51 protein-coding genes (2 of these 51 running past the window's edge) are annotated in these 56,711 nt (G+C 57.1%); 32 read left to right on the forward strand and 19 right to left on the reverse strand.

What is annotated here, in order from left to right:
• A protein-coding gene (locus ABVN21_RS26975) for a LysR family transcriptional regulator (protein ID WP_339555944.1) crosses the window boundary here: on the reverse strand, positions 1 to 603 show its 5' portion. Its footprint begins 309 nt before the window's first position; only the first 603 of its 912 coding nucleotides appear in the window; it begins with the start codon at positions 601 to 603; its stop codon lies beyond the left edge, outside the window.
• A gap of 119 nt (positions 604 to 722) precedes the next feature.
• Between ABVN21_RS26975 and ABVN21_RS26980 the strand changes: the two genes are divergently transcribed.
• The gene (locus ABVN21_RS26980) at positions 723 to 929 is read left to right on the forward strand and encodes a 4-oxalocrotonate tautomerase family protein (RefSeq protein WP_339555945.1); all 207 of its coding nucleotides are present in this window, start codon (positions 723 to 725) and stop codon (positions 927 to 929) included.
• 82 nt (positions 930 to 1,011) lie between these two features.
• Here the strand turns inward: ABVN21_RS26980 and trmA are convergent, their stop codons facing one another.
• The gene (trmA, locus tag ABVN21_RS26985) at positions 1,012 to 2,091 is read right to left on the reverse strand and encodes a tRNA (uridine(54)-C5)-methyltransferase TrmA (RefSeq protein ID WP_339555946.1); all 1,080 of its coding nucleotides are present in this window, start codon (positions 2,089 to 2,091) and stop codon (positions 1,012 to 1,014) included.
• Complete coding sequence (locus ABVN21_RS26990; RefSeq protein WP_339555947.1) at positions 2,088 to 3,383, reverse strand: NCS2 family permease; 1,296 nt, start codon at positions 3,381 to 3,383, stop codon at positions 2,088 to 2,090. The genes trmA and ABVN21_RS26990 overlap by 4 nt, the downstream gene beginning before the upstream one ends.
• A gap of 220 nt (positions 3,384 to 3,603) precedes the next feature.
• Here ABVN21_RS26990 and ABVN21_RS26995 point away from each other — a divergent pair, with 220 nt between their 5' ends.
• A complete protein-coding gene (locus tag ABVN21_RS26995) occupies positions 3,604 to 4,044 on the forward strand; it encodes a DUF4879 domain-containing protein (protein ID WP_339555959.1) in 441 nt (146 codons plus the stop codon).
• Between the two features lie 67 nt (positions 4,045 to 4,111).
• The gene (locus tag ABVN21_RS27000) at positions 4,112 to 4,663 is read left to right on the forward strand and encodes a DJ-1 family glyoxalase III (protein ID WP_339555948.1); all 552 of its coding nucleotides are present in this window, start codon (positions 4,112 to 4,114) and stop codon (positions 4,661 to 4,663) included.
• On the opposite strand, the gene ABVN21_RS27005 is transcribed toward ABVN21_RS27000, so the two are convergent.
• The gene (locus ABVN21_RS27005) at positions 4,660 to 5,907 is read right to left on the reverse strand and encodes an MFS transporter (protein WP_034148196.1); all 1,248 of its coding nucleotides are present in this window, start codon (positions 5,905 to 5,907) and stop codon (positions 4,660 to 4,662) included. The two genes, ABVN21_RS27000 and ABVN21_RS27005, sit on opposite strands and share 4 nt — an antisense overlap.
• Before the next feature lie 510 nt (positions 5,908 to 6,417).
• On the opposite strand from ABVN21_RS27005, the gene ABVN21_RS27010 reads away from it, so the two are divergent.
• The 3 genes from ABVN21_RS27010 to ABVN21_RS27020 all read left to right on the forward strand — a co-directional run bounded on the left by ABVN21_RS27010 (position 6,418) and on the right by ABVN21_RS27020 (position 9,118).
• Positions 6,418 to 7,854 (forward strand): cytochrome ubiquinol oxidase subunit I, encoded by a 1,437-nt coding sequence (locus ABVN21_RS27010; RefSeq protein ID WP_339555949.1) that lies wholly within the window; start codon positions 6,418 to 6,420, stop codon positions 7,852 to 7,854.
• Positions 7,855 to 7,857: 3 nt separating this feature from the next.
• Positions 7,858 to 8,865: a cytochrome d ubiquinol oxidase subunit II gene (gene cydB / locus ABVN21_RS27015; protein WP_339555950.1), complete on the forward strand. Its 1,008-nt coding sequence runs from the start codon at positions 7,858 to 7,860 to the stop codon at positions 8,863 to 8,865.
• Between the two features lie 85 nt (positions 8,866 to 8,950).
• The gene (locus tag ABVN21_RS27020) at positions 8,951 to 9,118 is read left to right on the forward strand and encodes a DUF2474 domain-containing protein (protein WP_339555960.1); all 168 of its coding nucleotides are present in this window, start codon (positions 8,951 to 8,953) and stop codon (positions 9,116 to 9,118) included.
• Positions 9,119 to 9,191: 73 nt separating this feature from the next.
• Here the strand turns inward: ABVN21_RS27020 and ABVN21_RS27025 are convergent, their stop codons facing one another.
• The gene (locus ABVN21_RS27025) at positions 9,192 to 10,316 is read right to left on the reverse strand and encodes a methyltransferase (protein WP_339555951.1); all 1,125 of its coding nucleotides are present in this window, start codon (positions 10,314 to 10,316) and stop codon (positions 9,192 to 9,194) included.
• Between the two features lie 164 nt (positions 10,317 to 10,480).
• Positions 10,481 to 11,212 carry a LuxR family transcriptional regulator gene (locus ABVN21_RS27030; protein WP_339555952.1) on the reverse strand — a complete coding sequence of 244 codons (732 nt, stop codon included), beginning with the start codon at positions 11,210 to 11,212 and terminating at the stop codon, positions 10,481 to 10,483.
• A gap of 354 nt (positions 11,213 to 11,566) precedes the next feature.
• Between ABVN21_RS27030 and ABVN21_RS27035 the strand changes: the two genes are divergently transcribed.
• Entirely contained in the window at positions 11,567 to 12,343 is a 777-nt protein-coding gene (locus tag ABVN21_RS27035) for a ferredoxin--NADP reductase (protein ID WP_339555953.1), read from the forward strand.
• Between the two features lie 36 nt (positions 12,344 to 12,379).
• Here the strand turns inward: ABVN21_RS27035 and mscL are convergent, their stop codons facing one another.
• A complete protein-coding gene (gene mscL / locus ABVN21_RS27040; RefSeq protein ID WP_339555954.1) occupies positions 12,380 to 12,802 on the reverse strand; it encodes a large-conductance mechanosensitive channel protein MscL in 423 nt (140 codons plus the stop codon).
• 601 nt (positions 12,803 to 13,403) lie between these two features.
• Between mscL and radA the strand changes: the two genes are divergently transcribed.
• Complete coding sequence (gene radA / locus ABVN21_RS27045) at positions 13,404 to 14,771, forward strand: DNA repair protein RadA (protein WP_339555955.1); 1,368 nt, start codon at positions 13,404 to 13,406, stop codon at positions 14,769 to 14,771.
• A gap of 19 nt (positions 14,772 to 14,790) precedes the next feature.
• Here radA and ABVN21_RS27050 read toward each other — a convergent pair whose 3' ends face one another.
• On the reverse strand, positions 14,791 to 15,159 hold the full coding sequence (locus ABVN21_RS27050) for a PilZ domain-containing protein (protein ID WP_339555956.1): 369 nt from the start codon (positions 15,157 to 15,159) through the stop codon (positions 14,791 to 14,793).
• Between the two features lie 159 nt (positions 15,160 to 15,318).
• Here ABVN21_RS27050 and ABVN21_RS27055 point away from each other — a divergent pair, with 159 nt between their 5' ends.
• From ABVN21_RS27055 to lanM, 5 genes are all read left to right on the forward strand, one after another.
• The gene (locus tag ABVN21_RS27055; protein WP_339555957.1) at positions 15,319 to 17,385 is read left to right on the forward strand and encodes a carbon starvation CstA family protein; all 2,067 of its coding nucleotides are present in this window, start codon (positions 15,319 to 15,321) and stop codon (positions 17,383 to 17,385) included.
• A gap of 14 nt (positions 17,386 to 17,399) precedes the next feature.
• Complete coding sequence (locus ABVN21_RS27060) at positions 17,400 to 17,597, forward strand: YbdD/YjiX family protein (protein ID WP_007895266.1); 198 nt, start codon at positions 17,400 to 17,402, stop codon at positions 17,595 to 17,597.
• A gap of 122 nt (positions 17,598 to 17,719) precedes the next feature.
• Positions 17,720 to 18,691: a GTPase gene (yjiA, locus tag ABVN21_RS27065; RefSeq protein ID WP_339555034.1), complete on the forward strand. Its 972-nt coding sequence runs from the start codon at positions 17,720 to 17,722 to the stop codon at positions 18,689 to 18,691.
• A gap of 340 nt (positions 18,692 to 19,031) precedes the next feature.
• Positions 19,032 to 19,184 (forward strand): hypothetical protein, encoded by a 153-nt coding sequence (locus tag ABVN21_RS27070; RefSeq protein WP_339555035.1) that lies wholly within the window; start codon positions 19,032 to 19,034, stop codon positions 19,182 to 19,184.
• 61 nt (positions 19,185 to 19,245) lie between these two features.
• Positions 19,246 to 22,323: a type 2 lanthipeptide synthetase LanM gene (gene lanM / locus ABVN21_RS27075; RefSeq protein WP_339555036.1), complete on the forward strand. Its 3,078-nt coding sequence runs from the start codon at positions 19,246 to 19,248 to the stop codon at positions 22,321 to 22,323.
• A 187-nt stretch (positions 22,324 to 22,510) separates the two neighbouring features.
• On the opposite strand, the gene ABVN21_RS27080 is transcribed toward lanM, so the two are convergent.
• The 3 genes from ABVN21_RS27080 to ABVN21_RS27090 all read right to left on the reverse strand — a co-directional run bounded on the left by ABVN21_RS27080 (position 22,511) and on the right by ABVN21_RS27090 (position 28,570).
• The gene (locus tag ABVN21_RS27080; RefSeq protein ID WP_339555037.1) at positions 22,511 to 23,056 is read right to left on the reverse strand and encodes a hypothetical protein; all 546 of its coding nucleotides are present in this window, start codon (positions 23,054 to 23,056) and stop codon (positions 22,511 to 22,513) included.
• Between the two features lie 250 nt (positions 23,057 to 23,306).
• Positions 23,307 to 24,560, reverse strand: coding sequence for a serine hydroxymethyltransferase (gene glyA / locus ABVN21_RS27085; protein WP_339555038.1), 1,254 nt, complete (start codon positions 24,558 to 24,560; stop codon positions 23,307 to 23,309).
• 161 nt (positions 24,561 to 24,721) lie between these two features.
• Entirely contained in the window at positions 24,722 to 28,570 is a 3,849-nt protein-coding gene (locus ABVN21_RS27090; RefSeq protein ID WP_339555039.1) for an EAL domain-containing protein, read from the reverse strand.
• Positions 28,571 to 28,855: 285 nt separating this feature from the next.
• Between ABVN21_RS27090 and ettA the strand changes: the two genes are divergently transcribed.
• The 6 genes from ettA (at position 28,856) to gdhA (ending at position 35,907) form a co-directional block, all read left to right on the forward strand.
• The gene (gene ettA, locus ABVN21_RS27095; RefSeq protein ID WP_339555040.1) at positions 28,856 to 30,520 is read left to right on the forward strand and encodes an energy-dependent translational throttle protein EttA; all 1,665 of its coding nucleotides are present in this window, start codon (positions 28,856 to 28,858) and stop codon (positions 30,518 to 30,520) included.
• Positions 30,521 to 31,014: 494 nt separating this feature from the next.
• Positions 31,015 to 31,878, forward strand: coding sequence for a sugar phosphate isomerase/epimerase family protein (locus ABVN21_RS27100; protein WP_339555041.1), 864 nt, complete (start codon positions 31,015 to 31,017; stop codon positions 31,876 to 31,878).
• Positions 31,879 to 31,976: 98 nt separating this feature from the next.
• Positions 31,977 to 32,678, forward strand: coding sequence for an AzlC family ABC transporter permease (locus ABVN21_RS27105; protein WP_339555109.1), 702 nt, complete (start codon positions 31,977 to 31,979; stop codon positions 32,676 to 32,678).
• Complete coding sequence (locus ABVN21_RS27110) at positions 32,675 to 33,010, forward strand: AzlD domain-containing protein (RefSeq protein WP_339555042.1); 336 nt, start codon at positions 32,675 to 32,677, stop codon at positions 33,008 to 33,010. The genes ABVN21_RS27105 and ABVN21_RS27110 overlap by 4 nt, the downstream gene beginning before the upstream one ends.
• Positions 33,011 to 33,047: 37 nt before the next feature.
• A complete protein-coding gene (locus tag ABVN21_RS27115; protein WP_339555043.1) occupies positions 33,048 to 34,316 on the forward strand; it encodes an aminotransferase class I/II-fold pyridoxal phosphate-dependent enzyme in 1,269 nt (422 codons plus the stop codon).
• A gap of 253 nt (positions 34,317 to 34,569) precedes the next feature.
• Complete coding sequence (gdhA, locus tag ABVN21_RS27120; RefSeq protein WP_339555044.1) at positions 34,570 to 35,907, forward strand: NADP-specific glutamate dehydrogenase; 1,338 nt, start codon at positions 34,570 to 34,572, stop codon at positions 35,905 to 35,907.
• Here gdhA and ABVN21_RS27125 read toward each other — a convergent pair.
• The 3 genes from ABVN21_RS27125 to ABVN21_RS27135 form a co-directional block, all read right to left on the reverse strand.
• Positions 35,904 to 36,398 (reverse strand): GreA/GreB family elongation factor, encoded by a 495-nt coding sequence (locus tag ABVN21_RS27125; protein ID WP_339555045.1) that lies wholly within the window; start codon positions 36,396 to 36,398, stop codon positions 35,904 to 35,906. The two genes, gdhA and ABVN21_RS27125, sit on opposite strands and share 4 nt — an antisense overlap.
• A gap of 112 nt (positions 36,399 to 36,510) precedes the next feature.
• Entirely contained in the window at positions 36,511 to 38,364 is a 1,854-nt protein-coding gene (locus ABVN21_RS27130) for a DUF4105 domain-containing protein (protein ID WP_339555046.1), read from the reverse strand.
• Positions 38,365 to 38,572: 208 nt separating this feature from the next.
• Positions 38,573 to 39,061: a DUF3015 domain-containing protein gene (locus ABVN21_RS27135; protein WP_020798660.1), complete on the reverse strand. Its 489-nt coding sequence runs from the start codon at positions 39,059 to 39,061 to the stop codon at positions 38,573 to 38,575.
• Between the two features lie 279 nt (positions 39,062 to 39,340).
• On the opposite strand from ABVN21_RS27135, the gene ABVN21_RS27140 reads away from it, so the two are divergent.
• Both ABVN21_RS27140 and ABVN21_RS27145 read left to right on the forward strand, forming a co-directional pair.
• Complete coding sequence (locus tag ABVN21_RS27140; protein WP_339555047.1) at positions 39,341 to 41,779, forward strand: ATP-binding protein; 2,439 nt, start codon at positions 39,341 to 39,343, stop codon at positions 41,777 to 41,779.
• 304 nt (positions 41,780 to 42,083) lie between these two features.
• Complete coding sequence (locus ABVN21_RS27145) at positions 42,084 to 42,425, forward strand: hypothetical protein (RefSeq protein WP_339555048.1); 342 nt, start codon at positions 42,084 to 42,086, stop codon at positions 42,423 to 42,425.
• A 5-nt stretch (positions 42,426 to 42,430) separates the two neighbouring features.
• On the opposite strand, the gene ABVN21_RS27150 is transcribed toward ABVN21_RS27145, so the two are convergent.
• Entirely contained in the window at positions 42,431 to 44,260 is a 1,830-nt protein-coding gene (locus tag ABVN21_RS27150; protein WP_339555049.1) for a hypothetical protein, read from the reverse strand.
• A 170-nt stretch (positions 44,261 to 44,430) separates the two neighbouring features.
• Between ABVN21_RS27150 and ABVN21_RS27155 the strand changes: the two genes are divergently transcribed.
• The 3 genes from ABVN21_RS27155 to ABVN21_RS27165 all read left to right on the forward strand — a co-directional run bounded on the left by ABVN21_RS27155 (position 44,431) and on the right by ABVN21_RS27165 (position 46,179).
• Positions 44,431 to 44,919, forward strand: coding sequence for a TIGR00645 family protein (locus ABVN21_RS27155; protein ID WP_034148219.1), 489 nt, complete (start codon positions 44,431 to 44,433; stop codon positions 44,917 to 44,919).
• 211 nt (positions 44,920 to 45,130) lie between these two features.
• The gene (locus ABVN21_RS27160) at positions 45,131 to 45,439 is read left to right on the forward strand and encodes a DUF6482 family protein (protein ID WP_339555050.1); all 309 of its coding nucleotides are present in this window, start codon (positions 45,131 to 45,133) and stop codon (positions 45,437 to 45,439) included.
• Positions 45,440 to 45,561: 122 nt separating this feature from the next.
• A complete protein-coding gene (locus ABVN21_RS27165; protein ID WP_034148221.1) occupies positions 45,562 to 46,179 on the forward strand; it encodes an FKBP-type peptidyl-prolyl cis-trans isomerase in 618 nt (205 codons plus the stop codon).
• 111 nt (positions 46,180 to 46,290) lie between these two features.
• Here the strand turns inward: ABVN21_RS27165 and ABVN21_RS27170 are convergent, their stop codons facing one another.
• The 3 genes from ABVN21_RS27170 to ABVN21_RS27180 form a co-directional block, all read right to left on the reverse strand.
• On the reverse strand, positions 46,291 to 46,548 hold the full coding sequence (locus ABVN21_RS27170) for a hypothetical protein (RefSeq protein WP_339555051.1): 258 nt from the start codon (positions 46,546 to 46,548) through the stop codon (positions 46,291 to 46,293).
• A 207-nt stretch (positions 46,549 to 46,755) separates the two neighbouring features.
• A complete protein-coding gene (locus tag ABVN21_RS27175) occupies positions 46,756 to 47,097 on the reverse strand; it encodes a zinc ribbon domain-containing protein YjdM (RefSeq protein WP_339555052.1) in 342 nt (113 codons plus the stop codon).
• Positions 47,098 to 47,324: 227 nt separating this feature from the next.
• Positions 47,325 to 48,293, reverse strand: a complete 969-nt coding sequence (locus ABVN21_RS27180) for a polyprenyl synthetase family protein (RefSeq protein WP_339555053.1) — start codon at positions 48,291 to 48,293, stop codon at positions 47,325 to 47,327.
• Positions 48,294 to 48,533: 240 nt separating this feature from the next.
• On the opposite strand from ABVN21_RS27180, the gene rplU reads away from it, so the two are divergent.
• The 5 genes from rplU to ABVN21_RS27205 all read left to right on the forward strand — a co-directional run bounded on the left by rplU (position 48,534) and on the right by ABVN21_RS27205 (position 52,293).
• On the forward strand, positions 48,534 to 48,848 hold the full coding sequence (rplU, locus tag ABVN21_RS27185) for a 50S ribosomal protein L21 (RefSeq protein WP_003176051.1): 315 nt from the start codon (positions 48,534 to 48,536) through the stop codon (positions 48,846 to 48,848).
• Positions 48,849 to 48,883: 35 nt separating this feature from the next.
• Positions 48,884 to 49,141 carry a 50S ribosomal protein L27 gene (gene rpmA / locus ABVN21_RS27190; RefSeq protein ID WP_003281574.1) on the forward strand — a complete coding sequence of 86 codons (258 nt, stop codon included), beginning with the start codon at positions 48,884 to 48,886 and terminating at the stop codon, positions 49,139 to 49,141.
• Between the two features lie 195 nt (positions 49,142 to 49,336).
• Positions 49,337 to 50,560, forward strand: a complete 1,224-nt coding sequence (gene cgtA / locus ABVN21_RS27195) for an Obg family GTPase CgtA (RefSeq protein ID WP_008052064.1) — start codon at positions 49,337 to 49,339, stop codon at positions 50,558 to 50,560.
• Between the two features lie 137 nt (positions 50,561 to 50,697).
• Entirely contained in the window at positions 50,698 to 51,816 is a 1,119-nt protein-coding gene (gene proB / locus ABVN21_RS27200) for a glutamate 5-kinase (RefSeq protein WP_339555054.1), read from the forward strand.
• 12 nt (positions 51,817 to 51,828) lie between these two features.
• Complete coding sequence (locus ABVN21_RS27205; protein WP_339555055.1) at positions 51,829 to 52,293, forward strand: CreA family protein; 465 nt, start codon at positions 51,829 to 51,831, stop codon at positions 52,291 to 52,293.
• A 183-nt stretch (positions 52,294 to 52,476) separates the two neighbouring features.
• On the opposite strand, the gene rpsT is transcribed toward ABVN21_RS27205, so the two are convergent.
• A complete protein-coding gene (gene rpsT / locus ABVN21_RS27210) occupies positions 52,477 to 52,755 on the reverse strand; it encodes a 30S ribosomal protein S20 (RefSeq protein WP_020798646.1) in 279 nt (92 codons plus the stop codon).
• Positions 52,756 to 53,007: 252 nt separating this feature from the next.
• Between rpsT and murJ the strand changes: the two genes are divergently transcribed.
• The 3 genes from murJ to ileS form a co-directional block, all read left to right on the forward strand.
• Positions 53,008 to 54,546, forward strand: coding sequence for a murein biosynthesis integral membrane protein MurJ (gene murJ / locus ABVN21_RS27215; protein ID WP_339555056.1), 1,539 nt, complete (start codon positions 53,008 to 53,010; stop codon positions 54,544 to 54,546).
• Positions 54,547 to 54,675: 129 nt separating this feature from the next.
• A complete protein-coding gene (ribF, locus tag ABVN21_RS27220) occupies positions 54,676 to 55,626 on the forward strand; it encodes a bifunctional riboflavin kinase/FAD synthetase (protein ID WP_339555057.1) in 951 nt (316 codons plus the stop codon).
• Positions 55,627 to 56,711, forward strand: the 5' end (the start) of a protein-coding gene (ileS, locus tag ABVN21_RS27225; protein WP_339555058.1) for an isoleucine--tRNA ligase. The gene runs 1,747 nt beyond the window's last position; the window shows 1,085 of its 2,832 coding nt (coding positions 1-1,085); its start codon is at positions 55,627 to 55,629; its stop codon lies beyond the right edge, outside the window.

Consider the following 56,711-nt stretch of genomic DNA (forward strand, 5'->3'; position numbering starts at 1 on the left):
GGGCAGTTCGTATTGAATGCATTCGTGTTGTTGCAGGTCATCGAGGGTTTGCGGCGTGCCGGCGCGCTTTAGGTAGTCGGGGCTGGCAATCATCACCAGCGCGGCGTCTTCGAGTTGCCGCGCGATCAGGCCGGAATCCGGGATGGCCCGCACACGAATCGCCATGTCATAGCCTTCACCAACGAAATCGATATTGCGGTTGCTGATGTGCGATTCGACCTTCACCGCCGGAAACCGCGCTCGAAACTCCGGCAGCAACGGCAGGATTCGATGGTGCGCATAGGTGGTCGGAATGCTGATGCGCAGGGTCCCGGACGGCACTTGCTGCTGACCCATGACTTCGCGCTGGGCTTCGACCAATTGCGCCAGCGCCTGGCGGCATTCCTCGTAATAACGGCGACCGCTGTCAGTCAGTTTGACGCTGCGGGTGGTACGGGCGAACAATCGAACGCCCAGGCGTTCCTCCATGCGCGACACCGAACGGCTAACCGCAGCCGGAGTCACACCCGCTACCAGCGCCGCCGCGGTGAAGCTGCCAGCCTCAGCGGCCAGGCAAAAGAGCTCGATGCTGCCCAGTTGAAGATCGTCGAATTGTCGCTGCATGATTGATTACACCGGGGATCAAATGAAGTGTCTGATTCAGTATTTATCAGATGCCGGCACACAGATACAGTGGGTTCGTGTGGTAAGCCTTTCTTAATCAGCCGAGCAGGAGAAGCAGCATGCCTTTCGTCAGCGTACGTATCACCCGTGACGGCGTTACCCGGGAGCAGAAAGCCCAGGTCATCGCCGAAATTACCGAAACCTTGCAACGCGTCCTCGGCAAGCCGCCGGAGCTGACCCACATCGTGATCGAAGAAGTCGACACCGATAACTGGGGATATAAGGGCATTACCACGACCGAATATCGAAAAAATCAGCCGGGGTGATCCGGTAGTGTTTTGTCATTCGGGATTGCACCCACAAAAAAAGCCGTCGTGATGACGGCTTTTTTGCGCCTGACGTCGGAAATCAACGCCGGGTCAACAACACCCCGGATTCCATGTGATGGGTCCACGGGAACTGGTCGAACATCGCGCACTGGGTGATGCGGTGGGTGTCGTGCAGTTGGGCGATGTTGGCCGCCAGGGTCTCCGGATTGCAGGAAATGTACAGGATATTGTCGAAGCGCCGGGTCAGCTCGCAGGTGTCCGGGTCCATGCCGGCGCGGGGCGGGTCGACGAAGACGCTGCCAAATTCGTAGCTCTTGAGGTCGATGCCGTGCAGGCGGCGGAACGGACGCACTTCGTTCAGGGCTTCGGTCAGTTCTTCGGCGGACAGGCGCACCAGCGTGACGTTGTCCACAGCGTTTTCACTGAGATTGCTCAAAGCTGCGTTGACCGAGGTCTTGCTGATTTCGGTGGCCAGCACCTTGCGCACGCGGGTGGCGAGCGGCAGGGTGAAGTTGCCGTTACCGCAATACAACTCCAGCAAATCGTCGGAGCGATCACCGAGCGCGTCGAACGCCCAATTGAGCATCTTCTGGTTCACCATGCCGTTGGGCTGGGTGAACGCGCCTTCGGGCTGCCGGTAGCTGAAGGTGCGGCCGCCGACTTCCAGTTTCTCGACCACATAATCATGACCAATAACTTCGCGCTTGCCCTTGGAGCGGCCGATAACGCTGACGTTCAGATCCGTCGCGAGTTTCGTGGCGGCTGCATGCCAGTGCTCGTCCAGCGGACGGTGGTAGCACAAGGTGATCATCGCATCGCCGGCCAGGGTGGTCAGGAACTCCACCTGAAACAGCTTGTGGCTCAGGGCCGAACTGGCCTGCCATGCCGCCTTGAGCTGCGGCATCAACTGATTGATGCGCAGGCTCGCGATCGGGAATTCTTCGATCAGGATCGGCGTGCGTTTGTCTTCCTGGGAAAACATTGCGTAGTGACGTTCGCCGGCTTCGCGCCACAGGCGGAACTCGGCGCGCAGGCGGAAGTTTTTCAGCGGCGAATCGAAAACGGCTGGCTCGGGAGCATCAAACGGGGCCAGCAGGTCACGCAGATGCGTAACCTTTTCTTCGAGCTGAACGGCGTAGGCCTGGGAATCAAAAGTCATGCGTTGAACCAACCCAGTTTGATCACGAACAGAATCGACAGGATCACCAGCGCCGGGTTCAGCTCTCGGCCGCGACCGGACATCAACTTGATGGCGGTCCAGGAAATGAAACCGAAGGCGATACCGTTAGCGATGGAGTAAGTGAACGGCATGGCCAGCGCGGTAATCACTACCGGTGCGGCAACGGTGATGTCGTCCCAGTCTATTTCGGCCAGGCCGGATGTCATCAGTACGGCGACGAATAGCAGTGCTGGCGCAGTGGCGAACGCCGGGACGCTGGAGGCCAGTGGCGAGAAAAACAGCGCCAGCAGGAACAGGATCGCCACCACGACGGCGGTCAGGCCAGTGCGGCCACCGGCACTCACGCCGGCGGCGGATTCGATGTAGCTGGTGGTGGTTGAGGTGCCCAGCAGGGAACCGGCCATGGCCGCGGTACTGTCGGCGATCAGGGCGCGGCCCATTTTCGGCATGTGGCCGTCCTTGCCCATCAGCCCGGCGCGCTTGGCGACGCCGATCAGGGTGCCGGAGTTGTCGAACAGGTCAACGAACAGGAAAGCGAAGATCACGCTGACCAGACCGATGTCCAGTGCGCCCTTGATGTCCAGTTGCAGGAAGGTCGGGGCCAGCGAAGGTGGCATCGACATCACGCCACCGAACGGTGTGAAGCCCAAGGCGATCGAGGCGATAGTCACCACCAGAATGCCGATCAGCACCGCACCGCGCACGGCAAGGGCTTCAAGGGCAACAATCAGGGCAAAGCCGAGGGTGGCGAGGATCGGAGCAGGTTGCTTCAAGTCACCGAGGCCAACCATGGTTGCCGGGTTACTGACGACGATGCCGGCGTTATGCAGGGCGATCAGCGCCAGAAACAGGCCGATGCCGGCTGCGATCGCCGAGCGCAGCGGCAGCGGGATGCTGTTGATGATCCATTCACGGATGCGGAAGATCGACAGCAGAAAGAAACACACTGCCGAGATGAATACCGCGCCCAGCGCCACTTGCCAGGTATGGCCCATGTGCAGGACCACGGTGTAGGTAAAGAAGGCGTTCAGGCCCATGCCCGGTGCGAGGGCGATCGGGTAGTTGGCGATCAGGCCCATGACCGTCGAGCCGATGGCTGCGGCCAGGCAGGTGGCGACAAACACCGCGCCCTTGTCCATGCCGGTCTCGCCGAGGATGCTCGGGTTGACGAACAGAATGTAGGCCATGGCCAAAAAGGTCGTGACGCCCGCCAGGATCTCGGTGCGTACATTGGTGTTGTGTGCCTTGAGTTGAAACAGCCTTTCCAGCATGTCTGCTCCCCGTGGCGCGCCCGGCGCCGTGAATGTATCGACCTCAACAGCAAAGCACAGACCACTGCAGGCGCCCGGGAATTTTCTGTGGGTCGGAAAAAGCCGCGCATCATACCAGCAGCACAGGGTTATGGCTGCTTATGGCGGTGATCGTCGTCGAAGTTTTGCGTTTGGTCCAAACCGGCCATACTGCGCGCTGGTTTTTTGGGGTGGGTATTGCATGAAAAAGCGTCTGTTGATCGGCTTGGGTATTTTGATGGCTTCGCTGGCCCATTCCGCTTTGGCGGCATCCGCTGCGCCGTTGACCCAGGTGAAAGTGCTCAAGGTCGAGTCGCCGGCCTGTGGTTTTGAAAGCATTGCCGAAGGGCAGGAGCAGACGAGCTGCAATCACACCGGCCCGAACATTCGGGTTTTCGTGCTGGAAGTCGGCTATGGGCGCAATGCGCATGTCGCCCTGGATGGTTTTGACGTAAACGGAACCCGTACGCCGGTGTGTGCTTTTGATAACGGCAACCTGACCGAATGCACCGTGGGTAAAAAAACCGTCGGTTATCTCTATATCATCGATCTGGCGGGCAAACAGGAAGGCACCTTCACCTTCAGCAACACGTCGATCAACGCGCCGGGCAACACAATGTCGACGCAGCTTTACATCAAGTAACGGCTGGGCTCGAACAAGGGTCAGCAAAGCTGACTACGCTCTAAAGATCATTCCGTGGATTGCACTCATGACCTTTAGAGCTTTGATTACCCTCGCCGAGGGCATCGATGACCTGCAAGCAGTCACCCTGGTCGATGTGCTACGCCGCGCCAAAGTGGAAGTGGTGGTCGCCAGCATCGAAGGTCGGCGCATGCTCACCTGCGCCCGTGGCACTCGCGTCACGACCGATGCGATGCTGGTGGATTTGCTGGCCCAGCCATTCGACCTGATCGTTCTACCCGGCGGTGCCGTCGGGGCACAGCATTTGGCAGCCCATCAACCCTTGCAACAACTGATCAAGGACCAGGCCGCAGCCGGTCGCCTGTTCGCCGGCATCGCCGAAGCCCCGGCACTGGCACTGCAAGCCTTTGGCGTATTGCGCCAGCGGCGCATGACGTGCCTGCCTTCGGCCAGCCATCAACTGTCTGGCTGCAACTTTGTCGATCAACCGGTGGTGGTCGATGGCAACTGCATCACCGCCCAAGGTTCGGGCGCCGCGTTGGCGTTCGCCTTGGCGCTGGTGGAACAGCTCTGCGGCAAAGCCATGCGAACGGCGGTGGCGGGGGAGTTGGTGGTTTAGACGGCGTCTGCCTTCACCTCTTCCTTGGGCACATGCATTCGGTCGCGATTGGCCAGGGTCGGGAAGAGTTTGATCCAGGTCCCGGTCACCACCAGCGTGCCGATGCCGCCCATGACCACTGCTGGCACGGTGCCGAACCAGTGGGCGGTCAGGCCGGATTCGAACTCGCCCAACTGGTTCGAGGCGCCGATGAACAGACCGTTCACGGCACTGACCCGGCCGCGCATTTCGTCCGGGGTTTCCAGTTGTACGAAGGACGCGCGTATCACCATGCTGATCATGTCTGCCGCGCCCAGCACCACTAGCACGGCGAGGGAAAACCAGAACGAGGTCGAAAGACCGAAGGCGATGGTCGCCACGCCGAACACGCCTACAGCGGTGAACATCACCCGCCCGACATTGCGTTCCACGGCAAATCGCGCCAGGAACAGTGACATCAATAGCGCCCCCACCGCTGGTGCCGAACGCAGCAGACCCAATCCCCACGGACCGGTCAGCAGAATGTCCTTGGCGAATACCGGCAGCAATGCCGTGGCGCCACCGAGCAGAACGGCGAACAGATCAAGGGAAATCGCCCCGAGGATGTCCGGGCGGCTACGAATGAAGCGGATACCCGCCAGCAACGAATCCAGGGTGGCTTTGCCCTTGTTCAGCGGCGTTTGCCGGGCGGGCAGATTGAGCATCAGCGAACAGGCAATGATGTACAGGATCACTGTCGGGCCGTAGACCCAGACGCTGCCAAACGCGTAGAGCAAACCGCCAAGGGCCGGAGCGACGATGGTCGCCGATTGCTGGGCCGATTGCGCGGCGGCAACGGCGCGGGGAAACAGCGCGCTGGGAACGATGCTCGGCAGCAAGGCCTGAGTGGTCGGCATTTCGAAAGAGCGCGCGGCGCCCAGCAGGAATGCGAGGATGAAGATCATTTCCCGGGTGACATGGTCGGTCGCGCTGCCGATTGCCAACGAAAGGGCAATTAGCGCCTGAACAGACTGGCAGATCGCCGCAACCTTGCGCCGGTCATAGCGGTCCGCCACGTGCCCGGTGTGCAGCATGAACAGCACCCGAGGTGCGAACTCCACCAACCCGACCAGGCCCAGGTCCAGCACGTTGCCGGTCAGTTGATAGAGGTTCCAGCCAATGGCCACCGTGAGCATCTGAAAACCGCTGGCGGTAAAGACCCGTGCCAGCCAAAACGCGATGAAAGGGCGGTGATGACGTAACAGCAAGGGCTCTTGGCTGGGCATTTGAGGGCAAATCTGCGGGAGGGGAAGGGCGAGATTATCACCAACCTGTAACAGGAAGTTGCCATGAGAGAAAATTTAGTTAGCTAGATATCGACCATCAGCCGGCCAGATTCCTGTGGCGAGAGAGCTTGCTCCCATCAGGCTGCGAAGCGGCCTCAAACCTGGCATTTCGGCGCTTAAGGTAAACCGCATTTATCGCTATGACGACCGCTGCTCAGTCGAGCGCGAGCAAGCTCGCTCGCCACGGTGAATACCACAGCCCTATGAGGCAACTTGTCACGCGGCAAAAGACCACGCGGTTTACCCCGAGAAATGGGACTACTCTTTCAACGTTACTTGATCCAGATCAAAACCTTCAGCAGCAATCGATCTGGCGGCCGCAAGGCCAGACTCCCTGCGTTGTGATGCGTAGAAAAAAAGAACAATAGAGATTCGCCGCACTCCATATCCGTGGGGACCGAGGATGCAGGCCTCCAGCCAGCAGCCGTACTACCTGACAGAGGAAGACTTATGTTCGGTTTAGAGGCACTTGATCTCGCCCGAATTCAGTTCGCGTTCACCATCTCATTCCACATCCTGTTCCCTGCCATCACCATTGGCCTGGCGAGTTACCTGGCGGTACTCGAAGGCTTGTGGCTGAAAACCCACAACGATACGTACCGTGACCTCTACCACTTCTGGTCGAAGATCTTTGCCGTCAACTTCGGCATGGGGGTGGTCTCTGGGCTGGTCATGGCCTATCAGTTCGGCACCAACTGGAGCCGTTTTTCCGACTTCGCCGGGTCCGTAACCGGGCCGCTGCTGACGTACGAAGTGCTGACCGCATTCTTTCTGGAGGCCGGGTTCCTCGGCGTCATGCTGTTTGGCTGGAACAAGGTCGGGCGTGGCCTGCACTTCTTCGCAACGGTCATGGTCGCCATCGGTACGCTGATTTCGACCTTCTGGATTCTCGCGTCCAACAGCTGGATGCAGACTCCCCAGGGCTTCGAAATCATCAACGGCCAGGTCATTCCCACCGACTGGCTGGCCGTGATCTTCAACCCGTCGTTCCCTTATCGCCTGATGCACATGGCCACGGCGGCGTTCGTTGCGACGGCATTCTTCGTCGGCTCCTCGGCGGCCTGGCACTTGCTGCGCGGCAAGGACAATCCGGCGATTCGCACCATGCTTTCGATGGCCATGTGGATGGCGCTGATTGTGGCGCCGATTCAGGCAGTCATTGGTGACTTCCACGGTCTCAACACGCTCGAACACCAACCGGCAAAAATTGCCGCGATCGAGGGCCACTGGGAAAACAAAGGCAACGAGGCGACTCCGCTGATCCTGTTCGGCTGGCCGGACATGAAAGAAGAGAAAACCAAGTTCGCCGTCGAAATCCCGTACCTGGGCAGCCTGATCCTGACCCACTCGCTGGATAAACAGGTGCCGGCGCTCAAGGAATTCCCGCCCGAAGACCGGCCGAATTCAACCATCGTGTTCTGGTCGTTCCGGATCATGGTCGGCCTCGGATTCCTGATGATCTTCACCGGTTTGTGGAGCCTGTGGCTGCGCAAGCGCGACAAGCTGTATACCTCGCGCCCGTTCCTGTACCTCGCGCTGTGGATGGGACCGTCGGGACTGGTTGCGATTCTCGCGGGTTGGTTCACCACTGAAATCGGTCGTCAACCGTGGGTGGTCTACGGGCTGATGCGCACGGCGGATGCGTCCTCCAACCACAGCTTCATGCAGATGAGCATCACGTTGATCCTGTTCGTGGTGGTGTATTTCGCGCTGTTCGGCGCCGGTCTGGGCTACATGATGCGCCTGGTGCGCAAAGGGCCGAAGATCGACGAAGGCAAGGAAACCAACGACGGTGGCCCTGGCAAGAAACGCACGCCGGCGCGTCCGCTTTCCGCAGCCGATGACGATCACGCCGATAACGACCACGTCGTGACCAAGGAGATTTGAATCATGGGTATTGATCTTCCGCTGATCTGGGCCGTGATCATCATCTTCGGCATCATGATGTACGTGGTCATGGACGGCTTCGACCTGGGGATCGGGATTCTTTTCCCGTTCATTCCGGGCAAGACCGATCGCGACGTAATGATGAACACCGTGGCCCCGGTCTGGGACGGCAACGAAACTTGGCTGGTATTGGGCGGCGCGGCGTTATTCGGCGCTTTCCCGCTGGCCTATTCGGTGGTGCTCTCGGCGTTATACCTGCCGCTGATCTTCATGCTGATCGGGCTGATCTTCCGTGGCGTGGCGTTCGAGTTCCGCTTCAAGGCCAAGGACGACAAGCGCCATCTCTGGGACAAGGCGTTCATCGGTGGCTCGGTCGCGGCAACCTTCTTCCAGGGCGTCGCGCTGGGCGCTTTCATTGATGGCTTGCCGGTAGTCAACCGTCAGTTCGCCGGTGGTTCTCTCGATTGGCTAACACCGTTCACCATGTTCTGCGGAGCCGCGCTGGTGGTGGCCTATGCGCTGCTTGGCTGCACCTGGCTGATCATGAAGACCGAAGGCAAATTGCAGGAGCAGATGCATGACTTGGCGCGGCCACTGGCGTTTGTTCTGCTGGCGGTGATTGGCATTGTCAGCATCTGGACCCCGCTGGCCCACGCCGAGATCGCGGCACGCTGGTTCACCTTGCCGAACCTGTTCTGGTTCCTGCCGGTGCCGATTCTGGTGTTGGTGACGTTGTATGGCCTGATCCGCGCGGTGGCGCGCAACGCGCACTACACGCCGTTCCTGCTGACGCTGGTGCTGATCTTCCTCGGCTACAGCGGTTTGGGCATCAGCCTGTGGCCGAATATCGTGCCACCGTCGATTTCGATCTGGGACGCTGCCGCGCCGCCACAGAGCCAGGGCTTCATGCTTGTGGGGACGCTGTTCATCATCCCGTTCATCCTGGGCTACACCTTCTGGAGCTACTACGTGTTTCGCGGCAAGGTGACCCATGAAGATGGTTATCACTAGAGCCCTGCACCGCGAACGTGGGAGCGAGGCTGCTTGCGATGGTGTCATCACAGACACCATCGACCTTAACGAGAGGGTTGAAGCAATGATCAACAAACCATCCCTGAACGACATTCAACAAGCCGAAAAAAAACCGCTGTGGCAGCGGCTTGGCTGGCTGGCCATGATCTGGGCTGGCAGCGTCGGTGCATTGTTCATTGTTGCCAGCCTGATGCGGATGTTCATGAACGCCGCTGGCCTGACGACTCACTGAAAACCTGAGATCCCGTCCCGTTGTCTCGCGGCACGGATTGCAAACCCTCCTGACGGAGGGTTTTTTTTGGCCGTTATTTACGGGCCTTGAGGATCACGAATTTCGGCGTGGCCGCCACTTGCTCGACACCGCGAAACAAGCGCGCAAGCTTGCTGTGATAACCCAGGTGACGGTTGCCGACGATATACAGCGCACCGCCCACCACCAACGCCTCCCGGGCTTGCTGGAACATCCGCCAGGCCAGGAAGTCACCGACCACTTGTTGCTGGTGAAAGGGCGGATTGCACAGCACTACGTCCAGTGACTGCGGCTCCTGTCCGGCCAGGCCATCGCCGGCACGCACGATCACATCCCGGTCACCCAGGGCCGCGCGCCAGTTTTCGGCGGCCGATTGCACCGCCATGAACGATTCGTCCACCAGTGTGTAATGGGCATCGAGGTTTTGCAGCGCGCTGGCGATGGCGAGTACGCCGTTCCCGCAACCAAGGTCGGCGACCCGTGCTGTGCCCAGATTTTTCGGCAAGTGCGGTAAAAACGCCCGCGTACCGATGTCCAGGCCTTCACGGCAGAACACGTTGGCGTGGTTAAGCAATTCGACTGCTGGCGTGTCCAGTCGATAGCGGGTCGGGTAGGGGGACGCAACCGGCGTTTTGTTTTCGGCGGTGGCGATCAGCAGCCGGGCCTTCTTCACCGCCAGTGAGGCTTGGACCGTGCCGATGTAGCGTTCCAGCAAATCACCGGCGGCACGTGGCAAGTGCTTGATCATCGCACCGGCAATTACCTGGGCGCCGGGCGCCAGTTGGCCTTGCAGACTGATCAGTTGCTCTTCGAGCAAGGCCAGTGTCTTTGGCACCCGGACCAGCACCCGGTCAAACGGTCCCGTCACGGATTCACTGGACGGTAGATGCGGCACCGCATCGAACGCCAGGCCATTGCGCGTCAGGTTCTTTTCCAGCCCCTGAAGGGCCAGATACGAATCGCCGCTGCTGGTTACGTTGACCTTGCCCGCCAGGCTGGCGGCCAAAGCACCGAAACTGTCATTCAGTACCAGCACTCGCAGGTCGGCCGCAGGCTGCTGTTCGGCCAGATGATTGAGAAGGTACTCGTCTGCCGCATCAAAGGCTTGCAGCGGTTCATTCTGCTGTTCGGGCTGGCGGATCAGGTCGAGGCTGGCGAAAGGGCTTTCGAGCAAAGGCATGGGGCGGGGCTCAGAGTAATCAACGGGTGTCCCGCGGCTCAGGAGCGTCTTGGCGGGCGGGGCCGTCCGAGTGGACTACGTCGCGGGAGTTCACACGACATCACTCAGGATGGGACCGCGAATGGTACGTTTTTTTGAGTCGGATTACCCGCAGGTTTTTCTGCTCAGCGCAGCGCACCACTGTTGAGATACCCGGCCTTGACGGCGGCGATGACCGCTGAAACCTTGTTATTGACCCCCAGTTTGCGAATGGCTTCCTGGACATGAAAATTGATGGTGCGAGCGCTGAGATTAAGAATTCTCGCGCTCTCATAGGCTGTTTTGCCATCCGCTGCCAGTTTCAATACGTCGACTTCCCGTGGCGACAAATGCGGAGCAGCAGGTTTGGCAGGCGCCTTGGGCAGCGTCTGCGCGATCAATTTATGCAGGTGTTGACCAATGAACACGGAGAAACCGAGATTTTCATACAGCTCCCATGCGCTAACCGGGCAATGGCTTCTGGCCAGGCTCAGAATGCTGCACAGGCCGCTTTCCTTGTCGTGAACGGATTGTGACCAGCCGTGCTGCAATCCTTGGGCTTCCATGTCATCCCATAGCCAAGGTGCACCGTTATAGAGCTCTTCTGTCCAAAGGATTGGGAGTACGGAATGGTTGCAATGCGCCACTACCGGATCAATGGCTGCATGCTTGTTTTTTTCGTACTCAGCGTTCCAGTCGGTTGGATAATTGTTGAACCGAACAGTATGGAACTGTTCGTTTTTTGTAGGGTAACTTGTTGAAAAAGCAAAAAATTTAAAACCAATATTTTTCGCGAAACTCAATGAGATCCGATAGGCACTCTCCATTTCCGTTGTATTGGATAATTGTATGAGTTGCAGCTCCTTCCACCGTTCCATCGTTAACTCCAGCTCTAATTTTTTTCTTTAGGGGCGCAGTTGGATCCAACGTGTCTGCGCGAGCTGGAGTGTAGGACTTTTCCTATGTTCACGTTGAGAATCTTTTGCTGTATTTAAATTTTACAATGGAGTATCTGGTTCTAATGGCGAGCCAATAGGGAGTAGTTAATTGTATGGCGATGTTAATGTAAGTAGCCTCCTGCCGGCGTTAACTATTTAGTGATGTGGTACTTGTTGTTTACTTGCCGAGCTAAATGAGAATAAGAGTTTTTGGCTAAAAGGCACTACAAAACATCGGTGTTTATGGCCTCCACTTTGCGAGACACTGCGGATATCCGTTGAATGGAGCCACCCATGACCGCCAGTGAAGAGAAATTTACTCGCCAGACCTTGCTGGACGTCCAGCCCCTGACGCCGAACCTGTTTACCCTGCGGGCCACCAGGGATAAGGGCTTTCGATTTCGCTCAGGGCAATTTGCCCGGCTGGGTGTGACCAAGTCTGACGGCACCACGGTTTGGCGTGCCTACTCCATGGTGTCATCACCCTTTGACGAGTTTCTCGAGTTCTTTTCCATTGTCGTTCCGGGTGGCGAATTCACCAGTGAACTGAGTCGGCTGGGTGTCGGCGATACGCTATTGGTCGACCGCCAGGCTTATGGTTACCTGACGCTTGATCGCTTCGTTAACGGGCGTGATCTGTGGTTGTTATCCACAGGAACGGGGATCGCGCCATTTTTGTCGATCCTGCAGGACTTCGAGGTATGGGAAAAATTCGAGCGAATCATCCTGGTCTACAGCGTGCGCGAATCCCGCGAACTGGCGTATCAGGAGTTGATCGCCGGGCTGGCACAGCGCGACTATCTGGCGGAATACGCGCACAAGTTGCAGCTCATCAACACAGTGACCCGTGAACAACATCCCGGCGCCCTGAGTGGACGGATCACCACACTGATCGAAAATGGCGAGCTGGAGCGTGCTGCCGGGGTAGCGCTGACGCCCGAATACTCACGAGTCATGCTCTGCGGCAACCCACAGATGATCGATGACACACGCAAGTTGCTCAAACAGCGCGACATGCATTTGAGTCTCAGCCGACGGCCCGGTCAGGTGGCTGTGGAAAACTTTTGGTAGAAAAAACGGCGCCAATGGGCGCCGTTTTTTATTCCGTTAAAGCGGTCCAGGCCGATTGTTCTGGGCCTTGAGCAGGTCGCGAATTTCTCCCAGCAATTCCTCTTCTTTGGTTGGAACCGGCGGCAGGGAAGGAGCGACGGCCTCTTCACGCTTCAGTTGGTTGATGGCTTTGATGCCCATGAAGATCGCGAAAGCGACGATGACAAAGTCGATCAGGCTCTGGATGAATTTACCGTACGCCAACACCACCGCCGGCGCGTCGCCGCTGGCAGCCTTGAGCGTTATGGCCAGGTCACTGAAGTCCACCCCACCGATCAACAGCCCGATTGGCGGCATGATCACGTCACCGACAAACGAGGTAACGATCTTGCCGAAGGCGGCGCCAATGATGATGCCGACGGCCATGTCGATCACGTTGCCTTTGACCGCGAAGGCCTTGAACTCACTTATCACGCCCATAGGTTATTTCCTTGTTACAGATGAGGTTGGTGAACGCAGTGTAAATCAGCAAAACAGATCTTGCTCGACACGCCTGCTTACAGAGCAGCCCTCTATCGACCTGAGCATTTGCGAAAAGTTTACAAAATGCCATTACTGCAGAATTGGCAAGATTGGGGCTGCATTGCCGTTTCCTTAATAATGCACGTCGTCATCATTGGTTTTTTCTTACCGGCAGTTCATTGGTTTATGACGAGCAGAAGTCCGGGTCATTGAAAGCCAAAGGAATAAAGCGCGACTTGAAAGTTGCGGGCTAAGAATTTTCTGCGGGTGATCGAAGCAGGGGGGATTTATAGTTTTGTTGGTTGGTTGGTTGGTTGGTTGGTTGGTTGGTTGTTGTTTTGCAAGTTGTACGCGCAAGTTTGAAATGTCACGGGGTTGTACAGGTAGTGGGCCGTAGTAACGAGCTATCGAGCGAAACTTTGTACAAGTTTTTATCAAGAGATCATTGAATGAAGAGTTCAGTCAGCGAGAAAAGATGATGTTCAGGATCCGCTGGGCAACTCCACCGCGCTCACCCAGTCCACCTGCGCTATCATCGCGGTTTTTGCCGGGAGTTCAGATGGCCAAGGCCAAGCGCATGTACGGCTGCACGGAGTGCGGCTCAACCTTCCCGAAGTGGGCCGGCCAGTGCGGTGAATGCGGCGCCTGGAACACATTGACCGAGACCATGGTGGAGAGCGGCGGGGCCGCGGCACCCAGCGGTCGCACCGGTTGGACCGGCCAGCAGGCACAGATCAAGACCCTGGCCGAAGTCAGCGTCGAGGAAATTCCGCGCTTTTCCACCGCATCCAGCGAGCTGGATCGAGTGCTGGGTGGTGGCTTGGTCGACGGTTCGGTTGTGCTGATCGGCGGTGACCCCGGTATCGGCAAGTCGACCATTCTGTTGCAGACCTTGTGCAACCTCGCGAAGGTTATGCCGGCGCTGTATGTCACCGGCGAAGAATCCCAGCAGCAAGTGGCCATGCGCGCCAGGCGCCTGGGGTTGCCTCAGGATCAGCTTCGCGTCATGACCGAAACCTGTATCGAAACCATCATCGCCACCGCCCGGCTGGAAAAGCCCAAGGTCATGGTGATCGACTCGATCCAGACGATTTTCACCGAGCAACTGCAATCGGCGCCGGGCGGCGTGTCCCAGGTTCGCGAAAGCGCGGCGTTGCTGGTGCGCTATGCCAAGCAGAGCGGCACGGCGATTTTCCTGGTGGGCCACGTGACGAAAGAAGGTGCGCTGGCCGGTCCGCGCGTTCTGGAGCATATGGTCGACACGGTCCTGTATTTCGAAGGCGAATCCGATGGGCGTTTGCGCCTCCTGCGGGCGGTGAAGAACCGTTTCGGCGCGGTTAACGAATTGGGCGTCTTTGGCATGACCGATAAAGGCTTGAAAGAAGTTTCAAACCCTTCGGCGATCTTTCTGACACGTGCTCAGGAGGAGGTCCCGGGTAGTGTGGTCATGGCAACCTGGGAAGGGACGCGACCGATGCTGGTGGAAGTCCAGGCGTTGGTGGATGACAGTCATCTGGCCAATCCGCGTCGGGTAACGCTGGGCCTGGACCAGAACCGACTGGCGATGTTGCTGGCGGTCCTGCATCGTCACGGCGGCATTCCTACCCATGATCAGGACGTATTCCTCAACGTAGTCGGCGGCGTCAAAGTGCTGGAAACGGCCTCCGACCTGGCGTTGATGGCCGCGGTGATGTCGAGTTTGCGCAACCGTCCGTTGCCCCATGATTTGCTGGTGTTCGGTGAGGTAGGCCTGTCCGGCGAGGTGCGTCCGGTGCCGAGTGGCCAAGAGCGCCTGAAAGAAGCGGCCAAACACGGCTTCAAGCGTGCCATCGTACCGAAGGGCAATGCACCGAAAGAAGCTCCGCCGGGATTGCAGATCATTGCAGTAACCCGTCTGGAACAGGCACTCGACGCGTTGTTTGAATAACGCCGCCCCCTGTAGGCGCTCAGGCTTCGATCAGGGCGCCCAACTCTCGCTCCAGCTCCAGCGGATCAGCCAGGTTAAGCTCAATCAACCGCCGCAGCCGCTCGATAGACTCCAGGCTGATGTGACGGCAGACAAAGCCCAATTGGCCATGATCTTCGTGGGTCAGATGCACATCCATCCTGATTTCATTGTCATCATTCAGATGAATATCGACTGAAAAGTCCTTTGCCCGATCCCCCAGCCACGGTTCCGGGCGTTCGATCAGCAAACCTTTGAGTGACAGGTCAATCAACTTCACCGGCCAGATAAATTCGCCCTGAATCAGCTCGGTTCGGGCATCGAACGCAATACGTTTGAAGCGGCGACGTTCGGCAGGGTGTTCGCTCATGGCGCGATCCTCGGAAATGTACGCTGACTATAGACCGGCATTGTTAAAGGCTGCCAGGACGCAGGGGCGTCTAGACCAATGTTGGGTATGGTCTTTGCCGTCAGGAGAGCTAAACTCGGAGTGGCTGTCTTTCTTGTCCACTCTGGCTGGAATCATAAAATGAAAAATAATAATAGCCCGCTACGCCACATACCCTGGCTGGTGCTGGCAATCGTAGGAGCGTGCGCCCTTGGCGTAGTGGCATTACGCCGCGGCGAGGCGATCAACGCCTTGTGGATTGTGGTCGCTGCAGTGGCCATCTATCTGGTTGCGTATCGCTACTACAGTCTGTTCATCGCTAACAATGTGATGCAACTCGACCCGCGACGCGCCACCCCCGCCGTACTCAACAATGACGGTCTGGACTACGTACCGACCAACAAACATATCCTCTTCGGTCACCACTTCGCGGCTATCGCTGGCGCGGGGCCTCTGGTCGGTCCGGTGCTGGCGGCGCAAATGGGCTACCTGCCCGGTACGCTGTGGCTGATCGCCGGTGTGGTGCTGGCCGGTGCGGTGCAGGATTTCATGGTCCTGTTCATGTCGACTCGCCGCAACGGTCGCTCTCTGGGTGACATGGTCCGCGAAGAAATGGGCCGCATCCCCGGCACTATCGCGCTGTTCGGCTGCTTCCTGATCATGATTATCATCCTCGCGGTGCTGGCGCTGATCGTGGTCAAGGCCCTGGCCGAAAGCCCTTGGGGCATTTTCACGGTGATGGCGACCATCCCGATCGCGATGTTCATGGGCATCTACATGCGCTACATCCGCCCGGGCCGTATCGGTGAAATCTCCGTGATCGGTGTATTGCTGCTGCTGGGTTCGATCTGGCTGGGCGGGCAGATTGCCGCCGATCCGGTCTGGGCCAAAGCGTTTACCTTCACCGGAATCCAGATCACCTGGATGCTGATTGGCTACGGTTTTGTCGCTGCCGTTTTGCCGGTATGGCTGATTCTGGCGCCGCGTGACTACCTGTCGACCTTCCTGAAAATCGGCACCATCGTCGCCTTGGCCATCGGCATTCTGGTGACCATGCCCGAGCTGAAAATGCCGGCACTGACCCAGTTCATCGACGGCACCGGTCCGGTATGGAAGGGCGGGCTGTTCCCGTTCCTGTTCATCACCATTGCCTGTGGCGCGGTGTCCGGTTTCCATGCGCTGATCTCTTCCGGCACCACGCCGAAACTGCTGGATAACGAGGTTAACGCCCGTTACATCGGCTACGGCGGCATGCTGATGGAATCGTTCGTCGCCATCATGGCCATGGTCGCTGCCTCGGTGATTGAACCAGGTGTGTACTTCGCCATGAACAGCCCGGCCGCCGTGGTCGGCGGTGATGTGGTGGCCGTTGCGCAAGTGGTCAGCAGTTGGGGTTTCGCGATTACTCCGGAAGCGCTGCAAGCGGTGGCCCACGACATCGGTGAAACCACCATCCTGGCCCGTGCGGGCGGTGCGCCGACCCTGGCGGTCGGTATCGCGCAAATCCTGCACAGTGTATTGCCGGGTGAGAACACCATGGCGTTCTGGTATCACTTCGCGATCCTGTTCGAAGCGCTGTTCATCCTGACGGCGGTGGACGCCGGTACCCGTGCCGGTCGATTCATGCTGCAAGATTTGCTCGGTTCCTTCGTGCCATCGCTGAAACGTACCGAATCCTGGACCGCCAACCTGATCGCGACCGCCGGTTGCGTGGCGATGTGGGGCTGGTTGTTGTACCAGGGCGTGATCGATCCGTTGGGTGGTATCAACACCTTGTGGCCGCTGTTCGGTATCTCCAACCAGATGCTGGCCGGTATCGCGCTGATGCTCGGCACTGTCGTGCTGATCAAAATGAAACGCCAGCGCTACATCTGGGTGACCTTGCTGCCAGCGGCATGGCTGCTGATTTGCACCACCACGGCGGGCTTCATCAAGCTGTTCGACGCCAACCCGGCGATCGGTTTCCTGGCCCTGGCCAAGAAGTACAGCGATGCCCTGGCCAATGGTCAGATCCTTGCCCCGGCCAAGGACATCACACAGATGCAGCACGTGATCTTCAACGCCTACACCAACGCAACACTGACCGCGCTGTTCCTGTTCGTGGTGTTCAGTATCCTGTTCTATGCACTCAAGGTTGGCATTGCCTCCTGGGGTAAAAAAGAACGTACGGATAAAGAGTCGCCATTCCAGGCCCTGCCGGATGCTTGAGCGAGGAGTGCAGCATGTTCAATGACCTGAGTCGCCTCGGTAAATACCTCGGTCAGGCCGCGCGCCTGATGGTCGGCATGCCCGACTACGACAATTACGTCGAGCACATGCAAACCAAACACCCGGACAAACCGGTAATGAGTTACGAGATGTTCTTTCGCGAACGTCAGGAGGCCCGTTACGGTGGCAAGGGTGGGCCGAAGTGCTGTTGAGGCACGAGGTCTAGGCAACACACGACTGTAGGAGCCCGGCTTGCCGGCGATAGCGATCTTCAGGTCGCTATGGCCGGCAAGCCGGGCTCCTACAGTTTTTTCAGCGCATGGGAGATCTTCTTTTGTCAGCTCCAATCCCCGTCACGATCCTCAGCGGCTTTCTCGGCGCCGGCAAAACTACCTTGCTGCGCCACCTGCTCAAAGCCGAGCACGGCCTGAAAATCGCCGTGATCGAAAACGAATTCAGCGACGCCGGCATCGACACCCAACTGTTGGGCGACGAGCCGGTACAAGTGATGACGCTGTCCAACGGTTGCGTCTGCTGCACCATCCACACCGACCTGACCAAGGCCTTGTATCTGCTGCTCGAACGCCTGGACTGCGGCGATATCGCGTTCGACCGTCTGGTAATCGAATGCACCGGTTTGGCCGATCCGGCACCGGTGACGCAGACCTTTTTCATCGATGAGGAATTGCGCGAGCGCTACATCCTCGACGGCATCATCACGCTGGTGGATGCGGCGCACGCCGACACACACCTGAGCCAGACCATCGCCCAGGCGCAGATCGGTTTTGCCGACCGCTTGCTGGTGAGTAAACGCGACCTGGTAGACGAGCCGAGCTTCAACGCATTGAGCGAACGACTGACCCGTATCAATCGTCGCGCACCGATCCGTGTGGTCGACCACGGCAATATCGACTTGGCCGAACTGCTCGATGTGCGCGGCTTCAATCTCAATGCTGACCTCGGTGGGGGCATGAGTCTGCGCCCGGTGAGCCAAGCCCCGTCCATCGACCGCATTTCCAGCCTGGTGCTGCGTACCGACAAACCGCTCGATATCGACAAGCTCAGTGAGTTCATGAACGAGCTGCTGGAAGATCATGGCAAGCAATTGCTGCGCTACAAAGGCGTTTTGAACATCCTTGGCGAACCGCGCCGCATGGTGTTTCAGGGCGTGCTGAAGTTGTACGGTTTCGACTGGGACACCGAATGGGCCGAGGACGAAGTGCGCGAGAGCGTGATTGTGTTCATCGCCGATGATTTGCCGGAAGAGAAAATTCGCGAGGGATTTGCGCGAGTCGCGGTGGTGTGAAGCTGTGAGTGCCCATCGTGTGATGGGCATTTTTTTGAGAATCAAAAAAGTTTATGCGAGAAAGTAAACGCTGATTAGTTTGAATTAGTGTGCGGTAATATTTGGTCAAGTTTACAAAAGCATCTGTCGATCGATTTTGTTGAGCTGTCAGCGTGATTGATGGCTTTGGTTGTAACTGTCTGTGTGACTTGTAAGTGCATTGTTGGAAGTTGTTTCTGGTTGTAGTGCTTAAGAATATGTGGGTTTACATTTGGTTTGAATTGATAAGCGGTGGCATAGAGTTCTGAGTGATAAATTAAATGGGCGCCAACAAGGCGACTAATATTATCAGGAGAAACTTATGCAAGAGCAAATCATGGATCTGTCCGGTGAACTGGATGCCGAGTTCGAAGCTTACGTAAGTGCTGGCGATGCCAATGTCGGCGGGGAAGGTATGTGCACCAATATGTCGTGCGGCACCTTGCAGTGCACCGCTCTGGGCTGCGGCTGCTAATTTCCCACTAAAGCAAGGTGGGTCGTGAGCCACCTTGCTTTACCACGAGTGGTGAGCAATTTTGACTGATGTTTTGAATTTCACTGAACGCAATACATGGGGCGCACAATCAGCGCTGGATCAAGAGATGCTGCGCAAGACTCTCGATCTTTTACACAAGAATGATAAAGCCACGCTGCGTCATTTCGGTGTCGATCGGGAAACATTACTTAATGATTCCCGTCTTCTTGCGTCCAGCGATAATAATGTGTGTTCGCCGGCAGTTAAAAGTCGTGAAGAAAAAATCAGAACCCTATCTTTTTTGCCGGTTGAGTGCGAGGTGGGTGTTGAAGAAAGTTTCGGCTGGTTTTGCGCTTCCTGGTATGATTATTTAAAATATTCTTTCGAAAAAGACGCTAAATACACTTCTGTTTGTGAGTTGATTGATGTAATAACATTTTTGCCAAGTGCTCGCGCGTATATAACGGCCAGAGTGAAGTATCTATCGGAAAAGTCGCTGGTTCATCAATTGAACAGTCGGATATCCGAAGGTGCCGAGGTGGATCTGGAAACGTTTGACCAGGCGCTGGCAGGCGAGGCGCTGGTTGAATTCCTGGGGGCATACCCGGTGCTGGCGTGTTTGCTGGTGGAGATGATTGAAGACACGGTGGCTTACCTGTACAGGGTCATCGAGCATTTCGACGAAGACTTCAATCGACTCGAGTCGGCTTTTGCATTGGTTGCAAAGCGCATCGACTCGATAGTCCTCGGCCAGGGAGACGCCCATGCCAATGGTGAGACGGTCTGCTTCATTCAGGTCAGTGGTCAGTCGCTGGTGTACAAGCCAAGGAGTAACCGCGAAGCGATTTTCTACAGTGCATTGCTGCAGCACTTGCATGACAGAACCGGAGATCCCGGTTTTGCCATTTACGCGCCTGTCATGGTGTCTCGGGAAAACCGTTGCTGGATTGAGAAAATAGAAAATCTGGCCTGTGAGTCGGAAGCGGACCTGGCTCTTTTTTTCCAGCGCTTGGGCGCCCAGGTCGCGGTAATTCATGCCTTGAACGGCATCGACTTTCACTACGAAAACCTGATCGCCTGCGGCAGTAGCCCGGTGATGATCGATCTGGAGTGCCTGTTCACTTCGGCCATGATCGATTTGCGTACCAATCTGCCTCACAGTCGCGCGCTGTTCAAAACCATCAAGCTCAATGGGCAGTCAGTATTTTCCAGCGGCTTCGTGCCGTATTCACCGGACTCAGAGAATGACTACAGTGGTCTGAGCCGACAGCAACAATTCGCGGGTAAAAGAAAACAGCTGGTCCGCGAGCAGGGCTATTACCGCTTGAAAAATGTCGACTTCGACAGTCGTCCGGTCATTCGGCATCTGCCCGTTTTCAATGGCGAAACGCACTCGGTCACTGACTACAAAGACGCCTTTCTCCGCGGTTTCGAGCGCGGTTACGATGAATTAATCAATCACCGGGGCGCCGTACTCGACTTGCTCGCGCAGCATGCCGGGACATTGAAGACCCGCGTTCTGATCAAAAATACCCAGCGTTACGCGGACTTCATCGCGATGATGCTCCATCCTCGCTTTACCCGGTGCGCTGTTCAGCATGAATTGCTGTTGGCGACCCTGTGGTCGGATCTGAGCGAAACACTCAACGATTACAACATTCCCGGGCATGAAATCGTTGATCTGAAGAAGGCCAACATTCCTTGCTTCACCATGCCTTTGCTTTCCAGCCAATTGATTAACGCCCATGGTCAGGCGGTTGCTCCTTTGGCCATCGAGCGTCCGTTAGACAGTTGCCGCCGGAAGTTGGAAAACCTGTCTCCCGCAGACAAAGCGTCGCAAATGCATATATTGCAAATGTGCCTGTTCCCCGTCGCCAATGAAGCGTTGCCACTCAACCGTGCGCATCATTTGAGAGCGGTGCAGGAGCTCAGCCGGGCGCAGTACCTCGAAGGCGCTATCAGCATTTCCGTGGTCATAGAGCGGCTGCGCATCGACGGCGAGGAAGGTGATGTCGCCTGGACATTCATGGACACGCACCCACGAACCCAGCGTCATTTCATTACGCCCATGGGCAGCGGTTTGTATAACGGGATGGGCGGCCTGGCGATTTTTTACCTGAGCCTGTTCCGAACCAGCCGTACACCCCGTTATTTGAACGAGGCCGAGCGTATCTTGTGCGCGATGACCAAGTCCCAAGGCCATTTTCCAAGCGAATCGAGCGTCAGTGCCTATTTCGGCCTGACCTCCTATCTCTACGTTCTGGTCAATTACCAGCTAATCTCTGGGCGCCTGACTTACCAGGCGATCATTGAGGAACAGTTGCTCAAACTGGAGGATTTTCCACGGGACGGCGACGAGTTCGATTTCATTCACGGTTGGTGCGGGGCCGTGACCGTGCTGGTGAATCTCTATCAACTTGAAAAACGCGAAACGTTACTGCCCCTGATCGAAAGATGCTCGCAGGCGATTCAGTCCGCGCTGACGCTGGAAAACGGAACATTGCTCCTCAAAGCGACGGGCAAACCGCTGTGGACCGGTTTTTCCCACGGTATTTCCGGCGTGTTGATGGCGCTGGGCAAAGTCTGGGAAGTGACCAAAGATCCTCTGCTGCCAGGGTTGATCACCCAGTGGTTGCAAGCAGAGAACCGCCTTACGGTTGATGGTTTCTGGCTTGATCTGCGAGAGAGCGCAAAGTCTTCGACCACGATCAAATGGTGCCATGGCGACGCGGGCATTCTGCTTTGTCGGCGCTGGTTGCTTCAGTCGATGGCCGAGGTGCTGGACGCCGAAACCAGGGTCACGCTTGAGCGGGATGCAGAGCGCTGCGAACGTCATGTCTGGGAGCAGGGACTGGAGTCTGGTTACAGCCTGTGTCACGGGGATTTCGGCAACCTTGTGTGCTTGCTGAAACTTTACCGCGACACCCACAACGAGGCAGGCATCGCCAAGGTAAAACGCACGCTATCTCAGGTTGCCCACAACTTCTTCAATGAAGGCTTTCTTGAAGAGCGCAATGTCCCCGATCTTGGATTGATGCTGGGTATTGCCGGCGTCGGCCAGGCGCTGCTGCATGCGGTGGAAGACGGTTTGCCCGATGTGTTGTCCATGGACTTTGCAAAGTCGATTCCGGCCGCTTGAGTTGGGTAGGCGATTCGAGAAATGGCAGGGCATACAATCAATGCAGCGAATGAGTCTGTCGGGTCGATCTGATCGCGCAGAACATCAGGTTGTACGGGGGGAAAACCGGTCATGGGTTGACCGGTTTTTTCGAGTCCAGCAAGTGCGCTGGATTAATCTGTTTCTTCAGGGCATTACTTAGAATTATTCACTGGAGAACTTTTCGCTCGAGGATTTTCAGTTCGAAAAATACCAGGCGGCCGCCGCGACCTTCCATGTCGGTCAGCGCCGAAAAGTTAGGTCCGTTGTCGCCATAGTTATGAACTTCCCGATGTTGTGGTCCGGTATGAAGGCGAATTCTAGTAAGTTCTTCCGGCAGATCATCAAGTTTTACGCTGTCGCCCAGACGATTGATGACATGGAAGTACGTTGGGTTGTCAGTATTGGAGGCGGTCAAGTTGCGAAGCTCGCCTTCCATGCTCGCGTTATAAATGAACTGGCCATTCTCATCTGCAACTTTGATGGTGTAGACACCGTCGTGGTGAGCGAAGAGGAAGGTCTCTGGGGTAAGCCCTTCGCCGTGGGTGAGCATGTCCTTCACCCGTTCCATTTGCTTGCGATAGACGCCGGCCCAGTATTCCGAAGTGTTGGGGTCGTCTAATTTTTTTTGGAGGAATTTGCCGGCTAAGGCTACTGGCGCACCATTAACAAATAGTTGTGCTGTAAACGATTGCTTTGCATCCATGTTTTGCATAATTACCATCTCTTCCTTAAGAATCGGAGTTCGCATAATTCATCAGTAAGGTGCGAAGTTGCTCACTGTTTGGCAGTGAGGTGGAGGGAAATTATCATGTTGTTTTTGGTTTGGCTGTTTGAGTGTGTTGCAAAAAAATAATGATTGTTTGAATGCGCTTGGCTATTAATCTTTGTATTTGATATTGAAATCATGAGCATAAAAAAACCGGCACAAGTGCCGGTTTTTTTACTGCGGTTTAGCGGGCTGATTAAGCGCCGTACACCGGCAGCTTCTTGCAGATAGCCTTGACCTTCTCACGAACGGCGTCGATCACCGCTTCGTTGTTCAGGTCAGCCAAGATGTCGCAGATCCAGCCGGCCAGTTCCTTGCACTCTGCTTCCTTGAAGCCGCGAGTGGTCACAGCCGGAGTGCCGAAACGCAGGCCGGAGGTGACGAACGGGGAGCGTGGGTCGTTTGGCACGGAGTTCTTGTTCACGGTGATGAACGCTTTGCCCAGAGCGGCGTCGGCGTCTTTACCGGAGATTTCCTGCTTGATCAGCGATAGCAGGAACAGGTGGTTTTCAGTACCGCCGGAAACCACGTCGAAACCGCGCTCGATGAACACGCCGGCCATGGCCTTGGCGTTTTTCACCACTTGTTGCTGGTAAGCCTTGAACTCAGGCTGCAGCGCTTCCTTGAAGCAGATCGCCTTGGCAGCGATCACGTGCTCCAGCGGGCCGCCCTGGGCGCCAGGGAATACCGCAGAGTTCAGCTTCTTCTCGATGTCGGCGTTGGCGCGAGCCAGAATCAGGCCGCCACGTGGACCGCGCAGGGTCTTGTGAGTGGTGGTGGTCACGACGTCAGCGAATGGAACCGGGTTCGGGTAGACGCCAGCGGCGACCAGACCGGCCACGTGGGCCATGTCGACGAACAGGTAAGCGCCAACCTTGTCGGCGATTTCGCGGAAGCGCGGGAAGTCGAGGATCTGCGAGTAGGCAGAGAAACCGGCCACGATCATTTTCGGCTTGTGCTCAACAGCCAGGCGCTCGACTTCGTCGTAGTCGATCAGGCCGTTAGCGTCGATGCCGTACTGGATGGCGTTGTACAGTTTGCCCGAGGACGACACGCTGGCGCCGTGGGTCAGGTGACCGCCGTGGGCCAGGCTCATGCCCAGGATGGTGTCGCCAGCCGACAGCAGGGCCAGGTAAACAGCAGCGTTGGCCTGGGAGCCAGCGTGCGGTTGAACGTTGGCGTAATCGGCGCCGAACAGTTCTTTGGCGCGGTCGATGGCCAGTTGTTCAACGACGTCAACGTACTCGCAACCACCGTAGTAGCGCTTGCCCGGGTAGCCTTCGGCGTATTTGTTGGTCAGTACCGAGCCTTGAGCTTCCATCACCGCAGGGCTGGTGTAGTTTTCCGAAGCGATCAGCTCAATGTGCTCTTCCTGGCGCTGAGCTTCTTGCTCCATGGCGGCAAAGAGATCGGCGTCGTACTTGGCAATAGTCAAATCACGGCTGAACATGGCGGTCCTCAAGGATCGGGGGCAGAAAAGGGGGGCATTCTAACCCAACGGGTTTTAGATGGCATATGAAACGGCATCATGTCGCAGACAAGTGGGCTTCATGACGGGATCAGCGGTGAATGTGGCGAGGGCGCTAGCTCCCTCGCCACAATGGTTGCGCGTTAGTCGAACATGAAGAGCGCATCATTGCTGAACTGCTCTTCAAACTTGCTGGCTGGCATCGGTCGGCCGAACAGGTAGCCCTGAACCTCGTCGCAACCGTGTTCCCTCAGGAAATCCAGCTGCTCGTGGGTTTCCACGCCCTCGGCGATCACCGCAAGGTTGAGGCTGTGGGCCATGGCGATGATCGCCCGGGCAATCTGCGCATCCTGTTCACCCGATGGCAGGCCATCGACGAAGGTGCGGTCGATTTTCAGCACGTCAATCGGGAACTGCTTGAGGTAGTTGAGCGATGAATAGCCGGTGCCGAAGTCGTCGACCGCAATGCTCAAACCAAGGTTTTTCAGGCCGTCGAGGATCTGCATTGCCTCGCTGACTTCGCGCATCAGGATACTTTCGGTCAGCTCCAGCTCCAGGCACGCTGGCGGCAGGCCGGTTTCCTTGAGAATGGTGGCGATGCGCATGCCGAGGTGACCGTCGGAGAATTGCCGGGCGGAAATATTCACCGACACCTTTGGCACCCGCACCTTGGCCTGATGCCAGCTCTTGAGCTGACGGCACGCCTGGCTGATCACCCAGTCGCCGACATCCACCACAAGCCCCAGCTCTTCAAGCACCGGGATGAAATCCCCGGGCGGCACCAGGCCGCGTCGAGGATGACTCCAGCGCAGCAAGGCTTCGGCACCGGTCAAACGTTTGCCGTCGCCGCTGAACTGCGGTTGGTAAAACAGCACGAATTCGTTCTGCTCCAGAGCGTGGCGCAAGTCGCTTTCCAGTTCCAGGCGCTCCAGGGCGCTGGCGTTCATGTCCGCCTGGTAGAACTGGAAGTTGTTCTTGCCGCGCTCCTTGGCGTGGTACATCGCGGTGTCGGCGTTCTTCATCAACTGGCTGAGTTCATCGCCGTCCTGCGGGCTCAGCGCGATGCCGATACTGGCGGTGACGAAGAACTCGCGGCCCTCAAGGACGAACGGTTTCACCAGGCTGGCAAGAATCTGTTCCGCCACATGAATCGCCCGGTTCAAGGCGATTTCACGGTTGGCCCGCGGTTGCAGGAGCAAGGTGAACTCATCGCCGCCCATGCGCGCCACGGTGTCTTCATCGTCGACGCAACCGAGCAGGCGCGTAGCCATTTCCTTGAGCATGCGATCACCGGCGGCGTGACCCAGGGAGTCGTTAATCGGCTTGAAGCGGTCGAGGTCGAGGAACATCAGCACCACCCACGACTTCTGCCGTTCGGCCAATTGCAGCGCGGTGTGCAGGCGATCCTGGAACAGCGTCCGGTTGGGCAGGTGCGTCAGGGCGTCGTAGTAGGCGAGGCGGTGAATCCGCTGCTCACTGGCCTTACGTTCACTGATGTCGCTGAAGAAGCACACGTAACTGGCCAGGTCGCCCTCATCATCCAGCACTGCGGTAATCCCGACCCAGGCCGGGTAATGCTCGCCATTGCGGCGCTTGAGCCACACTTCGCCCTCCCAGGTGCTGTGCTGATTCAATTGCTTGAGCACATAACGCAAATGGGCTTCCTGCTGCTCGTCGACGGTCAACATGTTCGGCAACTGGTCGAGCACCTGTTCCACCGCATAACCGCTGACACGGCTGAACGCTTCGTTAGCCTGGACGATATAGCCTGCCGGGTCGGTGATCAGGATCGCCGAGGTCGAGTGTTCAAATACCGTGGCGGCCATGCGCAAATCTTTTTCGGCCCGGCGCTGCTGGCTGATGTCGCGACCGACCCCCAGCACACCTTCGAAGGCATCGTGTTCGTCCCACACCAGTACCAGCCGTAGTTCGATGGGAATTTTGCGCCCATCGGCCCGCAGACAATCGAACAAATACAGTTGGGTCTGCACCTGACTGCGCAACGACGCCAGTTGATCAGGTTGATCCAGCGCTTTGCCGACCCGTTCCATCAGATCATAGATGCCGCTCAGCTGTTGCGGATTGGCGATGGTCGATTGCCAGCCGTTCTGGAAAATCCACTCGGCGTCGTAACCCAGCACCGCTTGCACCGATGGGCTGACGTAGTTGAGTGACAAGCGGCTGTCGGTGGAGAAGATCACGTCGCTGATGCTTTCGGCGAGCATTCGGTAGCGCTGTTCGCTGTCACGCAGGGATTCACTGGCCTCGATCTGGTCGGTGATGTCCTTGGCCACACCGATTATCCGCGTTACCTGATCGTGCTTGTCCCGTGCCAGCGCCTGTTCGCGAATCTCGAAGCGACGCCATTCGCCGTCCCGATGACGAAAGCGCAGCTGACATTGCATTAGCTGACGGTAACCGGCTTGCCGTTGGACCTGGCGCGAGCGGTGGTAATAGTCGGCGTCTTCGGGGTGCAGGAGGATTTCCCAGAAGTACTCGCCCATCTGCTGCAGTTCGGTACGGCTATAGCCCAGCGTCTGGCCCAGGTGGTGGTTGCTGAAGATCATGCGCTGACTGATGACGTCCTGTACGTACAGGTGATCCGGCACGGTACGCACGACGTCGGACCAGAATCCCTCGCGCTCCAGCAGCGACAACTCAGTGAGTTTGCGGCTGGTGATGTCGGTGATGCTGAGGATGACCGCGTTAAAGCCCTCGAGGCTTTCCGGCAGGCGTAGCACCAGCCACAGATGCTGGTCGCGGCCAATGGCGTCCTGCAGCTTGATTTCCAACTCGAGTTTTTTCTGTTGGTTGAGCACCGCTTCGAGCACTTGATTGCCGATGGCGCTGCCGTCCAGCGGGTTGCCGTCGATCAGCAGTGTCCAGGCCTGAGCCGAGGTATTGACGTTGAGCAGTTGCAGCGCGACCTGATTGACTTCGGTAATGCGCAACTCCTGCAGTAACTGGCGGCGTTGTTCCGGGTCTTCCAGCCATGCTTGCAGTTGCTCGTTATTGTGTAATTGGGCCTTGTCGAAGAGACCCTTCAGGCCGGATAGGTCGAGGACGCACAGGGCCACGCCGGTGCCTTCGAAAATCTCCTGATACCGTCGGCGACCTTCATGCAGCTGGCGCTGGCGGCGGCGCATGTTCAACAGGGCGATGAACGGCAGCATGGAGAAGGCCAGGCCCAGCAGACACTTGCCAATGAAGGCTGGCAGCAGTTCTTCGAGCACGCGCTGGCGATCGAACAACCCGCGCAGTTGCCAGTCGCTGCTGCTGAGTGGAACGGTCAGCACGCTGTTGGCCAGATCGTCCTGGGTCAACGTCCCCGGGTTGACCTTAGGCAGCGTCGCATCGCGGCTGATGATCTGATGGTTGAGGCGATTTTCCACCAGCCAGAGCGGACGAATTCCGGCTTCGTTGAGGTTGGTCAGTGATGAGAAGTACGTTGGCTTGAGGCGCAAGACCCAATAGCCACGGGTGCTGCCACTGGCTTGATGCAATAGCAGAGTCACCAACGAACCGTCGATGGCGTTGCTGTAATAGTGGGCCTGACCACGGCTGCGTCGGACCAGTTGGCTGAGGTAATCGGCGTCATCGCTATTGGCCGCGCTGTCCGTGAGGATTACTCCAGAGGGGCTGAGCAATGCCAGGCTGAGCAGGTCGGGCAAGGATTTTTGCAGCTTGCGCAATAGCTCCTGCTGTTCGTCGTCACTCTGTGGCTGTTCGACGATCGGTAGCAGGTTAAGGGCGATCCGGGCGTTCAGCGCCATGTTCAGGCTGACTTGCGCGGCCAGGTCGGCGGTGTAGTCGATGGTGTACTGGCGCTGGTTTTTCTGGGTTTCGCGCAACTGATCGAGCAACTGCCAGAACAGCAGGGCGAGCAGCAAAAGCACGAGCGCCGCCAACCCGCCTTTCAATGTTCCACGCAAGGGTGAACCGGGCGCCGCAGTCGGTGCACTGGAAGTCAGGGACGAAGGGACGTTGGACAAACTTTAATCCTGCGGTTTGGCTGGACTGGCGCGACGTGCACTATAAGCCGGACGCCCGAAGGGCGGCTAGCATGCCTTGAGTTGTGGCAAAGTGCCAGCCCCGCTCGGCTGGACGGCCTTCCGTCATTCAGGTAGCTTTGCCGGTTACGCGGGAGCGTTCCAGCTCCTAGAATCAGGCTTTTCCAGCGCGCACACATTGGTAGCTTTCAATCGGGCGACGCGCACGGCCTGGCCAGGCATCGCCTGCGCCCTAATCATTCATCTGTCACTGACCCTAGGTTCTCCATGGCTCAATACGTATTCACCATGCATCGGCTGGGCAAAGTTGTGCCGCCGAAGCGGGAAATCCTGAAAAACATCTCCTTGTCCTTCTTCCCTGGCGCCAAGATCGGCGTGCTCGGCCTCAACGGTTCGGGTAAATCCACGCTGCTGAAAATCATGGCCGGCGTCGACACCGAGTTCGAGGGCGAGGCCCGTCCGATGCCGGAGTTGAACATCGGTTATCTGCCGCAAGAGCCACAACTTGATCCGACCAAGACCGTGCGTGAAGTGGTCGAGGAAGCGGTCAGCGTGATCAAGAACGCCCAGGCACGCCTGGACGAGGTCTACGCGGCTTACGCTGACGAAGATGCCGACTTCGACAAACTGGCTGCTGAACAGGCCAAGCTCGAAGCCATCCTGCAAGCCAGCGACGGTCACAACCTGGATCGCCAACTGGAAGTCGCCGCCGATGCGCTGCGTCTTCCGGCCTGGGATGCCAAGGTCGAAGTCCTGTCCGGTGGTGAAAAACGTCGTGTAGCCCTGTGCCGCCTGCTGCTGTCCGCTCCGGACATGCTGCTGCTCGACGAACCCACCAACCACCTGGACGCCGATTCCGTCGCCTGGCTGGAGCATTTCCTGCACGATTTCCCGGGCACCGTAGTAGCGATCACGCACGACCGTTACTTCCTGGACAACGTTGCTGGCTGGATCCTCGAACTCGACCGCGGCGCGGGCATTCCTTACGAGGGCAACTATTCGGGTTGGCTGGAAGCCAAGTCCGATCGTCTGGCTGCCGAATCCAAACAGCAGTCGGCTCACGAAAAGGCCATGAAAGAAGAACTGGAATGGGTGCGCAAAGGCGCCAAGGCCCGCCAGTCGAAATCCAAGGCTCGTCTGCAACGCTTCGAAGAAATGCAATCGCAGGAATTCCAGAAGCGCAGCGAAACCAACGAGATCTACATCCCGGCCGGTCCGCGCCTGGGCGACAAGGTCATCGAATTCAAGAACGTCACCAAGGGCTACGGCGATCGCGTGTTGATCGACAACCTGTCGTTCTCCATGCCTAAAGGCGCCATCGTCGGCGTGATCGGCGGCAACGGTGCCGGTAAGTCGACGCTGTTCCGCATGCTAATGGGCAAGGAGACACCGGATTCGGGCAGCATCGAAGTCGGCGAAACCGTGCAACTGGCCTGTGTGGATCAGAGCCGCGAAGACCTGGACGGCAGCAAGACTGTGTTCCAGCAGATCTCCGACGGTTCCGACCAGATCCGCATCGGCAACTACGAGATCCCGTCGCGAACCTACGTCGGTCGCTTCAACTTCAAGGGCGGCGATCAGCAGAAGTTCGTCAAGGACCTGTCCGGTGGTGAGCGCGGTCGCTTGCACCTGGCCCTGACCCTGAAAGAGGGCGGCAACGTCCTGCTGCTCGACGAACCGTCCAACGACCTCGACGTTGAGACCCTGCGCTCCCTGGAAGAAGCCCTGCTGGACTTCCCGGGCGCCGCCATTGTGATCTCTCACGATCGGTGGTTCCTGGACCGCGTGGCAACGCACATCCTGGCGTACGAAGACGATTCGCAAGCGGTGTTCTTCGAAGGCAACTACACCGAGTACGAAGCCGATCGCAAGAAACGCCTCGGCGAAGCAGCGGCCCAGCCGCATCGCGTACGGCACAAAAAACTGGCCTGATATCGGGTGGCAGTTTGAGCGGGAAGGCTTTTGGGCCCAAACCGTAAAGATGTAGTGTTTGATACAGTTCGTTTGAAAATTGAATCCGATGCCTGAGAAGGCGTCGGATTTTTTTTTGCCTTGAAATTGAGATGATGTTTCTGCAGTAGAAATAAGATGAGAGAGGTGTGTGAGGAAAACCTGGTTTTTTGAAATGGGTTGGAGTCTAAAAGTGTTGCCGGGAATTATTTGTTATTGAATGTGTTGAGTGGCTTGTCTGGGCTGACGGTGCCTGTTGTATGGGGTTTGGCAGCGCTATTGGTAAGTGCGGGGCTCTAGTCGTGAACGATTGTTGTCATGTTGTTTTCAAATTCTGAAATGATTGGCCGGTTTAAAATTATAGCTAGTAGGTTATGGTGCGATGGTGTTTTAAGTCTGTGATGTTTTCTCTTTTGGTTATTGCTGCTTGTATCGAGTAATACTGATCGCAGAAAAAATAAGAAAGGAATTTGAAGTTGACGAATAATACGAGCGGAACGTTTGTGGGGCAGTGGCCTGAATATATTATTGCTACTGCACAGCAAAATTATCTTACCGCTGAGCTCGGAATCCAGGAAGCTGCGAAACAAGGCTACAGTCATTGGTATATCGATGGCAGTCTACCCGGAGAGCGACCAGCCGATTGGTCAGAAAACCGAATCAAGGCAATGCGAGAAACAATTTCCAAAGTAGGTGTTAAGCCCGTTTATCACGGTAATTTCAAAGCGCCACTTGGTAGTGATGTGCGTGAAATGAGTGGCGCCGCGCTTGAATATATAAAGCGCGAAGTTGATTTGAGTTCCGCTTTGGGAGGTGCGCCGGTCATCGTTCATGGTGGTGGAATCGTAGAGCCTCGTTTGGTCATTGAAGCTCGTCGATCAGGATTGAATTCATTGATTGATAACCTTGGAGAACTTGTAGATTACGCGCGGGGGCGAAATGTCGAAATATGGCTGGAGAATCTGAGCAACTATACAAAATTTCACCCGTTTTACTACATATGTGTCAACGAAGAAGAATATGCAGAAGTGCTTGGTAATGTGCCTGGTTTGAAATTTTTCTTCGATGTGTCGCATGCCCATGTCAATGAGGGTGACCCGGTCAAGGTTTTCGAACGATTACACCAACATGTGGTAGGGATGTCCTTCAGTGATAATAAAGGAGAGCGTGACTCCCACTTTCCACTGGGCAGGGGGTCGTTGGATTACCCCGGTCTTGTCAAATCAATACTCAAACATGAATGGCGAGGTCTGGTAGGTTTCGAGACCCGGGGAAGTACGCTGTCAGAGAGTATTGCCTATCTGAACGGGGTGCACGGCCTCCCCGATAAAGTCGCCTGATAAATATCTTATGTTTTAGGTCGCCTGATTGCAGGTGGCCTGATTTCAAGGGTTTCGTGCGAGCTCCCCATTGATAAGAGGTAGCCTCAGTGAGTGCTATGCGAAAACAGTTTCGCCTTGGTAGTAGTGACTTTTTAAAAGGCTGTATCGACTCGCTTCCGGTTTGTCTGGCCTTTTTATTCATGTTTTTTTCCATTGGTGTTCTTTTGGCGTCGGCGGGTTATTCCCTCCCTCAGTCAGTCATCATGACGCTTTCTGTGCATGCCGCGCCGTTACAAGTATTTATTGGGCAGTCAGAAGGGGGTGTAAGCGTTGGTACGTTAATCATGATTACGCTATTGGTGAATTTTAGATTCATGATTATGTCATCGGTACTGTGTGAGCAATTCAAGTCAGTGCCGTTGTTGAAAATGATGTGGTCAGTTCAGCTGTTATCAGTATCGACTTTTACACTTGCCAACTCTGCGAAAGACAGTACTTTTGATAGTTATAGGTATTATTTGGGTGCTGGCATCGCCAGTTTGGGAGTGGCGGTTTTCGCAACAATGATGGGGCATCTCATACGTGCTGATTTAGGTGTAATGGCTTATGCAGTGATTGCGATGATATTGCCTATCCATTTTACTGCACTCGTCGGAACGACTTGGCCTAAGTGGCGACCCGTTCTGGCTACCGCTATCGGCTTTGTTGCTACACCTGTGGTAGGAGCCTGGTTAGGAGGGTATCAGGTTTTTGTTATTCCTCTGGTGTTGGGGGGCATATTTCTTTTTGCCGAACGACGGAGTGGTAAAAATTCATGAGTAACTGGATGATAATACTGGTTGCCGCAAGTGTTTCGTACTTCTTGAGATTCCTACCTGTTTTGGTTTTTCGAAAGTACAAAATTAAAGGCGACGGTGATCTTTATGTGTTTTTGAGTTACGCAGCCTGCGCGGTGATGGGAGGGATCATTTACTCAATAGCCTTCGGAGATGTGATGTTTCAGAATTGGCTGGGGCACTTCGAAGGTGTTCAATTGGTAAAGTTGTCGATTGTTTTTATCTCGTTTTTTGTTGCTGCTTATACGCGTAGCGTTATCAAGTCGTTGGTTTGTTGTTCGTCGATTTATGCGGTTGCTTTGTATTTTCTTTGATTGAGCACTTTGCTCTTGAAAAATTAAGGGTTTGCAGATGAATGTATTCGCAGGCTTTGGAGTCAGGCCTGGCGAGCTAACTCGCCAACAACTTGAGTTTTGCTTTTCGCGGGTAGTGGAGAGCGCACTTGATATTAATATGACTCGTGGGTTGCCATCCCCAGAGCAATTGGATCTGGCGAACCCCTATTTGTTTTTACCAGGAGCATCCGGTTTTGTTTCTGTCGACGCTGTGGATTGGCGCAATTATGGTTGTCTCCAAGGTTTGTCAGAGACCCGGGAGTTAGTCGCGGACGTTTTACTGGGGCTGCCTGCAGAGCAGATTGCTGTGGGGGAAAACTCCAGCCTTGCCTTAATGCACGAGACGCTCGGTTATGCGTTCAGTCATGGATTCTGTAGCAGTGAGCGTCCGTGGAGGGAGGAGCCGGCGATTAAGTTTCTTTGCCCGGTGCCAGGCTACGACCGTCATTTTGCGATGTGCGCTGAATACAACATCGAAATGTTGACTGTCCCTATGCTCGACACTGGCCCGGACATGGATGTGGTTGAGCATTTGGTGGCTTCGGATCCGGCGATTAAAGGTATGTGGTGTGTACCCAAGTACAGCAATCCATCGGGTGCCATTTACTCTGGTGAAACACTGACACGGCTTGCAAGGATGCCAACTGCCGCAACGGATTTCATGCTGTTCTGGGACAATGCTTATGCGGTTCACCATCTCACGGATGAAGAGGTCCCGAATCAACCCCTTTCACGTCTATGTGAAGAAGGGGGTAATCCTGATCGATTTATTATTTTTGCATCGACCTCGAAGGTTGTTCTCCCCGGGGCGGGGTTGGCGTTTTTTGGCTCGTCCCCGAAAAATCTCGCATGGTGGTTAAACCATCGTAAGTGTCGGACTATCGGTCCGGATAAAGTCAATCAGCTGCGCCACCTGATGTTTTTTCGTAGCAGCGAGGGTCTGTTGGCGCATATGAAAAAACATCGTCATCTGCTCGCACCCAAATTCGACAGGCTTGAGTCGGAGTTATCAAACGGATTTGAAGGTGTTGCTCAGGTGAAATGGACCAAGCCAAGAGGGGGATATTTCGTCAGTTTGGAATTACCCCAAGGGTGTGCACGCAGGACGGTGGAGCTCGCTCTCCAGGCGGGTGTCGCGTTGACCCCGGCGGGGGCCACCCACCCGAGCGGGCGGGATCCCTATGACAGTGATATTCGTTTGGCTCCTACTTACCTGGATCTTGAAACGCTCGGAGTGGCTGCTCAGGTATTGGTTTTATGTGCGTTGCTGGCGATGACACTTTAGCGGAGTGCTTGATAGGCGGTTTGAGCACTCGTCCGTTGAAACGAGGGCTCAATCAAGCGAAACCATCGTGGTGCGCAGAGTTCTTTTGGTGGCACTAATTGGATGCGATTTTTCGTGATTTCCTCGATATTTTATATCCTGTGCACCATTTAATTTCATAAAGGCGACATTCTGCTCTGTTCTTGTGCGCGCCCCGTTTGTTACAGTCCGGCCCAATCTCTCCCAACGACAATAAATTTGCCGAGACATTTCCATGATCGAATCCGTCGAATCCTTCCTTGCTCGCCTGAAAAAACGCGACCCGGATCAACCCGAATTTCACCAGGCTGTCGAAGAAGTCCTGCGCAGCCTGTGGCCCTTTCTGGAAGCCAATCCGCACTATCTGACTTCCGGCATCCTGGAGCGTATTTGCGAACCGGAGCGGGCGATCGTGTTTCGGGTTTCCTGGGTCGATGATCATGGCAAGGTGCAGGTCAATCGCGGCTTCCGCATCCAGATGAACAGCGCCATCGGCCCGTACAAGGGCGGGTTGCGCTTCCATCCTTCGGTGAACCTGGGCGTGCTGAAGTTCCTGGCCTTCGAGCAGACCTTCAAGAACTCGCTGACGTCGTTGCCGATGGGCGGTGGCAAGGGCGGTTCCGACTTCGATCCTAAAGGCAAAAGCGATGCGGAAGTCATGCGCTTCTGCCAGGCCTTCATGAGTGAGTTGTATCGCCACATCGGCGCCGACGTTGATGTGCCGGCCGGTGATATCGGTGTCGGCGCCCGTGAAATCGGTTTCCTGTTCGGTCAGTACAAGCGCCTGAGCAACCAGTTCACCAGCGTGCTGACCGGCAAAGGTCCAAGCTATGGCGGCAGCCTGATTCGCCCGGAAGCGACCGGTTTCGGCTGCGTGTATTTCGCCGAGGAAATGCTCAAGCGTCGCGGTGAGGCCGTCGAAGGCAAACGCGTGGCGATTTCCGGCTCGGGCAACGTCGCACAATATGCCGCGCGCAAGGTCATGGACCTGGGCGGCAAAGTGATTTCCCTGTCCGACTCCGAAGGTACTCTGTACTGCGAGAGCGGTTTGACCGAGGCGCAATGGCAGGCAGTGCTGGAACTGAAAAACGTCCAGCGCGGGCGCATCAGCGAACTGGCTGGCCGTTTTGGTCTGGAGTTCCGCGCCGGACAACACCCTTGGGGATTGAGCTGCGACATCGCATTGCCATGCGCCACGCAAAATGAACTGGATGCCGACGCCGCTCGCGCATTGCTGCGCAATGGCTGCATCTGTGTGGCGGAAGGCGCGAACATGCCGACCACGCTTGAGGCAGTGGACCTGTTTATCGAAGCGGGCATTTTGTTCGCGCCGGGCAAGGCGTCCAATGCCGGCGGTGTCGCGGTGAGCGGGTTGGAGATGTCGCAGAACGCGATGCGCTTGTCATGGACCGGTGGCGAAGTGGACAGCAAACTCCACGCGATCATGCAGTCGATCCACCACGCTTGCGTGCACTACGGCGAAGAGAACGGTCAGGTCAATTACGTAAAAGGCGCGAACATCGCCGGCTTCGTCAAAGTCGCCGACGCCATGCTCGCCCAGGGTGTGGTTTAAGCCGGTTCGATGCGGATAATTTCTATCATCTGATCGCCAGCCGGGCGTTGCCACAGCACCTCATCACCGAGTTGCGCCCCGAGCAACGCCCGGCCCAGCGGTGATCCCCAGTTGATCAGGCCGGCCGGTGCGTCGGCCTGATCTTCACCGACCAACTGCACGGTCTGTTCTTTGTCCTGTTCGTCGGCAAACGTCACTCGACTGCCGATCTGCACTTTTTCCGTTGAGTTGGCAGGCGGCACCCGTTGAGCGCTTTGCAGGCGCTGATTGAAATACCTCAAGTCGCGCTGAAGGTCAGCCTCTCTCTGCTTGTTGGCCAAGTCTCCGGGTGCGCTCAGTTCTCCCAGCAAGTTCTGCAATTCGGCGACCTTCGCCTGTAATTGGGCGAGGCCCGTGGGCGTGACGTAATTGGGCTGCGCGCTGACCTGCCGTTCGACTGGCTGATCGGCTTGCGCGGCGGCGTTATCTTCGTTGACGAAGGCGCGACTCATGGTTTTCTCCCGTTATAGGGCTTTGGCCATGGTTGCAGGCATTTGGTTGCGTTGGATGTCTGAAAGCGACCTATTGCCAGCGATAGGCTGCCTTTCGCGGCTCCTGCAGGGATCAATAGTGATACCACTTCACCTCAAGCATCACTTCATTTTCGGGCGTGGCCATATGATTGAATTCGCGCTGGGCGCTCAGGCGTAAACCGAGATTGCGCGACAATTCCCACTGTTGATTGAGGCTGAAGCTACGGCGCACCTCACCATTGGTAAAGAAATCACCTTTTGCCTCCAGGCTCATATTGCCCAGCGGGTTTTTCCACAGCAGGCCGGTGTTGAAACCCGCCGCCGGCGATATGAATTCGGCGAAGTCGTTATTGTGCTCGACGCGCACGGTGCCCAAGGCAAACCCAAGCATGTCGTCCGCCAATTGCCAGGTGCCGCCACCACCGCCATTGACGTGGCTGACCAGGTTTTCGTCGTCATGCTTGCCCGGCACCCGCTCCAGACCGCCGGTGACCTGCCACGACAGCGGTTGCAGCAGCTCATTGCGCGGGGTCAGTGAGCGGATGGTCGCCAGGTCCAGTTGCTGCACTTGCCAATCGTTACCTTCGTACTGGCGCAACTTCAATTGGAGGATCTCGATCTGCGCGCCGAGCGGAAAACTTTCCGAGTTGTCGTTGAGGTCGTGGTAGGCCATGCGCAGGCCGTATTCGCCAAACGCGCGATCGCCACGGGTACCGAGGCCGGCCTGCCAGGTGCGCGATTCGTGACCATCTTCCGGCAGGCCGGGTTGCGGGATTTCGAGTTCCGGCGCCGGGTTCTGGTTGATCGCCCGCAGCAATTCGAAACTGCGCTGCGCCCGTTGCGGATCACGTTCCTGACCATTGGCGCGATAGCGTTCCAGGCGATAGGCCGCATCGATAATCAAGGCTTGGCGATCGCGAGGTTGAGACTTGAATGCCGGCGTTTGCAGTTGCTTCTGGTCGGCGCTGACTTTCAGCACCCATTGCTGTTCTTCGTCGGTTAACGGCTCGGCGCGGCTCAGCAGTTCGCGCTCGCGGGAAGGGCGGTACTGGATGGATTCCACCAGCCCGGCCTCTTTCACGGCTTTGACCGTGTCGGTAGGAATGGCGGTGAGCGGGAATTGCTCGGTCAGGCGCAGGCTTGGACGCGCTACTTGGAGTAACTCCAGCAAACGATAAGAGCAGTTTTCATCAAAGAAGAAATAGTCGAACTGGATCTGTTTCAGCTCCCAGACGTGCTCGACCATGCGCGCGGTTTCTTGCTGGGTCAGGTTCAGGCGGTATTCCCATAGATCGCGGTTTTCGAGGCTGCGGTACTCCGAGAGTTTTTCCTGATACGGCACCAGCGCAAACAGGCCGGGATAGCCGCCCATCAAGCCTTTCCACGCGTAAAGGATGCTGTTGTCGGAGCCTTCGATGTAGGCGCCAAAGTTGATGGCGTAACTGAGCAGCGAAGTCTTGTCGCTTTGCACGTCAGCCTGATCGATGCGCAACAAAGTGTGGCCGAACATCGATGACGGGCTGTTCAAATAGGCCGCCGGAAAGATCATCACCGCGCTGTGGGGTGAGACATCCTTGAACCATTGCTTGAACTCGGCGCAATCCACCGCCGGCAAATCGGTCAGGTTGAGCTGAGTCTTCAGCCATCGGGTGCGGGCCGGGTAGACGCATTGCGCATGCTGTTCGCCAGAACTGGCCGGGGCGTACAACGCTTGTACGGTGGCCGCCAGTTCATGGTCCGGGTGTTCGTTGCCATCGGCGGCGAGGAAGAATTTCTTGTCGCTGACATAGCTGCGCCAGCCACCCAGCTTGGCGGTTTCGTAATGGCCCAGGGAAATCCAGAAAGGGTCGTTGGCCAGTTGCTGCAAACGTTGAGGGTCGAGATGTGACGCGGCGGACAGCGGGGCGCAGACACAGAGCGCCAGCCAGGCAAGGCGTTTGAGCATAGGGTGGCAACTTAAGTCGAAAAAAATTAAGACCCGATACGGAAAAACGTCGTCTGTAGGCCGGCTTGCTGGCGATGGCTGCACTGCGGTGTATCTGGACAACCGTGTTGACGCGATCGCCAGCAAGCCGGCTCCTACAGTTGGACGATATGGCCGAAAGTCCAAAAAATAAAAACCCGCTTCCCAAAGAGAAGCGGGCGGGTCGAGCTTATGCTTGAGTCGCGTACTTGGCCAGACGTGGATCGCTTTTCAGAACGGCCAGGGTGTTGGTATGCACATCTTCCGCGGTCACGTCAGCCTTGCTGAAGATCTGCTGGAAGTGCTCGTGAGTGACAGCGGCGAAGTGCGCACGGTCTTCCGGCGCCACGCCCAGTACCACGGCGTAGGTGGTCAGCGCTTCGCCCTGACCTTTAGCCATGTCTTCGGACAGCTCGTTCATCATGCCATTCATGGCAAACCAGGATTTGCCGCCATAGGTCAGCGACGCATTGGTCGAGCAACCGTTGGTGCCGGAAGTCATACCGAAAGTCGCGTTGCCGGAAGTACCGTTGGTGGTGGATGCCAGGAAGTGAGCCGGAGTACCACGCTGACCTTCGAACAGCATGTTGCCCCAACCGCAATCCGGGCCGCCTGGCGCCTGAGCCATGGCGTTGATGGATACAGCGGTGAAGAGAGTACCGAGAAGAATCCGTTTCATAGCTTTGTTCTCTTTGTGTGCATACCAATGGACAAGGGGTGCTGGCGCCTGTCTGACGCCAGTTGGGCCGGTTATTAGTCCAGCCGCGCAGTTTGGAGTTTAGGCACGATCCGGGGGTTCCGTGATTTTTTGCAAAACATTCAACTAAAACGTTGATTTGGCCCCGGCCCGCCTGGGGCTGGTGGTTTGTCTATGCTTTGCCTTGAGGCGCGCCTTGCAAGTCAGGTATGGGCAGCGCCAGAATGCCGCTATCTGCCCCGCCTGATGTAAGGAAGCCCGATGCCTGATCCTGTTGCTGCCAGCTTGCGTCTAGCGCCTGAAGCGCTGACTCGTCCGTTTTCCGCTGAACAGTTCAGCTTCTCTACCACCAATGATCTGGAGCCCTTTCGCGGTGTGCTTGGCCAGGAACGTGCTGTCGAAGCCTTGCAGTTCGGTGTGGCCATGCCACGCCCTGGTTACAACGTATTTGTCATGGGTGAGCCCGGCACCGGCCGGTTTTCGTTCGTCAAGCGCTACTTGAAGGCCGAAGGCAAGCGCCTGCAGACCCCGGCGGACTGGGTCTACGTCAATAATTTCGATGAGCCCCGCGAACCTCGCGCACTGGAATTGCCATCGGGCACCGCCGGTGCCTTCATCGGTGACATCAACGGCCTGATCGACAACCTGCTGGCAACCTTTCCAGCGGTGTTCGAACACCCGTCCTACCAACAAAAGAAAAGCGCCATCGACCGCGCGTTCAATCAGCGCTACGACAAGGCGCTGGACGTGATTGAGCGCCTGGCGCTGGAAAAAGACGTCGCGCTCTACCGTGACAGCAGCAACATCGCTTTCACTCCGATGCTCGAAGGCAAGGCGCTGGACGAGGCGGAATTCGCCCAATTGCCGGAAGCCGAGCGCGAGCGCTTTCACGAGGATATTTCCAACCTCGAAGAACGCCTGAACGAAGAACTGGCGAGCCTGCCGCAATGGAAACGTGAGTCGAGCAATCAACTGCGCCACCTCAACGAAGAAACCATCACCCTGGCCTTGCAGCCGTTGCTGTCGCCGTTGTCGGAAAAATACGCCGAGAACGCCGCGGTATGCGGTTACCTGCAAGCGATGCAGGTGTATTTGCTCAAGACCGTGGTCGAGCAACTGGTCGACGACAGCAAAACTGACGCCGTCGCCCGCAAATTGCTGGAAGAACAATATGCGCCGAGCCTGGTGGTCGGTCATTCGGCCAGTGGCGGTGCGCCCGTGGTGTTTGAACCGCATCCCACCTACGAAAATCTGTTCGGTCGCATCGAATACAGCACTGACCAAGGCGCGCTGTACACCACCTATCGGCAGCTGCGACCGGGAGCACTGCACCGGGCCAACGGCGGTTTCCTGATCCTCGAAGCGGAAAAAATGCTCAGCGAGCCGTTCGTGTGGGACGCGCTGAAACGCGCTCTGCAATCGCGCAAACTGAAAATGGAATCGCCTCTCGGAGAGATGGGCCGTTTTGCCACTGTGACCCTGACTCCGCAGCACATTCCGTTGCAGGTCAAAGTCGTGATCATCGGCGCACGTTCGCTCTACTACACGTTGCAAGACCTCGATCCGGACTTCCAGGAGATGTTCCGCGTCCTGGTGGATTTCGATGAAGACATCCCGATGGTCGACGAGAGCCTGGAGCAGTTCGCCCAGTTGCTGAAAACCCGTACATCCGAGGAAGGCATGGCGCCGCTGACCGCCGATGCGGTGGCGCGACTGGCGACCTACAGCGCGCGTCTGGCCGAGCACCAGGGGCGTTTGTCAGCACGCATCGGTGATCTGTTTCAACTGGTCAGCGAGGCGGATTTCATTCGCCACCTGGCCGGTGACGAAATGACCGACGCCGGGCACATCGAACGTGCGCTCAAGGCCAAGGCCACCCGCACCGGGCGTGTTTCGGCGCGGATTCTCGATGACATGCTGGCCGGGATCATCCTGATCGACACCGATGGCGCTGCGGTTGGCAAATGCAACGGCTTGACGGTGCTGGAAGTCGGCGACTCGGCCTTCGGTGTACCGGCGCGGATTTCCGCCACGGTGTATCCGGGCGGCAGCGGAATTGTCGATATCGAGCGTGAAGTTAACCTCGGTCAGCCGATTCACTCCAAAGGCGTGATGATCCTCACCGGTTATCTGGGCAGTCGTTACGCCCAGGAATTCCCGCTGGCGATTTCCGCGAGTATCGCCCTGGAGCAGTCTTACGGTTACGTCGATGGCGACAGTGCGTCGCTGGGCGAGGCCTGCACGCTGATTTCGGCGCTGTCGAAAACCCCGCTCAAGCAGTGCTTTGCGATCACAGGTTCCATCAACCAGTTCGGTGAAGTGCAGGCGGTAGGCGGAGTAAACGAGAAAATCGAAGGGTTCTTCCGTCTCTGCGAAGCCCGCGGGCTGACCGGTGAACAGGGTGCGATCATTCCGCAAGCCAACGTCGCCACGCTGATGCTTGACGAGAAAGTGCTGGCCGCCGTGCGCGCCGGGCAGTTCCACGTTTACGCGGTACGTCAGGCCGATGAGGCCTTGAGTCTGTTGGTCGGCGAACAGGCCGGTGAGCCGGATGAGAACGGTGAGTTCCCTGAAGGCAGCGTGAACGCGCGGGTGGTGGAACGCCTGCGGGTGATTGCGGAAATGATCAGCGAGGAAGATCTGAAAGAAGCCGAAAAGGAGATGGCGGTCGAAGCGCTGGTGGAAGCCAAGCCAGCCTGACCCCAACCTGAGGTGTAGGCGCAAGCTTGCTCGCGATGAGGCCTATACATTCAACGAAGATGTTGAATGACAGGTCACCATCGCGAGCAAGCTTGCTCCTACAGTTTTATCGCGTGAAATCCAGAAAAGTGCCACAACTCTGGCGCCAAACTTCACACAGTGACCATTCGGCGCCTTCTGGTCTTCCTTGACGTGCTAGTCAGACTTTTCTTCTATTCTCTGCTCAGGGATATCGACAGTAATCACTGGATCGAGACAGCCTTCCCGTGGAGGTTGAATACCGGATCTACCGAGGGTCGCCGCCATGTCGCGCAACCTCTGCCTCACCCGACAATGCCTGGGTCTTGTGACCCGTATCGAATGCGCCGTCCGTCCACTGGCTGGAGATAAAGGCATGTGGACGCTGCTTTTCGCCGCCGGAATGGCCGGCGAACAACCCTCAGCCGTCAAAGCCCAAGGCCCGTTTCATGGCCCTTTCGTAGCTGAATCCATCCTCGACACCATCGTTGAAAGCCTGACTCTGCATGGCTATGAATTGGCCGATGATCCGCAGATCTGGTGCTTGCACCTGCAAGCCCAACTGCGGGAAATCAACGGAGGTCGTTGCCGCAGCGTCAATGGATTCGAGTTCCGGCCCGACCACTGACAGCGCTACTGGGTCACGTTGGACATGTCCGGCTTGTCGAGCTTGACCTCAAAACCATATTGCACGGTGGTGAGGTCAGTTCGCTGATAGCTTTCCAGGCGAGTGGGTTGCCCGTAGAAATAGTGCACGGCGAATAATGCCGGGCCTTCCGTGCTCGCCTGATGGGTCACGGCGAGGATTTCCTTGAGGTAGTTACCGCTGTCGTCCTTGGCGAAGAAACGCCAGTCCTGATCGGGAAACACTTTCAGATCCACCACCAGTGCATTGCCTTTGAGCTCCAGGCCTTTGGGCAGTTGATGGGCGTCGAGGGCTTTTTTGTCGACCGTGGCCAGGAACAATGGAATGGAGCCCACCACATAAGCCGGCGTTTCCGGAAACAGGTTCAGGTCATAGGTAATGGTGCCGCGCAGGGGATCGACTTCATACGCCTCCGGCGGCAACTCGATCGGCTCGTCGCGTTTACCGTTACCGTCTTCGGTGAAGAAGCTGACCGGGCTATCGCCGGGGCTGAAGGACGTTCCGAGCAGTTCATCGTTGAATGTCCTGAGGTGACTGAACTCGACGCGCGCAGCGCTGGGGTCATCTACCGATTGGGTGATGCTGACACCTTTCTTCAGTTGTTCCTCGGTCAGTGTCGCGCCCTTGAGCCAGGTCGGGGCCTGGTCGTCATACACCACCACCGGCAGATTCAATGGCTGGATGGTTTTCGCCGTGGTAATGCGGTCGAAGCGTCGGACTGGCAAATCCAGGTCCTTGCGCGTGACTGTCGCGGCGGAAAAATCCAGCAGGCTGACTTCGAGGGTTTCGATCGGCCCGTTGAAATACACTTTCGAGTAACGGTGGGTTTGTTGTTTCTCGAAGTTGCGGTGTTCTTCATCGAGCTGCTTTTCGAAGGCTTCGCTCAAGGTCTTCTGTTGCTGCATTTTCTCCAGTTGCCGCTGATAGAAGGCAATTTGCTCGGCGGTTTCGTTAATCGATCCCGAGCGTGTGAGGAATTGCCCCGTTACGTCCTTGGCCTGGACGATCAGTGGATTCAGCGGTATTTCCCCGATCTCTGGCGCTAGCGGCGCGCTGTTGTTGAACTCGATTTCAGCGTAGTTGTTGGTCAGTTTCAGCAGTTTGACGCTGAGATTGTCGTTGGTGCGTGTCTGGTCAACGTCCTTTTTCGTCAGGTCGAAACTGTAGAGCCGGCGCGGCGCAATGACTTCCACCTTGCCTTGCAGGCTCACCGGTTGCGGCTGGTTCTTGATGTCGACATCGAGGCCTTCGATAAACGGGTAGGCCACGGTCAGGTCATCGGGGTTAGTCAGGTTGGAACTCGACGGACTCAGCTGAATGCCGGGATCGGTTTCCGACCATTCCGGCTGAAAGGCGATGACGCGTTTGTTGCTCAAGGTCACTGATTGCCATTCCAGACCATGGGGAAAAAGAAATGCCGCCGGGATGCTGAAGTTGAAGGGAAACACCGGTTGCAAGTCGGTCAGGTAATCGGAACTGGATTCTTTGTGCAGCACAAACAGGCCGTTGATGTAGGTGTCGACCAGCGCCTGTGGCGAAGGGTAGTGCTTGAGCACGGCAAGGGCATCTTCGCCGTATTCGGTGACCATAGGTTTGCTGTCGAGCCTGAGTTGCGCGCGTTCCAGTAACAACAGTGAACCGCCAAGCTCGGACACGGCATCCTTGAGTTTCGGATCCTGGATCGCATCCAGAGATTTCTCGAACTGCGCAGTCCTTTCTTCCAGGCTGTCCTGGCGCTTCTCATCGCTGGGTGAGCAGGCGTTCATCAGCAGCATCAGGCTGATTCCGACACTGGTTAAAGGTAATCGCACATCCATTTCCAGTCTTCCTGTCCGATGTCATTGTGCTGTCAATGGTTTGGACACTAGCAGAAAAACTTTGATACATAGGCGCAGGTTGCGGATTTCCCAACGGTTTCTGTCTGCTTCTGGCTACAGCCAGGCGGCTGTTATACTCGCGGCCATTTTCAGACCACGTGTGAGATTCAATGGAACGCTTTATCGAAAACGCAATGTATGCCTCCCGCTGGCTGCTGGCGCCGATTTACTTCGGCTTGTCCCTTGGCCTGCTGGCGTTGGCACTGAAATTCTTCCAGGAAGTTTTCCATGTCATCCCTAACGTCTTTTCGATGGCCGAATCAGACTTGATCCTGGTGCTGCTGTCGTTGATCGACATGGCGCTGGTGGGTGGCTTGCTGGTGATGGTGATGATTTCCGGCTACGAAAACTTCGTTTCGCAATTGGACATCGACGACAACAAGGAAAAGCTCAACTGGCTGGGCACCATGGACTCTTCTTCGTTGAAGATGAAAGTGGCGGCCTCCATCGTGGCGATTTCCTCGATTCATCTGCTGCGGATCTTCATGGACGCCAAGAACGTAGATCCCGAGCATTTGAAGTGGTACGTGATCATTCACATGACCTTTGTGGTATCTGCCTTCGCCATGGGCTACCTGGATAAGCTCACCAAGCACTAAAGCCAGGCATGTCCTGTGGCGAGGGAGCTTGCTCCCGCTGGATTGCACAGCGATCCCCTTTTTATGGGGCTGCAACACAACCCGGCGTGAGCAAGCTCACCACAGTGGAATTGCTCAAAACAGACGGGCGGCACCGTTTGCGGGTTGTACTTTGCTGCGTCGAGGCATATCCCTGTAAGGGTCTTGGCTCGCCACTGTGTGAGGTGCGTTCATGAACCTGCAAGAGTTGAATGCCTATGCCGTCGCCGGGAAGGTCGACGAGCTGAACCTGATCTCGATGGAAGGCGGGATTTATCTGCTTGAGGCGCGGATGCATGGCGCGGCGTATCCGTTGAACGATGCGCATGGCGACACCATGAGTCTGCGATCGGTTGAGCATGCCCGCGATGTCCTTCGCTCCTTTCCCAAGCTGAACTTCAACCTTGTGCACACCCTGGTGCATGACGAAATGTGCGGGCTAGGCAGCATCGAAGAAAGTCTGAAGGTGCCGATCGACATCCGTTCTACACGACTGGTCTGACCGGCCCTCATCAACACCATGGCATCTGTGCTAGTCTGCTGGCCCTTTTGGTTCCGGGCGCTCCGGGACGCGCTGTGCACGCACGGCAAGTTCCCGGGCCGTCCGCACAGCGGAGCAGTGTCATGTCCGAAGTAAATCTGTCCACCGACGAAACCCGCGTCAGCTACGGTATTGGCCGTCAGCTGGGCGACCAACTGCGCGACAACCCGCCACCTGGCGTGAGCCTGGATGCGATCCTGGCCGGTCTGACCGACGCTTTCGCCGGTAAGCCAAGCCGTGTGGGTCAGGAAGAAATGTCCGCCAGCTTCAAGGTTATCCGCGAAATCATGCAGGCCGAAGCGGCAGCCAAGGCTGAAGCAGCCGCTGGCGCTGGCCTGGCTTTCCTGGCTGAAAACGCCAAGCGTGACGGCATCACCACCCTGGCTTCCGGCCTGCAATTCGAAGTGCTGACTGCCGGTGAAGGCGCCAAGCCATCCCGCGAAGACACCGTGCGTACTCACTACCACGGCACCCTGATCGACGGCACTGTGTTCGACAGCTCCTACGAGCGTGGCGAGCCTGCAGAATTCCCGGTTGGCGGCGTGATCGCCGGCTGGACCGAAGCCCTGCAACTGATGAATGCCGGCAGCAAATGGCGTCTGTACGTGCCGAGCGAACTGGCTTACGGCGCTCAAGGCGTTGGCAGCATTCCGCCGCACAGCGTACTGGTGTTCGACGTCGAGCTGCTCGACGTTCTGTAATGCCGTCGGCCTGTAGGAGCCAGCTTGCGGGCGATCCAAGCATCTCGGTGTTTCAGTTGCATCGCGGTGATGCAATCGCCAGCAAGCCGGCTCCTACAGGTTTTGCGTGACTCATATTTCGATCTTGTGATGCAATTCATGCGATGGGCGCAACGCCCGGGCATAGCAGAACAGAAACAGATTTCGCACCAATTCCTTGAGCACCACCGGCTCGCAGGAACTCAAGCCGTTGACGTCCAGATCACCCTGGTCCTGCAACTCGTTCAAGGCTTCCTCCTCAAGCACCGCACAGACTTCTCCGGTTTCCCGATGAAGGATCCTGAGATACGGGTGTGGGCGGTCCAGCCAGGCGTCGATCAAATAAGTCATGTCTCATTTCCATTGATTTGGGTTTCAATGAGAATAATTCTTATTCATCAAATAGCAAGGCCCTATTGGCGGATCGGGTTTTTTTCTGGGTAAAGGTTGCGTAAGGTCAAAACGACTGGCGCTTGGCTGTCGCGAGGATTTGTTGGGAGAGGCGGGAGAGGGTGACGCACCATCCCGCGCCACGGCACGGGATGGAATACAGCGGAATCAGACTTTTCTGACGAACTCGGATTTGAGCTTCATCGGGCCGATGCCATCGATCTTGCAGTCGATGTCGTGATCGCCATCGCACAAGCGGATGTTCTTGACCTTGGTGCCGACCTTGACCACCAGCGACGTGCCTTTGACCTTGAGGTCCTTGATCACGGTGATGGTGTCGCCGTCTTGCAGGACGTTGCCCACCGAATCCTTTTTCACCGTGTCATCGGACGCTGCTTCGGCTTCGCCGCTGGCGGACCATTCGTTGGCGCACTCCGGGCAGATCAGCTGGGTGCCGTCTTCGTAGGTGTATTCGGAATTGCATTTCGGGCAGGGTGGCAACGTGCTCACTAAGGCTCCTTGGATTCAGGATCGCTAAAAAGCGCACATTATATAGGGTTTTAGAGCGGGGAGGTGGGACTGTAGGAGCCGGCTTGCTGGCATGCATGCGCCTCGGTGTGTCAGGACGCCGCCGTGTTGTCTGTAGGAGCCGGCTTGCTGGCGATGCATGCAACCCGGTGTGTCAGGAATACCGGGGTGATGCGATCGCCAGCAACCCGGCTCCTACAAAGGGTGTATCAGTGCGTACGGGCGACCGCGAATTCACTCAATTCGACCAATGCATCGCGATACTCGCTGGCTGGCAGCGCTTCGAGGCATTTGATCGCACGGGCCACGTAATCGCGGGCCAGTTGCGCGGTGTAGTCCAGCGAACCCGAGGCTTCCACGGCTTCGCGAATGCTTTCCAGGTCCTCGATGCCGCCTTTCTGGATCGCCTTGCGCACCAGGGCGGCCTGTTCCGGCGTGCCTTCGCGCATGGTGTAGATCAGCGGCAGGGTCGGTTTGCCCTCGGCCAGATCGTCACCGACGTTCTTGCCCAGGGTCTCGGCGTCGCCTTTGTAATCGAGCAAGTCGTCGACCAGTTGGAAGGCCACGCCCAGGTGATCGCCAAACGTGCGCAGGGCTTCAGCCTGGTCCGGCGTGGCTTCGCACAGGGCCGCGGCACTGTGGGTCGAGGCTTCGAAGAGCATCGCAGTCTTGCCGCGGATGACTTCCATGTAGGTTTCTTCGGTGGTGCTGGCGTCACGAACCTTCGACAGCTGCAACACCTCGCCTTCGGCGATGATGCGCGTGGCTTGCGAGAGGATTTTCATCACTGGCATGGAGCCCAGTTCGACCATCATTTCGAAAGACCGCGAATACAGGAAATCGCCTACCAGTACGCTAGGGGCGTTGCCCCACATGGCATTGGCGGTCGAGCGGCCACGACGCATGCCGGACATGTCGACAACGTCGTCATGCAGCAGGGTTGCGGTGTGCAGGAATTCGATGGTCGCGGCCAAAAGTCGCAGGTCATCCCCTTCGCGGCCCAGGGCCTTGCCACAGAGCAGCACTAATAAAGGACGCAGGCGTTTGCCGCCGGCCGAGGTAATGTAATCGCCGATTTTCGATACCAGCGGCACTCGGGAAGTCAGCTGCTTCTTGATGATGCCGTCGACGGCGCTAAAATCGTCCGCCACCGCGCGGTAGAAAGCTTGGGGTTGCATCAGCGACAGTCGCTCCAGAAGGGTTGCGCGGCATGCTAGGACCCACGTCCGGGCCTGTCAAGGCGCGATAGACGGCCTATTGCAAGGCGCTCGTGCCTTGCGTACAATCGCGCACCCTGAACTTCCTGGGCAGCACCTGCCTTACGCAATTGCAAGCGGGCCTTCCAGCCCCATGCAGCCATGCCAGCCAATACCTCTTCTTATAAAGAGCTGGGTGAGCAGGATTATCGGAGAAATACCATGTCTTATGCAGTAATCGTTACTGGCGGCAAGCAGTACAAAGTCGCTCCAGGTGAATACCTGAAGATCGAAAAACTGGAAATCGCTACCGGCGAATCCGTTACCTTTGATCGCGTTCTGTTGGTTGCCAACGGTGACGACGTGAATATTGGCGCTCCAGTTGTTGCTGGCGCTACCGTTGTGGCTGAAGTGATCTCCCAAGGTCGTCACGATAAAGTCCGCATCATCAAGTTCCGTCGTCGTAAGCACCACATGAAGCGTATGGGCCACCGCCAGTGGTACACCGAGATCAAAATCACCGGTATTCAGGCTTAATTTCAGCCTAATTCCTCACTAGGAGAATTGAACTCATGGCACACAAAAAAGCTGGTGGTAGTACCCGTAACGGTCGCGACTCAGAAGCCAAACGCCTTGGCGTGAAGATGTATGGCGGCCAGGCTATCAAAGCAGGCAACATCATCGTGCGTCAGCGCGGCACCCAATTCCACGCTGGCTACGGCGTTGGCATGGGTAAAGATCACACCCTCTTCGCTAAAGTCGAAGGCGTGATCAAGTTCGAAGTAAAAGGCGCCTTCGGTCGTCGTTACGTGAGCGTAGTCGCGGCTTAATCGCGCGATCGCTGGAAAAGCCCTGTCTCGCGACGGGGCTTTTTCGTTTGTGGGGTGAGTCTCTTGCAAAGCTGTTTGTATGGGCTGTCGGCGTACGATGTAGGTGTCGTGGTTTGGGGTCGCTGCGCTCATTTTTGCAAGAGTCTTATGTCTTGATTGTTTTTCGGCTCGTCCGTATGGCGAGAGGCGTTTGTTATGAAGTTTGTTGATGAAGTATCGATTCGCGTAAAGGCTGGTGACGGCGGCAATGGCGCCATGAGTTTCCGTCGGGAAAAATTTATCGAGAACGGTGGTCCGAACGGCGGTGATGGCGGTGACGGCGGTTCCATCTACATGATGGCCGACGAAAACCTCAACACCCTGGTGGACTACCGTTACACCCGGCACTTCGATGCCGAGCGTGGCTCCAACGGTGGCAGCACCGACTGCACCGGCAAGAAGGGTGAGGATCTGATCCTGCGCGTACCTGTTGGTACCACGGTGATCGACTCGGCCACTCAAGAAGTGATCGGCGATCTGACCAAGGCCGGTCAGAAATTGATGGTGGTACAGGGCGGCTGGCACGGTCTGGGCAACACCCGTTTCAAATCCAGTACCAACCGTGCGCCGCGTCAGACCACTCCGGGCAAGCCGGGTGAGCAGCGCGACCTGAAGCTGGAAATGAAGGTGTTGGCTGACGTCGGTCTGCTGGGTCTGCCGAACGCTGGGAAAAGTACCTTCATCCGTTCGGTTTCGGCTGCCAAGCCGAAAGTCGCCGACTACCCGTTCACCACGCTGGTGCCAAACCTGGGTGTGGTCAGCGTCGATCGCTGGAAGAGTTTCGTCATTGCCGATATTCCGGGTTTGATCGAGGGCGCTTCCGAAGGTGCTGGTCTGGGCATTCGCTTTCTCAAGCACTTGGCGCGCACGCGTCTGCTGCTGCACCTCGTGGACATGGCGCCGCTGGACGACGCAAGCGCACCGGATGCCGCTGAAGTAATCGTTAACGAGTTGATCAAATTCAGCCCGTCCCTGGCGGAGCGTGATCGCTGGCTGGTCCTGAACAAGTGCGACCAGATCCTTGATGAAGAGCACGATGCTCGCGTCAAGGAAATCGTTGATCGCCTGGAATGGACGGGCCCGGTCTACGTGATCTCGGCCATCTCCAAGCTCGGTACCGAGCGTCTGTGCCACGACATCATGCGTTACATGGAGGATCGTGCTGATCGTCTGGCCAATGACCCGGCCTACAAGGAAGAGTTGGCCGATCTCGACCAGCGCATCGAAGACGAAGCTCGCGCGCAGTTGCAGGCGCTGGATGACAAGCGTGCCTTGCGTCGCAGTGGCGTGAAGTCGGTCCACGACATCGGCGACGATGATTGGGACGAAGAAGATGTGGATGATGAAGACGGTCCGGAAATCATTTACGTGCGTGACTGATTCGTTGCGATAAACTTAAGCGCCGCTCAATCGAGCGGCGTTTTAGTATCTGGAAATCGATCGTTGGTCACGAATAACCACGAATAATGTCACGGGCAGTGCCAGGTCGCGCTGTCCTCAAGCTAAGGTTGAAGATGATGCGGAGCAAGGTGACAGGTGCGCAGCGTTGGGTCGTGAAGATCGGCAGCGCTTTGCTGACAGCGGACGGCAAAGGCCTGGATCGCGCGGCAATGGGTGTCTGGGTTGAGCAGATGGTGGCCTTGCATGAGGCGGGCGTCGAGCTGGTGCTGGTGTCCTCCGGGGCGGTGGCGGCCGGTATGAGCCGTCTGGGCTGGACTGCACGACCCAGTGCAATGCACGAGCTCCAGGCTGCAGCCGCAATCGGCCAGATGGGCTTGGTGCAGGCGTGGGAGTCGAGCTTTGCCGAGCATGGTCGGCACACTGCGCAGATTCTCCTGACTCACGACGACCTGTCCGACCGCAAGCGCTACCTGAACGCCCGCAGTACCTTGCGCGCGCTGGTTGAGCTGAAGGTCATTCCGGTGATCAACGAGAACGACACCGTGGTCACCGATGAGATCCGTTTCGGCGACAACGATACCTTGGCGGCATTGGTCGCCAACCTGGTCGAGGCTGATTTGCTGGTGATCCTGACGGACCGCGACGGCATGTTCGATGCCGATCCGCGCAACAATCCCGATGCCCAGCTGATCTACGAGGCGCGCGCCGATGATCCGTCGCTCGATGCGGTGGCGGGCGGAACTGGCGGTGCGCTGGGGCGCGGCGGCATGCAGACCAAGCTGCGTGCCGCGCGTCTGGCGGCGCGTTCCGGCGCTCATACGATCATCGTTGGCGGGCGCCTTGAGCGCGTGCTGGATCGGCTCAAGGCGGGCGAACGCATCGGTACGCTGTTGTCGCCCGAGCGCGGCATGCTGGCGGCGCGGAAGCAGTGGCTGGCGGGGCATCTGCAAACCCGTGGCACTCTGGTGCTGGATGCGGGTGCGGTGACGGCGTTGTCCCAGGGCAACAAGAGCTTGCTGCCGGTTGGAGTCAAATTGGTTCAGGGTAGCTTCCGTCGCGGTGAAATGGTGGTCTGCGTGGCGCCGGACGGTCGTGAAGTCGCTCGGGGCTTGGCCAATTACAGTGCGCTGGAGGCTCAAAAAATCATCGGTCAGTCGTCTGAGGCGATTGTCGGTCTGTTGGGTTATATGGCGGAGCCGGAACTGGTTCACCGCGATAACCTGATCCTGGTCTGAAGGAATACCTGAATGCGTTTCGCAAAAGGATTGTTGGGTCTGCTGCTGGCAATGCCGCTGCTGGCCTCGGCCGAGGAAATTGGCCAGGTGTCGACGGTGTTCAAATTCGTCGGCCCGAACGACCGGATCGTGGTCGAGGCATTTGATGATCCGAAGGTCGAAGGCGTGACCTGCTACCTGTCGCGCGCCAAGACCGGTGGCGTGAAGGGTGGTTTGGGGTTGGCTGAGGATCGTGCCGAGGCTTCAATCGCTTGCCGTCAGGTCGGGCCCATAAGCTTCAAGGGTGAGTTGAAGGATGGTGACGAAGTGTTCAAGGAGCGCACGTCCCTGGTGTTCAAGACCATGCAGGTGGTGCGCTTCCTCGACAAGAAGCGCAATACGCTGGTGTACCTGGTGTATAGCGATCGCTTGATCGAGGGTAGCCCGCAGAATGCGGTGACGGCGATTCCGATCTTGCCGTGGGCTAGCGCCCAGTAAATACACGAAGATCCAAAAAGTGTGGGAGCGAGCCTGCTCGCGATTGCGTCCTTTCAGTTGGCTTATTTTCTGAATGTTGATCCGCTATCGCGAGCAAGCTCGCTCCCACAGTTTTTTGTGTGTTACTAAATCGCAGACAATAAAAAACCGACCCTGAGGTCGGTTTTTTAATGAACGAGTCGCTTAGGCAGCAGCGGCAACGTTCAGGGCCTTTACGTGGCCATTCAGGCGGCTCTTATGACGAGCAGCCTTGTTCTTGTGGATGATGCCTTTATCGGCCATGCGGTCGATAACTGGCACAGCCAGAACGTATGCAGCTTGAGCTTTTTCAGCGTCTTTTGCGTCGATGGCCTTAACTACATTCTTGATGTAGGTACGAACCATGGAACGCAGGCTGGCGTTGTGGCTGCGACGCTTCTCAGCCTGTTTTGCACGTTTTTTGGCGGAAGGTGAGTTGGCCACCGTCGAGCTCCTCGAAAGACTTTTTAGGAAATAGCAAACAAAATAGGCCGCGAATCATGCCGATGAGTTGAGGTGTTGTCAAGGGCGGTTGAAACGTTCCGCTAAGTGGTAGGTGCTGCACGACTGGATATTTCTTTCCGGCGTACGACCTGTAAACTCGCGAGCTTTGGCTCAGTGCTGTTGCGGCGCGGAGTATCGCATAAGTAGGCGCATTGTTCGCCTGCTGTTTATCGACAGGCACAAACTCTTTCAATGAATCTGCTCAAATCGTTGGCCGCCGTCAGCTCTATCACGATGCTTTCCCGGATTTTGGGGTTCGTTCGTGACACCCTCATTGCGCGCATATTTGGCGCGGGAATGGCGACCGACGCCTTCTTTATCGCCTTCAAATTGCCCAATCTGTTGCGCCGAATTTTCGCTGAAGGGGCTTTCTCCCAGGCTTTCGTGCCGATTCTTGCCGAATACAAGAGCCAGCAGGGCGAGGAGGCGACGCGAACATTCATTGCCTATGTCTCGGGCTTGCTGACGTTGGTACTGGCGTTGGTCACGGTGCTGGGCATGATTGCTGCGCCGTGGGTAATCTGGGTGACGGCGCCGGGTTTCACCGATACCCCGGAAAAATTCGAACTGACCTCCAGTTTGCTGCGGGTGACTTTTCCATACATTTTGCTGATCTCCCTTTCTTCGTTGGCGGGCGCGATTCTCAATACCTGGAATCGTTTTTCGGTGCCGGCCTTCGTGCCGACACTGCTTAACGTCAGCATGATTATTTTTGCGCTGTTTCTGACGCCGTACTTCGATCCGCCAGTGATGGCGCTGGGCTGGGCGGTACTGGCGGGTGGCCTGGCGCAGTTGCTTTATCAGCTGCCACACCTGAAAAAGATCGGCATGCTGGTGCTGCCACGCCTGAATCTGCGTGACAGCGGCGTCTGGCGGGTAATGAAGCAGATGTTGCCGGCAATTCTCGGCGTGTCGGTAAGCCAGATCTCGCTGATCATCAACACTATCTTTGCCTCGTTCCTGGTTGCCGGTTCCGTGTCCTGGATGTACTACGCCGACCGATTGATGGAATTGCCGTCGGGCGTGCTGGGCGTGGCGTTGGGGACGATTCTACTGCCGACCCTGGCCAGGACTTACGCCAGCAAGGATCGCCAGGAATATTCGCGAATCCTCGATTGGGGGCTGCGCCTGTGCTTTGTGCTGGTGTTGCCTTGCGCCCTGGCGCTCGGAATTCTGGCTGAGCCGCTGACGGTTTCACTGTTCCAGTACGGTCAGTTCGATGCCCACGATGCGGCCATGACCCAACGTGCTCTGGTTGCATATTCGGTCGGTTTGCTCGGGATTATCGTGATTAAAGTGCTGGCGCCGGGCTTCTATGCGCAACAAAACATCCGCACGCCGGTAAAAATCGCGATTTTCACGTTGGTCGTTACGCAGCTGTTCAACCTGGCACTGATCGGCCCGCTGGCTCACGCCGGCCTGGCACTCGCGATCAGTGCTGGGGCCTGTCTCAATGCCGGGTTGCTCTTCTATCAGCTGCGCAAGCAGCAGATGTATCAACCGCAACCGGGCTGGGCGAAGTTCAGTTTCAAACTGGTTTTCGCGGTGACGGTGATGTCTGCTGTATTGCTGGCCGGGATGCATTTCATGCCTGCTTGGGGTGAGGGCCAGATGCTCGAACGCTTCCTGCGCCTGGGCGCCTTGGTGGTCGCCGGTGTGGTGGCCTATTTCGGCATGTTAGTGTTGATGGGCTTCCGTTTGCGCGACTTCAATCGCAAGGCGCTCGGCTGAGGTCAGAACTTTGATACACGCGGGCGGGCCGGCGTTTTTGTCGGCTCGATTACTTTGGGTTACGGTGTTGCCTGTCGTCGGCCGCCGGGTGTGGTTATAATCGACCACTTTATGAGCAAGAAGCGCGTTATGCAGCTGGTTCGAGGCCTCCACAATCTGCGCCCCCAGCATCGGGGCTGTGTCGCCACTATTGGCAACTTTGACGGTGTACACCGTGGTCACCAGGCTATCCTGGGGCGACTGCGTGAGCGCGCCCTTGAGTTGGGCGTGCCCAGTTGCGTGGTGATTTTCGAGCCGCAGCCACGGGAGTTTTTCGCTCCGGACACCGCACCGGCCCGTCTGGCACGACTGCGCGATAAACTGCAGCTGCTAGCCGCTGAAGGGGTCGACCGGGTCCTGTGCCTGGCCTTCAATCAGCGCCTGAGCAAGCTCAGTGCCAGCGAATTCGTGAATACCATTCTGGTGGACGGTCTCGGTGTGCAGCACCTTGAAGTCGGTGACGACTTCCGTTTCGGCTGCGACCGGATAGGGGATTTCGATTTCCTGCAACAGGCCGGCGTCATGCAGGGCTTTACCGTCGAAGCTGCGCAGACCGTCGAGCTCGACGGCATTCGTGTCAGCAGTACCCAGGTGCGTAATGCGCTGGCCGCCGCTGACTTTGCCCTCGCCGAGCGCCTGCTCGGTCGCCCGTACCGGATTGCCGGTCGCGTGTTGCACGGCCAGAAACTGGCGCGGCAGTTGGGTACGCCCACCGCGAACATTCAGCTCAAGCGTCGTCGCGTACCGTTGACCGGGGTTTATCTGGTCAGCGTCGATCTCGACGGCAAGACCTGGCCAGGCGTCGCCAATATCGGCGTTCGACCCACGGTCCAAGGGGATGGCAAAGCCCACCTCGAAGTCCATCTTTTAGATTTTGCCGGCGATCTGTATGACCGGCGTATGACGGTGGTTTTCCACCAAAAGCTGCGTGAAGAGCAGCGTTTCGCCTCTCTGGAGGCGCTTAAGACGGCGATCAATGCGGATGTCGCCGCCGCCCGTGCCCTGTCGCACCTAGCGCCAATCGCTAATGAAGAGCCTTAAATGACCGACTATAAAGCCACGCTAAACCTTCCGGACACCGCCTTCCCAATGAAGGCCGGCCTGCCACAGCGCGAACCGCAGATTCTGCAGCGCTGGGACAGTATTGGCCTGTACGGAAAGTTGCGCGAGATTGGCAAGGATCGTCCGAAGTTCGTCCTGCACGACGGTCCTCCGTACGCCAACGGCACGATTCACATCGGTCACGCACTGAACAAGATCCTCAAGGACATGATCATCCGTTCGAAGACCCTGTCGGGTTTCGACGCGCCTTATGTTCCGGGCTGGGACTGCCACGGTCTGCCAATCGAGCACAAAGTCGAAGTAACCCACGGCAAGAACCTCGGCGCGGACAAGACCCGCGAACTGTGCCGGGCCTATGCCACCGAGCAGATCGAAGGCCAGAAATCCGAATTCATCCGTCTGGGCGTGCTGGGCGACTTCGCCAACCCGTACAAGACCATGGACTTCAAGAACGAGGCCGGTGAAATCCGTGCTCTCGCCGAAATCGTCAAGGGCGGTTTCGTGTTCAAGGGTTTGAAGCCCGTGAACTGGTGCTTCGACTGCGGTTCGGCTCTGGCTGAAGCGGAAGTCGAGTACGAGAACAAGAAGTCCTCGACCATCGACGTGGCGTTCCCGATTGCCGACGAAGCCAAACTGGCTGCCGCCTTCGGTCTGCCATCGCTGGCCAAGCCTGCCTCGATCGTCATCTGGACCACCACCCCTTGGACCATTCCGGCCAACCAGGCGCTGAACGTCCACCCGGAGTTCAACTACGCCCTGGTCGACGTCGGCGACAAACTGTTGGTGCTGGCTGAAGAATTGGTCGAGTCGTGCCTGGCACGTTACTCGCTGGAAGGCTCGGTCATTGCGACCACTACCGGTAAAGAACTCGAACTGATCAACTTCCGTCACCCGTTCTACGACCGTCTGTCGCCGGTTTACCTGGCTGACTACGTTGAGCTGGGCGCGGGCACTGGCGTGGTTCACTCCGCACCTGCCTACGGCGTGGACGACTTCGTGACCTGCAAGAAGTACGGCATGGTCAACGATGACATCCTCAACCCAGTGCAAAGCAACGGCGTTTA

This window comes from Pseudomonas sp. MYb327 (assembly GCF_040438925.1).
Classification (GTDB): Bacteria; Pseudomonadota; Gammaproteobacteria; order Pseudomonadales; family Pseudomonadaceae; genus Aquipseudomonas.

What these genes read in the sequence shown, in the direction of transcription:
- ABVN21_RS27135 (WP_020798660.1), bottom strand. Translation starts at nt 39,061, where the DNA reads ATGAAACGGATTCTTCTCGGTACTCTCTTCACCGCTGTATCCATCAAC.
- ABVN21_RS27110 (WP_339555042.1), top strand. Translation starts at nt 32,675, where the DNA reads ATGAGTAACTGGATGATAATACTGGTTGCCGCAAGTGTTTCGTACTTC.
- ABVN21_RS27115 (WP_339555043.1), top strand. Translation starts at nt 33,048, where the DNA reads ATGAATGTATTCGCAGGCTTTGGAGTCAGGCCTGGCGAGCTAACTCGC.
- murJ (WP_339555056.1), top strand. Translation starts at nt 53,008, where the DNA reads ATGAATCTGCTCAAATCGTTGGCCGCCGTCAGCTCTATCACGATGCTT.
- ABVN21_RS27160 (WP_339555050.1), top strand. Translation starts at nt 45,131, where the DNA reads ATGAACCTGCAAGAGTTGAATGCCTATGCCGTCGCCGGGAAGGTCGAC.
- ABVN21_RS27005 (WP_034148196.1), bottom strand. Translation starts at nt 5,907, where the DNA reads ATGCCCAGCCAAGAGCCCTTGCTGTTACGTCATCACCGCCCTTTCATC.
- radA (WP_339555955.1), top strand. Translation starts at nt 13,404, where the DNA reads ATGGCCAAGGCCAAGCGCATGTACGGCTGCACGGAGTGCGGCTCAACC.
- ABVN21_RS26980 (WP_339555945.1), top strand. Translation starts at nt 723, where the DNA reads ATGCCTTTCGTCAGCGTACGTATCACCCGTGACGGCGTTACCCGGGAG.
- ABVN21_RS27020 (WP_339555960.1), top strand. Translation starts at nt 8,951, where the DNA reads ATGATCAACAAACCATCCCTGAACGACATTCAACAAGCCGAAAAAAAA.
- ABVN21_RS27000 (WP_339555948.1), top strand. Translation starts at nt 4,112, where the DNA reads ATGACCTTTAGAGCTTTGATTACCCTCGCCGAGGGCATCGATGACCTG.
- ABVN21_RS27130 (WP_339555046.1), bottom strand. Translation starts at nt 38,364, where the DNA reads ATGCTCAAACGCCTTGCCTGGCTGGCGCTCTGTGTCTGCGCCCCGCTG.
- ABVN21_RS27125 (WP_339555045.1), bottom strand. Translation starts at nt 36,398, where the DNA reads ATGAGTCGCGCCTTCGTCAACGAAGATAACGCCGCCGCGCAAGCCGAT.
- cgtA (WP_008052064.1), top strand. Translation starts at nt 49,337, where the DNA reads ATGAAGTTTGTTGATGAAGTATCGATTCGCGTAAAGGCTGGTGACGGC.
- ABVN21_RS27105 (WP_339555109.1), top strand. Translation starts at nt 31,977, where the DNA reads ATGCGAAAACAGTTTCGCCTTGGTAGTAGTGACTTTTTAAAAGGCTGT.
- rpmA (WP_003281574.1), top strand. Translation starts at nt 48,884, where the DNA reads ATGGCACACAAAAAAGCTGGTGGTAGTACCCGTAACGGTCGCGACTCA.
- ABVN21_RS27155 (WP_034148219.1), top strand. Translation starts at nt 44,431, where the DNA reads ATGGAACGCTTTATCGAAAACGCAATGTATGCCTCCCGCTGGCTGCTG.
- ABVN21_RS27145 (WP_339555048.1), top strand. Translation starts at nt 42,084, where the DNA reads ATGTCGCGCAACCTCTGCCTCACCCGACAATGCCTGGGTCTTGTGACC.
- rplU (WP_003176051.1), top strand. Translation starts at nt 48,534, where the DNA reads ATGTCTTATGCAGTAATCGTTACTGGCGGCAAGCAGTACAAAGTCGCT.
- ABVN21_RS27170 (WP_339555051.1), bottom strand. Translation starts at nt 46,548, where the DNA reads ATGACTTATTTGATCGACGCCTGGCTGGACCGCCCACACCCGTATCTC.
- ABVN21_RS27180 (WP_339555053.1), bottom strand. Translation starts at nt 48,293, where the DNA reads ATGCAACCCCAAGCTTTCTACCGCGCGGTGGCGGACGATTTTAGCGCC.
- glyA (WP_339555038.1), bottom strand. Translation starts at nt 24,560, where the DNA reads ATGTTCAGCCGTGATTTGACTATTGCCAAGTACGACGCCGATCTCTTT.
- ABVN21_RS27030 (WP_339555952.1), bottom strand. Translation starts at nt 11,212, where the DNA reads ATGGAACGGTGGAAGGAGCTGCAACTCATACAATTATCCAATACAACG.
- cydB (WP_339555950.1), top strand. Translation starts at nt 7,858, where the DNA reads ATGGGTATTGATCTTCCGCTGATCTGGGCCGTGATCATCATCTTCGGC.
- ribF (WP_339555057.1), top strand. Translation starts at nt 54,676, where the DNA reads ATGCAGCTGGTTCGAGGCCTCCACAATCTGCGCCCCCAGCATCGGGGC.
- proB (WP_339555054.1), top strand. Translation starts at nt 50,698, where the DNA reads ATGCGGAGCAAGGTGACAGGTGCGCAGCGTTGGGTCGTGAAGATCGGC.
- ABVN21_RS27165 (WP_034148221.1), top strand. Translation starts at nt 45,562, where the DNA reads ATGTCCGAAGTAAATCTGTCCACCGACGAAACCCGCGTCAGCTACGGT.
- ABVN21_RS26990 (WP_339555947.1), bottom strand. Translation starts at nt 3,383, where the DNA reads ATGCTGGAAAGGCTGTTTCAACTCAAGGCACACAACACCAATGTACGC.
- ABVN21_RS27070 (WP_339555035.1), top strand. Translation starts at nt 19,032, where the DNA reads ATGCAAGAGCAAATCATGGATCTGTCCGGTGAACTGGATGCCGAGTTC.
- mscL (WP_339555954.1), bottom strand. Translation starts at nt 12,802, where the DNA reads ATGGGCGTGATAAGTGAGTTCAAGGCCTTCGCGGTCAAAGGCAACGTG.
- ABVN21_RS27025 (WP_339555951.1), bottom strand. Translation starts at nt 10,316, where the DNA reads ATGCCTTTGCTCGAAAGCCCTTTCGCCAGCCTCGACCTGATCCGCCAG.
- ABVN21_RS27140 (WP_339555047.1), top strand. Translation starts at nt 39,341, where the DNA reads ATGCCTGATCCTGTTGCTGCCAGCTTGCGTCTAGCGCCTGAAGCGCTG.
- ABVN21_RS27060 (WP_007895266.1), top strand. Translation starts at nt 17,400, where the DNA reads ATGTTCAATGACCTGAGTCGCCTCGGTAAATACCTCGGTCAGGCCGCG.
- ABVN21_RS27055 (WP_339555957.1), top strand. Translation starts at nt 15,319, where the DNA reads ATGAAAAATAATAATAGCCCGCTACGCCACATACCCTGGCTGGTGCTG.
- ABVN21_RS26995 (WP_339555959.1), top strand. Translation starts at nt 3,604, where the DNA reads ATGAAAAAGCGTCTGTTGATCGGCTTGGGTATTTTGATGGCTTCGCTG.
- ABVN21_RS27080 (WP_339555037.1), bottom strand. Translation starts at nt 23,056, where the DNA reads ATGCAAAACATGGATGCAAAGCAATCGTTTACAGCACAACTATTTGTT.
- ABVN21_RS27150 (WP_339555049.1), bottom strand. Translation starts at nt 44,260, where the DNA reads ATGGATGTGCGATTACCTTTAACCAGTGTCGGAATCAGCCTGATGCTG.
- trmA (WP_339555946.1), bottom strand. Translation starts at nt 2,091, where the DNA reads ATGACTTTTGATTCCCAGGCCTACGCCGTTCAGCTCGAAGAAAAGGTT.
- ABVN21_RS27010 (WP_339555949.1), top strand. Translation starts at nt 6,418, where the DNA reads ATGTTCGGTTTAGAGGCACTTGATCTCGCCCGAATTCAGTTCGCGTTC.
- ettA (WP_339555040.1), top strand. Translation starts at nt 28,856, where the DNA reads ATGGCTCAATACGTATTCACCATGCATCGGCTGGGCAAAGTTGTGCCG.
- gdhA (WP_339555044.1), top strand. Translation starts at nt 34,570, where the DNA reads ATGATCGAATCCGTCGAATCCTTCCTTGCTCGCCTGAAAAAACGCGAC.
- ABVN21_RS27050 (WP_339555956.1), bottom strand. Translation starts at nt 15,159, where the DNA reads ATGAGCGAACACCCTGCCGAACGTCGCCGCTTCAAACGTATTGCGTTC.
- ABVN21_RS27035 (WP_339555953.1), top strand. Translation starts at nt 11,567, where the DNA reads ATGACCGCCAGTGAAGAGAAATTTACTCGCCAGACCTTGCTGGACGTC.
- ABVN21_RS27205 (WP_339555055.1), top strand. Translation starts at nt 51,829, where the DNA reads ATGCGTTTCGCAAAAGGATTGTTGGGTCTGCTGCTGGCAATGCCGCTG.